We start from the raw sequence: 57,671 nt of genomic DNA on the forward strand, positions 1-57,671 counted from the left end.
CGCACGAGGGCCAGACAACGAAGCGGGATACCAATGCGTCACCGCCGGGCTTAACTCGACCACTGTTGAAGCAATATCTTTATCATGCAACATCCCAAACACCAGATGAATGGTGCGCTCTGGGTAGCGTTGTGTCAGTTGCTGAACCAGATAATGGGCTGAGTGCGGGTTATGCGCGACATCAAGCACTATCGTAGGTTGATGACTAATCACCTGCATTCGTCCTGCTAACTGGGCATTCCGTAGCCCATCCACGATATTAATATCGCTGATGGCAAGCCCAGAGCAACCAAGCGCCATTAAAGCCGTTGCCGCATTCGGTAACGGCAGAGATGGAATAGGAAGATCGGTCAATTCAAAGCGGCCACTACGCCAACTCCAAGTCGTTGCTGAGGTTTTCTCATAACTAAATTGGATTTCCACCTGATGCAGTTTGGCGCCGATATCATCGGCATGCGCAGCAACGGTTGCAGGTGGCTTAGGCTGCCCACAAATCGCTGGTTTTCCTGAACGGAAGATACCCGCTTTCTCATAACCAATCACAGCGATGTCATTGCCAAGCCAATCGGTATGATCGAGCGCTAAGCTGGTGATAACACTGATATCGTGATCGACAACGTTGGTCGCATCTAAACGGCCACCCAACCCCACTTCAAGCAGCAACACATCGACTTTCTGCTGCTCAAAAAGATAAAGTGCTGCGAGTGTACCGAATTCAAATAGGCTTAAGCTTATATCACCTCGCTCTTGCTCAATGTGCGCAAACGCTTGGGTGTGCATCTCATCGGCAAGATCTTGGCCATTGATGCGCACACGCTCGTTATAGCGAATCAAGTGCGGAGAACTGTATACGCCAACAGAATAACCCGCTTGCAACAGAATCGCTTCCATTAATGCACAGGTGGAACCTTTACCATTGGTGCCCGCAACCGTGATAACGGTGGGCGCTGGTTTGGTGAGTTTGGCTTTTTGAGCGACGGCTTGAACACGTTCTAGGCCGAGGTCAATGGCGGAAGTATGTATGTGGGCTAAATAATCAAGCCACACCGCGAGTGGAGATGTGGCTTGAGGAACAGGCTTTTGAGTCATCTAACGTACAACCATAGAATCCGTTGGTTTAGTTAGCGCTTACTTTACCCTTTTTTATTGGCTTCTGGTACCGCATAAGGCGCTTCATTTGGCGCGTCGTTCACAGAAACTACGAGAGGAGACGCTTGGCCAGTCATTTTCGCCAGTAAGCTAGCGACACGCTGACGCATGTCTCGGCGATCAACGATCATATCAATCGCACCATGCTCTAGCAGAAACTCACTGCGTTGGAAACCCTCCGGAAGCTCTTCACGTACGGTTTGCTCAATAACGCGACGACCAGCAAAACCGATCAATGCTTTGGGCTCACCGATATTAATATCGCCCAGCATCGCCAAACTCGCTGACACCCCGCCCATGGTTGGGTCGGTCATCACGGAAATGAAAGGCAAGCCTTTATCCGATAAACGCTCTAGCGCGGCACTGGTTTTCGCCATTTGCATCAGAGACATTAATGCCTCTTGCATACGCGCACCGCCGCTGGCGGAGAAACAGATTAATCCGCAGTTGTGTTCCATGGCCGCTTCAACCGCACGCACAAAACGAGCGCCAACCACAGAACCCATTGAGCCGCCCATAAAAGAGAACTCAAAGGCACACGCCACGACAGGAACACCAAGCACAGCACCTTTCATGACGACCAGAGCATCCTTCTCACCACTGGCTTTTTGCGCCGCAGCAAGACGCTCTTTGTAGCGTTTAGAATCTTTAAATTTCAGTTTGTCTTGTGGCTCTAGCTCTTCACCCAGCTCAACACGCTCACCTTGATCCAGAAACGTTTCCAAACGGCGGCGTGCTTTCATGCGCATGTGATGATCACACTTAGGACAAACTTCTAGGTTACGCTCCAACTCCGCGTAATAAAGCACTTGTTCACACGATGTACACTTAGTCCAAACGCCTTCTGGGATAGAGGCTTTGCGTGAACTGACGATGTTGCTTTTCTCTAAAATCTTTTCGAGCCAACTCATGGAAGACCTTTTACTCTCAATCTCCCGCCATCAGCAGGAGAGATAAATTCGACAAAAAATGCGTGTGGATTAAAACACAGAAAATGCCAACTGTAGACAAAAAACTGGTTGTACCTATTTCTACGCTTTAGCCAAAGCACAATATTGTTTATTTTTGAGTCAATTACTAGCTGTTAGTTCAAATTATCAGGCAAGAAAAGTGGCCCAATTGGCATTTCGGGCAACCCAAAATGGGCAGGGTAATCGACAGAAACCAAGTAGAGCCCCTCCGCTTTGGCCGTCGCCGCCGCTAAGGTGCGATCTTTTTGTGCCAATAACCATTGAATCCACTCTGGCTTCTGCTCACCACGCCCGACGGCTATCAAGCTACCCGTGATATTGCGTACCATATGATGCACGAACGCATTGGCTTTAATATCAATCACCACATAACGACCGTGACGCGTCACATTCAGATGCATGACATTACGCCAAGGACTACGGGACTGACAATGCACCGCACGAAATGAGGTGAAATCATTTTCCCCCAGCAAGTACTGTCCTGCTTGCTGCATTTTTTCAACATCCAGCTCGCCGTGGTAATGGCTGACACCAGAATTCAAAATCCCCGGGCGATAAACATGGTTGTAAATGACATAACGATAACGGCGTGCAGTGGCACTGAATCGTGCATGAAATTCATCAGGAACCGCCATCGCCCAACGTACTGCAATGTCCTTCGGCAAATTCGCGTTGGCTCCCATGGTCCAAGCGACCATCTGCCGTTCGGCGCTGGTATCAAAGTGCACCACTTGTCCAGTACCATGTACCCCCGCATCGGTTCGCCCAGCACACTGCACTTCCACTGGATGGTTGGCAATCTTACTCAGCGCCTTTTCTAACGCTTCTTGGACACTTTTGACTTCTCTCTGGCGCTGCCAACCGTAGTAGTGAGTCCCGTCATACTCAATACCTAACGCGATTCTCATGCTGTTTGTCTCAATAAAAATGGGTCGGGAAGTATAAACAGTTTGCCAGTAAATTTCTAATCACCACAAAAGTAAAAGGCAGCTAAGCTGCCTTTTAAAGTGTCGAGAGAGTTAGAGGGAGCTACACTCGCCCATTCAGCACATCGATCAGCCGTTTAGCTTGTTGGCGAATCTCATCATCGCCGTCAACAATCGCCTCTTCGAGCAGTTTAATCGCTCCTTTCTCATCGTTCATTTCAATGTAGATTTTGGCCAAATCCAGCTTACCTGCTGCTTCCGCACCACTATCCACATCAATGTCTCGAATATCGCCAATCACATCAGGGAACTCATCCAGACCCACATCAAGCTTAAGCTCCTCTTCATCAGGGTTTAAGCCTTGCTCTTCCGATTCTACCTGTGCCATGAGCTCGTCGATGGTCATGTAGCCGTCACGCTGTGGGTCGAAATCCAGCAAATCCTCTTGCGATCCCCAGTTTTCAGGCTTCGCTTGCGGCTCCGGTGTTTCACTCGCCCAAATCGCTTGCTCATCCTCAGGTACATCATCCGGCAACTGCGCTTGCTGATCTGGGGTTAGGTGGAAACCATTCCAGTCTTCGCCGCCCATTTGCAACATGGCATCAATATCCATGCCCGCGCTATCAATCGTTTTAGCATCAAGTGGACGATCAAAGCTAAACGGTTTTTCACCATCGGGATTATCACTCAGCCAATCGTGCAGCGCTTCTTCATCAAATGCCTTGTTAGCCAAAGATTGTGTCGGTGGTTCATCTTGAGTCGCATCCGAAAGTTCAGGCTGAACCTCGTCTGCTGCGCTTTCAACACTGGCCAGTAAATCCTCATCGGCAACCAGCGCATCACTTTCTGTCTCTTGTGCTAGCGTTTCTGTCTCATCACCGAGCTCTGGCTCAACTTCCGATTCAGCGGCAGGCTCTAACTGTGCATCTGCCAAGGCATCTTCTTCGGTGTACTCGGGTAAATCGAGCTCATCAAGCTCGGTAAAGGTTTCTTCCTCAGCTGGCTCACTTGCCAACTCCAACTCTGGCTCAACTTCCGATTCTGCGGCAGGCGCTAACTGCGCATCTGCCAAGGCATCTTCTTCGGTGTACTCAGGCAAATCGAGCTCATCAAGCTCGGTAAAGGCTTCTTCCTCGGCTGGCTCACTTGCTAACTCAAGCTCTGGCTCAACTTCCGATTCTGCGGCAGGCTCTAACTGTGCATCTGCCAAGGCATCTTCTTCGGTGTACTCAGGTAAATCGAGTTCATCAAGCTCGGTAAAGGTTTCTTCCTCAGCTGGCTCACTTGCCAACTCCAACTCTGGCTCAACTTCCGATTCTGCGGCAGGCGCTAACTGCGCATCTGCCAAGGCGTCTTCTTCGGTGTACTCAGGCAAATCGAGCTCATCAAGCTCGGTAAAGGCTTCTTCTTCGGCTGGCTCACTTGCCAGCTCAAGCTCTGACTCAACTTCCAATTCTGCGGCAGGCTCTAACTGCGCATCCGCCAAGGCATCTTCTTCGCTGTACTCAGGCAAATCGAGCTCATCAAGCTCGGTAAAGGCTTCTTCCTCAGCTGGCTCACTTGCCAGCTCAAGCTCTGACTCAACTTCCGATTCTGCGGCAGGCGCTAACTGCGCATCCGCCAAGGCATCTTCTTCGGTGTACTCAGGCAAATCGAGCTCATCAAGCTCGGTAAAGGCTTCTTCCTCAGCTGGCTCACTTGCCAGCTCAAGCTCTGGCTCAACTTCCGATTCTGCGGCAGGCTCTAACTGCGCATCCGCCAAGGCATCTTCTTCGGTGTACTCAGGCAAATCGAGCTCATTGAGCCCGGTAAAGGCTTCTTCCTCAGCTGGCTCACTTGCCAGCTCAAGCTCTGGCTCAACTTCCGATTCTGCGGCAGGCTCTAACTGCGCATCCGCCAAGGCATCTTCTTCGGTGTACTCGGGCAAATCGAGTTCATTAAGCTCGGTAAAGGCTTCTTCCTCTTCGAGATCGCTTGCCAACTCAAGCTCTGGCTCAACTTCCGATTCTGCGACAGGCTCTAACTGCGCATCCGCCAAGGCATCTTCTTCGGTGTACTCAGGCAAATCGAATTCATTAAGCGCAGTAAGGTCACTTTCATCACTAGATGCTTCTGCAGCCAACGGTTCCGACTCAGGCTCAATTTCGGTCTCAACTTGTTGTTCGTCGAATGCAGAAGACGGAGTGACTTCAGTCAATTGAGGCTCATCATTCTCTTCTGGCAGCTCCAAATCGTTAAGAGTGAGAGACTCCTCGATAGGCTGAGAAAGTGCGTCAGGGGCTAACGCATCATCAGACGTATCCACTGTATTTGATTGCGGCTGCGCAGCCAAATCTGCCGACAATTCATCCGCCGTTTCATTTGTGGCGGTAGTCTGCTCTGGCAAATCATCCTCAGCCGAAGATAACTCAAGCTCAGCATTACCCTCTAAAGTTGGTGAGGAGTCATCCTCATCAAATACCCAATCCTCATCTTGAGGAGTACCAAACTCATTGGCGGGTAGCGCACTTGGCTGCGGTAAGTCGTCTTCCAGACCACCTTCAATTTCAGGATTGAAATCAAAATCATCCGCTTGTGCGAAAGCCTCATTTTCATCGAGTACAGGTTCAAGTAACGGATCTTTTGCGGGTGCCGAGTTGAGTAAATCGTCAATGAAGGTATCGCTATTAAACTCATCTTCGGTTGCCAACTCTGAGATTAATTCGGCTGACTCTGGATGCTGCTCAATTTCAAGCAACTCATCAAAAAGCTCAGTACCATCTTCTACGCTGAGTTTTTCCGGTGCCACTGAGAATTCTGTCGCTTCGATGGATTCATCATCCAAGTCCAGATCATCCAGTAATTCATCCAAAAGCTCAGTGCTGTTTTGGTCAATTTCAAGCTCAGCGGCAAGCTCTTCGGGCACGGGTTCCCCCAACACCTCATTGAGTAACTGGGTGCTGTCTTCCTCTAAATCTAAAATGGACTCATCAGGTTGAAGAAGATCCGCTGTTTGGGCATCAAACTCATCGTTTTCTGGCTTATCAAAATCATCCAACAACTCATCTAAAAGCTCGGTACTCTCTTCACTCAGAGGAGCATCTTGTTCAGCGAGTATTTCATCAAGTAATGCCGTTTCATCTATCGCTTTGGCTTCAAGTTGCTCAAGGTCAGCTTGCTCTTCGATAGAGGCAAACAGGTCATCCAAATCTTGGTCACCCGCTACGCCTGCACCACTAAGATCAAATTCGTCATTATCCACTTCACTGAGCGACGCCAGCTCATCATTGAGTAGCGTATCTAGGGTTTCAATATCTTGGAGAGCAGGCTCCTCATCCAAAGCATCGAGTTCACTGGCGAGTAAGTCATCCAGCAGCGATTGATCCACTTTGCCATCGCTAAGCAGCTCATTCTCTTCATCACCGGATAACAGCGCTTCGATGTCATCCTCCGACATTTGATTTTCATCAGCCAAGTCAAAAGAATTCAGATCATCGTTGTCGGTTGGTTCGCTAACATCATTTAGCGCACGCTCCATCTCCTCAAGTCCGAGCGCTTTATCATCAGCGTTAACAGAAATACCGTTGGCACTTTCATTCAGAGCATCGAACTCGGTATCGAGATCGCCATCATCATCAATACCTACAAACAGATCATCGCTGTCCTGTCCATCAAGATTGAAATCAAGATCGGTTTCGTTCAGATCGGCGAACACGTCGTCTTCATCTGAGAACACTTTCTCAGCTTCATTTTCTTCTTTGTCGTCGGTGGTGCTGAAGAGGTCATCATCCAGCAGCAGATCATCGCCAATATCTTCTGTCTGTTCTGGACCTAAAGTGACAGGCGCCGCTGTTGGCATTTCAGAAGTGATATTGTTTTGCGTTGGATTTTCTTGCTGAGCACTTGATCGGCGGTTAAGCAGCAGAAGCACTACGATAGCAATCAGCAGACCTGGGATTAGCGCTAACAGCGCCACTAACCAGCCATTAGAAAGCAAATTATCTAAAGCCGATGGCGCAAGACGCGAGGCTTCTTCCGCTTTACGGCGCTCTTCTTCCAACAATTTCTCAACTTCACTACGGATGCGGTTTTCATCACCCAGCTCCTGTTTGAGAGAGCTGACTTCCGATTGCACTTGCGAAAGCATCAGGCGCAAAGTGTGGTTCTTCTCTTCCAGAGCCATCACGTCAACATTTGTCGATTGGCTTGGTTTGACAGTAGGTTTTAACTCCGTAGGCGCTTTCTCTTGCGGCGCGGTCGTAGGGGTGACTTGAGGTGGCGTTTGCGCGACCGCTTCTACTTTTGGCGTTACAACAGGCGCCGGACGTGGCTGAGCCACAGGCCTCACTGGTGTAACGGGTGTTTGGTTTAATTTTGCTTGGTGAGACGCCATGATGTTGACTGCGTCTTTAGTACTATTGCGACTGATTTGTGCCAGTGACGGAACACGTAGAGTACTACCTGGGATCAGAGTGTGAATATTCTGATTTTCAAACGCCTGAGGATTGAGCTGATAAATGGCTAATAACGTTTGTTGCACCGTGACACTGGGCGAAGGCCGTAACTGACTGGCTATCGACCACAAAGTCTGGTTAGCCGACGTAGGCCCAAAAAATCGACCAGGTTCATTATTAGCCACATTGCGGACAATATTTTCACTATATTGGGGCGTGGGTTGCACTTGGCCATCAGGGCCAACAAGACGAATGCTTTCTGCACTGACGAAAGAAGTCTGAGTCACGACCATCGCTGCCAGTGGCAACAGGAATCGTTGGAAAAATCGACGCATAAAAGGCTCAGTATGTGCTTTGAATTTTGAAGTACGGAGATTGGTTAAATATATCGGATCCACCTAGCAAAACTATAGACTGGCTGGCAAAAAATGTGTCACGACCGGAATAATCGCAGGAATCTCACACAAATTTCAGTCCTAGCGTGAGGCAGCACCATTTTCTCCACGCCTAAAAACAAAGCCAGCACGTTGGCTGGCTTTGCATTTTACTCTCGTTTTTCGGCTTACTCTTCGTCGATTTTGGCGAAACTATCGCGCAAACCAACAGTGCGGTTGAAGACCAAAGCCTGCGGGCTAGAATCTTTGTTATCGGCACAGAAATAGCCCATACGCTCAAACTGATAACCAAATTCAGGTTTTGCTTCGACTAAACTTGGCTCAACATAACCTTGAACTTTTACCAGAGATTCTGGGTTAATGGTTTCGGCAAAGTTATCCGCCGCACCTGGATTGGGTACAGTGAACAGACGCTCGTAGAGACGAAACTCCGCAGGAACGCCTTTTTCAGCAGATACCCAGTGAATAACACCTTTCACTTTACGGCCATCGGCTGGGTTTTTACCCAAGGTTTCAGGATCGTAAGAACAGAAGATCGTAGTGATATTACCTTGTTCATCTTTTTCTATGCGCTCAGCTTTGATGACGTAAGCACCACGCAGACGCACTTCTTTGCCTAACACCAAACGCTTGTATTTCTTGTTGGCTTCTTCGCGGAAATCTTCGCGTTCAATCCACAACTCACGGGTAAATGGCACTTCGCGATCGCCCATCTCAGGTTTGTTCGGATGGTTAGCCAGCGTCAAGGTTTCCACTGTGCCTGCGGCGAAGTTCTCAATCACCAGTTTAACCGGATCCAGAACGGCCATCGCACGTGGTGCATTTTCGTTAAGATCATCACGAATACAAGACTCTAATGCACTGTATTCAATCATGTTTTCTTGCTTAGTCACACCAATGCGCTTACAGAATTCACGAATAGCACTCGGCGTGAAGCCACGACGACGCAGGCCTGAAATGGTCGGCATACGTGGGTCATCCCAACCTGTGACCAATTTTTCGGTCACTAGCTGGTTCAGTTTACGCTTAGACATCACGGTATATTCGAGATTTAAGCGGCTGAATTCATACTGGCGTGGATGGCATGGAATCGTGATGTTATCAAGAACCCAATCATACAGACGGCGGTTGTCTTGGAATTCCAAAGTACAAATAGAGTGCGTAATGCCTTCGAGCGCATCAGAAATACAGTGTGTGAAATCGTACATCGGATAGATGCACCACTTGTCACCCGTTTGGTGGTGCTCAGCAAAACGCACACGGTACAAAACAGGATCACGCATCACGATAAAAGATGATGCCATATCGATTTTTGCACGCAGACAAGCTTGACCTTCTGCAAATTCACCTGCACGCATTTTTTCAAACAACGCTAGGTTTTCTTCTACGCTACGATCGCGGTATGGGCTGTGCTTACCAGGCTCAGTTAGAGTGCCACGGTATTCACGAATTTGCTCAGGCGTCAGTTCATCCACATACGCCAAGCCTTTTTGAATCAGCTCAATCGCGTATTCATACAACTTGTCAAAATAGTCAGAGGAGTAACACACCTCTCCCGACCAATCAAAACCTAGCCAAGTCACATCTTTTTTGATCGACTCAACATATTCAAGGTTCTCTTTTTCTGGGTTTGTATCATCAAAGCGCAGGTTGCACTGCCCTTGATAATCCTGAGCAATACCGAAATTCAGACAGATTGACTTGGCGTGACCGATGTGCAGGTAGCCATTCGGCTCCGGCGGGAAACGAGTATGCACGGTCGTGTGTTTACCATCCGCAAGATCTTTATCGATAATTTGGCGGATGAAGTTCGATGGACGAGCCTCAGCTTCACTCATCTATAGCACCTCAAAATTCATTTAGTATTGTCAGAAAGCGTTTCTGCTTCTTGTACCATCAAGGCTAGAAAACAGAAAATATTGCCGCTAATCATCCACAATTCTTGCAGTGGGCACAATAAAAACTATGGATTTCTTGTGATTATTTCTACGGTTCGATGCTTATATCGCCACTTCTCAAACGGGAAATAAGTAAAAAGCCTTCGCTTTCGCGAAGGCTTTGATTCAGGCTAGGGTTTAAACTCGATTAAGGCAGTTTAACGTCAGAAAGATCTTCTTTCGGGCTGATGGCTTTCATTTCACCCGCGACGATTTCTGCTAGAGGGCCAAGGATAACTTGCAAGTTATTAGTCCCCAGCTTAACAACTCCCATTGCACCTAATGTTTTCAGCGTTTTCTCATCGATCACACTCATATCATTAACTGATAGACGTAAACGAGTGATACAAGCATCAATGTTAGACAAGTTGTCATGACCACCAAGGGCTTTAAGATATTGTTTAGCTAGCTCAGAGGACTCTTTCGCACCTGATACTTGATTATCGCTATCATCGTCTTCACGACCTGGTGTTTTTAGACCAAATTTCAAAATCGCCGTGCGGAAAATCACATAGTAAAGTACAAAGAATACTAAGCCTTGTAAGATCAGCATGTACCAGTTAACTGCCAACGGGTTGCGTGATGACAACACCATATCAACAAGACCTGCAGAGAAACCGAAGCCGGCAATCCACTGCATAGAAGCAGCGATAAATACTGAAAGACCAGTCAATACCGCATGCAATACATATAGTGCTGGAGCAAGGAACATAAATGAAAATTCAAGTGGTTCCGTGACACCAGTAAAGAACGAAGCAAAACCAGCTGCAATCATAATTGAAGCGACTTTCTCTTTATTCTTGGCTGTAGATGTATGATAAATGGCAAGCGCGGCACCAGGTAGGCCAAACATCATAATAGGGAAGAAACCTGCTTGATACATCCCGGTCACGCCTGGGATACCTGTACCTTCAGCAATCGATTTGGCTCCACCCAAGAAATTAGGAATATCATTAATGCCAGCTACGTCAAACCAGAACACAGAGTTAAGAGCGTGATGTAGACCGACTGGGATAAGCAAGCGGTTAAAGAAAGCGTAAATACCAGCACCGACTGAACCTAGCCCTTGAATTGACTCACCAAATGCAACTAAACCACCATAAACATGTGGCCATACGTACATAAGAATGAAAGCAATGAAAATACCTGCAAAAGAGGTCAAGATTGGGACAAGACGCTTACCAGAGAAGAATGCAAGTGCTTTGTGAAGTTCGACAGTAGAGAAACGGTTATAAATTTCAGCTGATACAATACCAACCAAGATACCGACAAATTGGTTGTTAATTTTGCCAAATGCAGCAGGAACCGCGCTCGGGTCGATACCTTGAATCTGAGCTACCGCTCCAGGAGATAATAATGTTGTAACGACTAAGAATCCAACAAAACCAGACAGCGCAGCAGCACCATCCTTATCTTTAGACATACCGTAAGCGACACCAACAGCAAACAGTACCGACATGTTATCAATAATGGCTGCACCCGCTTTGATCAAGAAGGCGGCCAAAGCACTGTTGGCTCCCCAACCATTGGGGTCGATCCAATAACCAATGCCCATGAGTATTGCAGCGGCAGGCAAGGTAGCAACAGGTACCATCAATGCCTTACCTACTTTCTGGAAGTATCCAAGAATATTCACCTTAAGTTCCCCCTATAGGATTTTTGTATAGTATTGAGAGACTTTTTTTAGTCTCCCAATTTAGTCCTGGTCAGTTTATGACATTAATTTTGCTCCGCAAATTAAAACCTCATCATTTGTGATCCTAATCACCCGTAGTTCTAAGAACGAAATGATTTTGCTAGCCAGATCATAAAACTTATTTTATGATGTAAAAAAACAACTTTTGGACGCTAATATTACAGCGTTTGTTGGTCAGACAGTCACCGTGTTACACTCGTTAACATAGTGCATTTCTCCTAATGCCCTTAGGTTAAGCACCGCGAAGAGTGGATTGACCAATGACTTATTTTTAGCCGCAGTTGCTGTGGCCTTTTGCACAAAAGATAATTCGCGACCTGATTGAAGTGAAGCAGCTTGCGCTTTGGCTGTAACCTCGGTGAGTCGCTAAAATGAATCTAAAAATATCGACAAGAGGATTAGCTGATTATGTATGCGCTAACGAACTGCAAAATCTACACAGGCAATCATGTGCTTGTGAAACATGCGGTAATCATCAACGGTGACAAAATTGAAGCCGTTTGCCCTATCGAATCTCTTCCATCCGAGATGAATGTGGTCGACCTAAACGGTGCAAACCTCAGCCCTGGTTTTATCGATTTACAGCTGAATGGCTGTGGTGGCGTGATGTTCAATGATGAAATCACAGCGGAAACCATCGATATCATGCACAAAGCTAACCTTAAATCGGGCTGTACCAGCTTCCTTCCAACACTGATCACCTCTTCCGATGAAAACATGCGCCAAGCAATTGCCGCCGCTCGCGAATATCAGGCTAAATACCCAAATCAATCGCTTGGTCTTCATTTAGAAGGGCCTTATCTGAATGTCATGAAAAAAGGGATCCACAGCGTTGACTTCATCCGCCCCTCTGACGATACGATGATTGATACGATTTGTGCCAATAATGATGTGATCGCCAAAGTCACTCTCGCGCCAGAGAATAATAAGCCTGAACATATCGAGAAGCTGGTTAAAGCGGGAATTGTTGTTTCTATTGGACACACAAACGCGACCTATAGCGAAGCACGTCAAAGCTTTGAATCCGGCATTACCTTTGCGACCCACCTCTTTAACGCAATGACCCCTATGGTAGGGCGTGAACCGGGAGTGGTCGGGGCAATTTATGATACGCCAGAGGTGTATGCGGGCATCATCGCTGATGGCTTCCATGTTGATTACGCAAACATCCGAATAGCCCACAAAATTAAGGGTGAAAAGCTCGTATTAGTGACCGATGCCACAGCTCCTGCAGGCGCTGAAATGGATTACTTTATTTTTGTCGGTAAGAAAGTATATTACCGAGATGGCAAATGTGTTGATGAAAATGGCACGCTTGGCGGTTCAGCCCTAACAATGATCGAAGCAGTTCAAAATACGGTTGAGCATGTCGGTATCGCTTTAGATGAAGCTCTGCGAATGGCTACTCTGTATCCAGCGAAAGCAATCGGTGTGGATGATAAATTAGGTCGTATCAAGAAAGGTATGATCGCCAACCTGACTGTTTTTGATCGTGACTTCAACGTAAAAGCGACGGTAGTTAACGGACAATACGAGCAGAATTGATAATGAATGGCGGACAAATTGGTAACGTAGATTTAGTTAAACAGCTAAACAGTGCGGCGGTTTATCGCTTGATTGACCAACAAGGTCCAATCAGTCGGATTCAAGTCGCAGATGTAAGCCAACTGGCTCCAGCCAGTGTTACCAAGATTACCCGCCAGTTACTTGAACGCGGCTTAATCAAAGAAGTCGCACAACAAGCCTCTACAGGGGGTCGGCGAGCCATTTCGCTGACCACAGAAGTCAAGCCATTCCACTCTATTGCCGTGCGTATCGGACGTGACTATATTCAACTTAGCCTCTATGACTTAGGCGGAAACTCGCTGGTTGATGAGCATCATGAGTTTCACTACAACACGCAAGACGTGTTGATGTCGAGCCTGATCAAACAGGTCAAACAATTTATTCAACAACATAGTGCATTAATTGATCAACTGATTGCGATTGGCGTGGCCCTACCCGGTTTGGTCAATCCAGAAACTGGCGTTGTAGAGTACATGCCTAATGTCGCGATCAATGAATTACCTATCGGTGCAACCATTCGTGATGAGTTCCATGTTGAATGTTTTGTGGGTAACGACGTTCGTGGTATTGCCTTGGCTGAGCATTATTTTGGCGCCAGCCAAGATTGCCAAGATTCCATTCTAGTTAGTGTACACCGTGGCACAGGTGCAGGGATTATCGTTAACGGTCAAGTCTTCTTAGGCTATAACCGCAACGTCGGTGAAATTGGCCACATCCAAATCGATCCTCTTGGTGAGCAATGTCAATGTGGCAACTTTGGTTGTCTAGAAACCGTTGCGACCAACCCTGCTATCACTTCTCGTGTGAAAAAACTGATCGCTCAGGGGTATGAATCTTCGCTCTCTACTCTCGATACGATTACGATTGATGATGTCTGTGAGCACGCAAATGCTGGGGATGAACTGGCAAAACAAGCTTTGGTTCGTGTAGGTAATCAGTTGGGTAAGGCGATTGCGATTACCGTAAACCTATTCAACCCACAAAAGATCGTGATTGCAGGGCAAATTACCGCCGCCAAAGAGATCGTATTCCCCGCGATTCAACGCAACGTAGAAAATCAGTCACTGAAAACGTTCCACCAACATTTGCCGATTGTGTCTTCACAAGTCTACAAACAACCCACTATGGGCGCTTTTGCTATGATCAAACGTGCGATGTTAAATGGGGTTCTGTTACAAAAATTGCTTGAAGACTGAGCTTTTTAGTTAAGTTTACGCAACTAATTGACCTATAATGACGGTGGTATTTTTATACCGCCGTTTTTTTATTATTAAATTAAGAACATAGCTCATGGATTTGATACTTCTTTCTGCCGCATTTTTAGCAGGTTTTATCGCTTTAAAGTGCCATTTACCGCCACTGGTTGGCTTTTTGATTGCAGGTTTTGCGCTCAACGCCTACGGATTTACCAGTAATGACACTATTTCTCTGCTCGCCGACTTAGGGGTCACCCTACTGCTGTTTACCATCGGTTTGAAACTGGAAGTCAAAACTTTACTCGCCAAAGAGATTTGGGCAGGAGCAACCATTCATAACTTGCTCTCTACCGCACTGTTTACGCTTCTCTTACTCATTTTTAAGCAGTTAGGGCTCGATAGTCTGGCGGATCTTTCTTTTGATAAACTCATTTTGATCGGATTTGCCCTATCCTTCTCTAGTACCGTATTTGCCGTCAAATCGCTGCAAGAAAAAGGGGAAATGAATGCGACCTATGGCACCTTAGCCATTGGTATTCTGGTTATGCAAGATATCTTTGCTGTGGTGTTCTTAACCGCATCGACTGGCAAACTCCCAGAATGGTATGCGATAGGCTTATTTGTACTCCCTTTACTCCGTCCGCTCTTTTATGAGTTATTGGATTGGGTCGGCCACGGCGAAATGTTGGTTCTGTTTGGGATTTTTTTTGCATTGGTTGTGGGAGCCGGATCCTTCCAGCTAGTCGGTATGAAACCCGACCTTGGAGCACTGATCTTAGGAATGATGCTCGCCAGCCACCACAAAGCCTCTGAATTATCAAAAGCGCTATTTAATCTCAAAGAGCTGTTTTTAGTCTGCTTCTTCCTGAACATTGGACTTTCTGCTCACCCGACTACCACCGGAATTATGCTCGCTCTACTGCTCCTGCTACTGCTACCGATAAAAGGCGTGCTGTATTTTTGGGTCATCCACCAGTTCCATTTCCGGGTACGCACATCACTACTGGCCTCGCTATCCCTATTCAACTTTAGTGAATTTGGCCTGATCGTGGGCGGACTTGCTTTCAAAATGGGTTGGATAAACAGTGACATTCTGGTGGCTCTCGCCGTTTCCGTCCCCTTATCGTTTATCTTAGCCGCTCCGATTGAACGTAAAGGACATACTATTTATCAACGTTCGGCCAAATGGCTGAAAGAGCAAGCCGCCGAATCCTTGCACACAAGGGATCGCCTGATAGACCCTGGGGAAGCGCAAGTACTTATCTTAGGTATGGGACGTATCGGTCGCGGCGCCTATGAAGAGCTCACTTCACGTCACGGGGAAATCTGCCTTGGGGTAGAAATTCGTGAAGAGGCGGCCAATAGCCATCGCGAAGAAGGCCGTAATGTGATTTCTGGCGATGCAACCGACCCAGATTTTTGGGAGCGCATTTTCGATACTGGCAAAGTCAAGCTGGTGCTGCTGGCCATGCCACACCATCAAGCTAACCAAATTGCCCTTGAGCAACTGCAAAAGCGCCACTATCAAGGCCAAATCGCAGCCATTGCCGAATACCCGGATCAGATAGAGAGCTTGCTTGAGCATGGTGCTCACGCAGCATTCAACATTTACAGTGAAGCGGGTACTGGTTTTGCTCGCCATGTATGCGAACAGCTCAAACCCAACTTCACTCGCCGCTAAAAGATAGGGCGATGTTCGCCCTATCGTTTCTTTTTTCACCACTTTTTAAAGCTCATTTAAACAACACAAAGATTAAATAGAAAATTTCCAATCAAAATCTTTTTATTTAAAATAAAACTCAACATGGGGTTGAAGTTTTTAATCAGAATGGCAAATTAAGTCCAACAGATTAAAAAACATTTAAAAGGAATTCATATGTGCTCTATCTTTGGCATCCTAGACATTAAAACTGATGCAGCAACGTTAAGACCTATCGCCCTCGAAATGTCGAAAAAACTGCGCCATCGCGGCCCAGACTGGTCGGGTATCTACGCTTCTGATAAAGCGATTCTGGCCCATGAACGTCTAGCCATCGTGGGTTTAAATAGTGGCGCACAGCCTCTTTATAGCCCAGATCGTAAGCTCATCCTTGCCGTGAATGGTGAAATCTATAACCACAAAGAAATTCGTGAGCGTTACAAGGGTCAATATGAATTCCAAACCGATTCTGACTGTGAAGTTATCTTGGCACTATACCGCGATAAAGGAGCTGAACTCCTCGAAGAGCTCAATGGTATTTTTGCCTTTGTGCTCTACGATGAAGAGAAAGATGAATACCTGATTGGACGCGACCATATCGGCATCATTCCTCTTTATCAGGGTCATGATGAACATGGTAACTTCTATGTGGCGTCAGAGATGAAAGCTCTGGTTCCTGTGTGTAAAACATTGAGTGAATTTCCTCCTGGTAGCTACTTGAGTTCAAAAGATCAAGCGGTGACACGCTACTATGTGCGTGATTGGAATAGTTTTGATGAAGTAAAAGATAACGTCAGCAGCAAAGAAGAGTTAACTCAAGCCTTAGAAGCCGCCGTGAAACGCCAACTGATGACCGATGTTCCTTATGGTGTGCTGCTATCTGGTGGTCTGGATTCTTCGATTACCTCTGCGATTGCGAAGCGTTTTGCCGCAATGCGTATTGAAGACGATGAGAAAAGTGCCGCATGGTGGCCACAACTTCACTCTTTTGCTATCGGCTTAGAAGGGGCTCCAGATCTTAAAGCCGCACGTGAAGTTGCAGGGAAAATTGGTACTGTGCACCACGAAATGACTTACACCATTCAAGAGGGACTTGATGCGATTCGTGATGTGATTTACCACATCGAAACTTATGATGTCACTACGATTCGAGCTTCTACTCCCATGTTCTTGATGGGGCGTAAAATCAAAGCCATGGGCATCAAAATGGTGCTTTCTGGTGAGGGAGCAGACGAAATTTTCGGTGGCTATCTCTACTTCCATAAAGCGCCAAACGCTAAAGAGTTTCACGAGGAAACCGTACGCAAACTGCTGGCTTTGAACTTGTTTGACTGTGCGCGTGCCAACAAATCGCTGGCAGCATGGGGGGTTGAAGGTCGTGTGCCTTTCCTAGATAAAGAATTTATTGATGTTGCGATGCGCCTCAACCCAGCCGATAAAATGTGTGGTAATGGCAAAATGGAAAAACACATCCTGCGTGAGTGCTTTGAGCACTATCTGCCAGAGTCGATTGCATGGCGTCAAAAGGAGCAATTTTCTGATGGCGTAGGTTATGGTTGGATCGATACGCTAAAAGCTACCGCAGAAGCGAAGATCAGTGATCAACAAATGGAAACTGCGAAATTCCGTTTCCCATACAATACTCCAACCACCAAAGAAGGTTATGTGTACCGGGAAATTTTTGAGGAGCTATTCCCACTTGAATCTGCGGCACGCTGCGTACCGGGAGGCCCTTCTGTGGCTTGCTCTTCAGCCAAAGCGATTGAGTGGGATGAGTCTTTCAAAAACTGTATTGACCCATCAGGCCGCGCGGTGAAAGCCGTCCATAAACAGGCCTACTAAGAAATACCCAAGTTACCTGAAGTTCTAGCCAGCAGCGCTGCTGCTTCAAGTAGGGATAGTATAGTGATCAAAAAAGCCGGAGTGATGATTCACTCTGGCTTTTTAATTCTTTCACCGCCCGATAATTCATCAACAGAAAAATCCAGACGTTAAAGATAAGGTGTTAGGTGACTTCCCAATCGGTATTTTCAATACTCATTGGTACTTGCTGACTGATCATCTTCACCAGCATGATCGAGCGAGTATCACCATCCGGCTCTAAATAAATCGCTTCAATGCCGGCAAACTGACCTCTCGCGACTCGAACGGTTTGCCCTTTTTCTGGCAATTGTTTGGTGGCGTTCTTCAATTGCTCACAATCAAGCTGTTTCAATTGATAAATCAAATCGCCTTGCAGTTCACGCGGATGAGGCCCCAAGCGGACAAAATCCACGACACCACGCGTAGAACGTACGGTCGTAAATGAAGGTCCATTTTCGAAATCGAAACGCACAAACATATAAGAAGGGAATAACGGCTCCTGAACCATTTGCCGCTTACCACGTAGAATTTTTTCAACGCACACTTCGGGGTAGAAACATTCAACACTTTGATTTTCTAAGTGCATCTTCGCGCGCTGCTGCTCGCCTCGTTTGCAGTAAAGTAGATACCAACGTTTCATTTATATTCTGTTATGCCAACCTTTTTCGGCATGCTACCACACCCACAGAGCAAATATGAAATGCACTCTTGTAAAAAGAGTTGAGTCCCCCGCACCTGATTTAAATGCATAAATTAGCTTAATCTGTGCATTTTCCAAGCAAACATCCAGTAAGAAATCGCCTACCAAAACAATAAAAAACACAAATTAATCATATCGATAGATTCAACAAGCCAATCAAATGGAGCATTCACGCCCAGGTTTGATGGCAAGTCCTTTTTATGAAAAATTAGTTTACGCAACAAAAATCACGATTCATTTCTCGGAAGTTTTATTGATTTTCATTGAGTTACATTTGTTTACAACTGAATCCTGAGAAAACCTGTATTGCTCATCATTTATTTTGAATGTATAGGTATCAGCCGAATAAAAAACTCTCATGGATGAGTTGAATAAATATAATGTTTGACGGTTGGAGCTTCACAACAGACTTCAACCATTGCACTGCACAATGATACAGGAATGCTTATGTCCAACCTCAATATCTTTAAACAACCGAATGCCTTCTATTTGATCTTCTCTATCGAATTTTGGGAACGATTTGGCTTCTACGGTATGCAAGCCATTCTGACGGTTTACATGGTCAAAATTATGGGCATGGATGAGTCCGCTTCTTTCGTACTCTTCGGTGCCTTTTCAGCATTAGTGTACGGTTTTGTCGCGATTGGTGGTTGGATTGGCGATAAAGTTATTGGGACAAAACGTGCTATTACTCTCGGCGCGATTGTCATGATGGTCGGTTATGTTCTGCTTGGACTTTCCACCGCAGATCATCCGCTTGTTGGGCCAACGTTAATCTACATCGCGATGGGCTTTATTACGGTTGGTAACGGCTTGTTCAAAGCAAACCCTTCGAGTCTACTTGCAAAAATTTACCCAGAGAATGATCCTCGCTTAGATGGCGCTTTCACCATGTACTACATGGCGATCAATTTAGGCTCTTTCTTCTCAATGATCATCACTCCACTCGTGGCAATCAAGATGGGCTATGGAATGGCATTTGGGGTGAGTGCAGTCGGCCTTGCCATCACTGTGGTGAACTTCCTATTTTGCTTACGCATGTTAAAAGGCACAGGCTCTCCAGCCGACCTTATGCCGGTGAACAAAATGTATCTGGTTCTTGTCGCCGTGGGTTCTATCATTGCCAGCCTAGTGTGTAGCTACTTACTACAAAACCTCACCCTAGCACACGGTATTTTGGTTGTTGCGGGTCTGTTTATTCTGGGATGTTATTTTAAAGAAGCGTTCTCTATGTCTGGCATTGAACGCGCCAAAATGCTGGTTGCCTTCATCTTGATGCTGCAAGGCGTCGTGTTTTTCGTACTCTATTTCCAAATGCCAACTTCACTGAATTTCTTTGCTATCAATAACGTTGAGCACCATATCTTTGGTTTTGATGTCGCGCCAGAGCAGTTTCAAGCGCTCAACCCGTTTTGGATTATGATTGCTAGCCCTATTTTGGCGGCGACTTACGGCAAACTGGGCGATAAATTGGCGATGCCTTTCAAGTTCGCTTTCGGGATGGCTTTGTGTGCGCTCTCTTTCTTAGTATTAAGCTGGGGAACCTTGTTTGCTAACGAACAAGGCATCATTAGCTCAAACTGGCTTATCGCAAGTTATGCTTTCCAATCCATCGGTGAACTCCTAGTCTCTGGTCTTGGTTTAGCTATGGTCGCGCAATTGGTACCACAACGTATGATGGGTTTTGCAATGGGTATGTGGTTCCTCACTTCGGCGTCTGCCGCAGTCATTGCAGGTTGGGTCGCTAGCCTGACTTCAACGCCAGCTAATGTGTCTGGCGCCACCGAATCACTGCATATTTATGGTGAGGTATTTGCGCAAATTGGTTATGTGACAGCCGGAATTGCCATCGTCACCTTCATGATTGCACCTAAGCTGACTCGCATCTGCCGCGGTGAATCAGAGCCGTTAGAGCTGGTGACGCAATAAAGATTGAATCATAAATACGCCGTGAAACTGAAAACAGCGCCGAATGAGGCGCTGTTTTTGTATGGCTGCTTTATGCATGACTCGCTCACATTGAAGCTTAACAATGGGCTTTAACCAGCGCGGCCATCAGCTCAATATGGCTCTGACTGTCATTCAAACAGGGAACATAGTGGAACGCTTCGCCACCACTGTGCAAAAAGATTTCTTGGTTCTGCTCAGCAATTTCTTCCAGCGTTTCTAAGCAGTCCACTGAAAAGGCAGGACAAATAACATCAAGCTTTTTAATGCCTTGGCGAGGAAGCGCTTCCATCGTCTTGTCCGTATATGGCTGCAGCCACTCTTCCTTACCAAACTGAGATTGGTAAGTCATCATGACTTTATCTTGAGGCAATCCTAATGCTTGAGCCAGTAACTCTGTGGTTTTTTTGCAATGCTCTGGGTAGATATCGCCATTTTGCGCATAACGTTTAGGAATACCGTGGTAAGAGCAGAGTAACAGATCACCTTGTCCATGTTGTTGCCATGAAGCACGAACGCTTTCCGCGAGGGCTTGGATATAGAGTGGATGGTCATGATAATCACGAATAAAGTGCAATTCAGGGACTACAGGTAACTGACGCAACGCTTTGGCGAGACCATCAAACACCGCCGCCGTTGTCGTCGCGGAATATTGCGGATAAAGCGGCAGCACCACTATCTGTTCAGCACCTTGTTGCTGCAACTTGCGTACACCCTCCAATAAACTCGGCTCTCCGTAGGTCATCCCTAGCTCAACAGGCCGTTGGCTAAGCTCTGCTAATTTATCGCGTTGACGTCGAGAGTAGACCATCAAAGGCGATCCCTCATCCATCCAGATTGATTGATACAGCTTAGCCACCTTAGGCGATCGCGTTGGCAAGATAATGCCATGTAAAAGTGGGCACCATAGCCAACGACTCATGTCTACCACTCGCTGATCATGCAGAAATTGGCTCAAAAACGCTTTTACCGCTTGAGAGGTTGGCGCTTGCGGAGTACCTAAGTTGGCAAGCAAAATGCCAAGTTTTTTATGATTATTCATGGCTTCCTTCAAAATGCACTGTTGAATACGTTATTACGTCTCTTTCTGGTAAAAAGTTTATAAAAAAAGCGGCTTTACTGCCGCTTTATTTCACCTATCAATGCAATCAGCACATCACAATAATGATTAAGCCAACGCTTTAGCAATGTCAGCACTCACTTCGCTCACTTGCTTAGTGCCGTCAAACTTTAGGTATTGAGTTTTACCTGCAGCTGCTTCTTTACCGTAGTATTCAATAAGTGGCGCAGTTTGGGTGTGGTAAACATTCAGACGCGCACGTACGGTTTCTTCTTTGTCATCTTCACGGATCACCAGGTCTTCACCCGTTACGTCATCTTTACCTTCAACTTTAGGTGGATTGTACACTACGTGGTACGTACGGCCTGAAGGTAGATGAGCACGACGACCCGCCATACGCTCAACAATCACATCATCCGCTACGTCAAATTCAATCACATAGTCAACATTGATACCCATCTCTTTTAGGCCATCGGCTTGTGGAATCGTGCGTGGGAAACCATCTAGTAGGAAACCTTTCTCACAGTCAGCCTGAGCAATACGCTCTTTGATAAGGCCTAAAATGATGTCATCCGATACCAATTGTCCTGCATCGATTACCGCTTTCGCTTGCTTACCGAGCTCAGTGCCCGCCTTAATGGCTGCACGCAGCATGTCACCAGTAGAAATTTGTGGAATACCAAATTTTTCCATGATGAATTGAGCTTGTGTGCCTTTACCTGCACCCGGAGCACCGAGAAGAATGATGCGCATGTTTTATCCTCATACTAATTGATTTTTATACCGAAGCTCACAGCGCTTGCAAATACTCACGGTAAGTTTCGGTATAACAGACAGAACAGCCCGTATAGCGAGCTGGCGTGCAAAAATACACGCGTTAATGACCACATTCAAGTGCCGCATTCTATCACAGAAATCGTTTGGCATACCGCTCTAAGACTAAAGAATGTGATGGGTAAAATTGAGATAGACCTCATGATACTGACGCAAAACAGCCATTCACCTGTTTAGTCACTAATCCGTCCTTCGATAACTTAAAGGCAGAAAAAAGCCCGCCGAAGCGGGCTTGAGATACGATAAGGAATTAGTGGCTAGGTGCAAGCAGTTGGTTCACCGCACTTAAGAATTGTGATGGATCTTCCATCGAGCCACGTTCGGCAAGCATAGCTTGACCCAGTAGCACTTCCGCCCAACGGCCAAAAGTTTGCTCATCCGCTTCATCAGCCATGCGTTTTACCAAAGCATGTTCAGGGTTAACTTCAAGGATGTACTTCACTTCAGGCACAGGCTGGCCAGCTGCAGCCAATAGTTTCGCCATTTGGGTACCCATTTCATAATCATCGGTCACCACGACTGCTGGTGTGTTAGCCAGTTTGAATGTGGTACGAACCTCTTTCACTCGGCTACCTAAATAGCCTTTGAGGCGTTCAACCACAGACTTAAATTGCTCTTCCGTCTCTTTATGTTTCTCTTTTTCGGCTTCATCTTCGAACTGGCTGAGATCCAAGCCTGCTTTGGTGATGGACTGGAATGCTTTACCCTCAAACTCTGGCAAATAATTCATCAACCATTCGTCAATGCGATCAAACATCAGAATGACTTCAATCCCTTTTGACTTAAACTGCTCCAAGTGTGGGCTGTTTTTCGCAGCGGTATAGCTGTCTGCCGTCAGATAGTAGATCTTGTCTTGACCTTCTTTCATGCGCTCGACATAAGAAGCAAGGCTGATGGTTTGCTCTGCCGAATCGACATGAGTAGAGGCAAAACGCAGCAAGCTAGCGATTTTCTCGCGGTTAGCAAAATCTTCTGCCGGACCTTCTTTCATCACCAAGCCAAACTCTTTCCAGAATTTCTGGTAATTGTCAGCATCATTGCTCGCCATGCGCTCAAGCATGGTCAATACGCGCTTAGTACAAGCTTGGCGCAGTGACTGAGTGATCTTGTTATCTTGCAGAATTTCACGCGATACGTTGAGCGGCAGATCGTTTGAGTCAATCAAACCACGTACGAATCTGAGGTAAGAAGGCATGAATTGCGCCGCATCATCCATAATAAAGACGCGTTGCACATACAGTTTTAAACCATGCTTATGTTCACGATTGAACAGATCCCAAGGCGCTTTAGCAGGAATGTAAAGTAAGCTGGTGTAGTCATTTTTACCTTCGACTTTGTTATGACTCCACACGAGTGGATCAGCAAAATCGTGTGATACATGCTTGTAGAACTCTTTATATTCCTCATCGGTAACTTCCGATTTAGCACGAGTCCACAGCGCTTGAGCCTTATTGATCTGCTCCCACTTGGTTTCTTCTGTCGCTTTCCCTTCTTCATCCATCACCGAGGTTTGGATATAGACAGGAATACCGATGTGATCAGAGTATTTGGAAATCACATCGCGCAGACGCCATTCGGACAAGAACTCTTTACCTTCTTCACGCAGATGTAAAATGATGTCGGTACCACGAGACTCTTTATTAATAGTTTCAACCGTGTATTCGCCTTCACCTTTTGAGTACCACTGTACGGCATCTGCTGGTGCACTACCTGCAGCACGAGTCCGCACTGTCACCGCATCCGCTACGATGAAAGCCGAGTAAAAACCCACCCCAAACTGGCCAATGAGCTGCGAGTTTTTAGACTGCTCTTGAGAAAGTTTTGAGAAAAATTCAGCCGTACCCGATTTAGCAATCGTACCTAAGTTTTCGATCACTTCGTCACGGGTCATACCAATCCCGTTATCCGAAATGGTCAATGTATTTTTGTCTTTATCAAAAGAGAGTTTTACGCCTAATTCAGCGTCGCCCTGATAGAGATCAGGATGAGAAAGCGCTTGAAAACGCAATTTATCAACCGCATCGGAAGCGTTAGAAATCAACTCGCGCAGGAAAATTTCTTTGTTGGAGTACAAAGAGTGAATCATCAGGTGCAGCAGTTGTTTAACTTCCGATTGAAAACCACGCGTTTCTTTATTAGTGGTTGCAGTCTCGCTCATAATCGCTCCGTTTACTTCTGTTTCAAACAATTGTTCCATTGAGACTCAATGGAATTACCTTGATGTGCAAGTGAGATATGGACAAAAAATGTAAATTCAAGGTCAAAACTCATAAAAACACTGTTTTTTGATCGAGATTGGATTATTCTAAGTCTGCATTTTTATCAAAGAAGATAAAAAAACCAGTAAAGTCTGAGTGTTGGGACAGGGAGATACTGGGACATTAGATGTTCGGATTAGGACACAACTCAAAAGAGATATCGATGAGTCATATTGGTACTAAATTCATTCTTGCTGAAAAATTTACCTTCGATCCCCTAAGCAATACTCTGATTGACAAAGAAGATAGTGAAGAGATCATTCGATTAGGCAGCAACGAAAGCCGAATTCTTTGGCTGCTGGCCCAACGTCCAAACGAGGTGATTTCTCGTAATGATTTACATGATTTTGTTTGGCGAGAACAAGGTTTTGAAGTTGATGATTCCAGCTTAACTCAGGCAATTTCGACGCTGCGCAAAATGCTCAAAGATTCGACAAAGTCCCCACAATACGTCAAAACGGTTCCGAAACGCGGTTACCAATTGATCGCCCGTGTGGAAACGGTTGAAGAAGAGATTTCTCGTGAAAATGAAACGGATGACATCCCTCAACCGGCATCTGTCAATGAACTAACAGAATCAAGCATTGTGGCGTCATTAACAGCGCAAATGACCACACCGCTACCGATTGATGTCGCCCCTCATAAATCGGCACCAAACTGGGGAAATAGGCTGCTTATTCTATTCGCTATTTTATTGCCTATCGCTGTGGTTCTACTGACTGCACCGAGTCAATCAAGCTTTAAGCCTTTAACGGTTGTCGATGGTGTAGTGGTCAATATGCCCAACAACCATCCCGACCTTTCAAATTGGTTACCGTCGATCGAACTGTGCGTAAAAAAATACAATGAAAAACATAGTGGTGAACTCAAACCGATAGAAGTCATTGCCACGGGTGGACAAAATAACCAGTTAACACTGAATTACATCCACAGCCCTGAAGTTTCAGGGGAAAACATAACCTTACGCATCGTTGCTGACCCCAAAGATGCCATCAAAGTGTGTGAGTAGGAGCTTGCTATGCAAAATAGACACATCGCCATAGGTATTCTGCTGCTATCCCTACTGCTCAGTGGCTGGTTATATTGGGGAAGCGATTTCAAACTTGAGCAAGTGTTAACTTCTCGAGAGTGGCAATCAAAAATGGTCTCTCTAATTAAAACCAACCGTGACCGTCCGGCAATTGGTCCTCTTAGTCGAGTAGATGTAACCTCGAATGTGAAATATCTGCCTAATGGCACTTATTTACGCGTTTCTGTGGTGAAACTGTTCTCAGATGACAATAGCGCAGAAAGCATCATTAATATCTCCGAATCGGGTGAATGGGATATCAGCGATAATTACCTTTTAGTCACGCCTGTCGAGTTTAAAGATATTTCGTCCAATCAAAGCAAGGACTTTACTGACGAGCAATTACAGCTCATCACTCAACTGTTCAAGATGGATGCGCAACAAAGCCGTCGAGTCGACATTATTAACGAAAGAACCATTCTCTTTACCAGCTTAAGTCATGGTTCTACGGTACTGTTCAGTAATTCTTAATCTAACCGAGAGCAGGAAGAAGATATAACAAGGAAGTCACCATGAACAAAGCTCAAATCGGCATTTATTACTGCCGCCAATGCAATTGGATGCTGCGGTCTGCCTGGCTGAGTCAAGAGCTACTGCATACCTTCAGCGAAGAGATTGAATATGTCGCTCTGCATCCCGATACGGGCGGACGCTTCGAAATTTTTTGTAATGGCGTGCAGATTTGGGAACGTAAACAGGAAGGGGGATTTCCAGAAGCCAAAGTGCTGAAGCAAAGAGTGCGTGATTTAATTGATCCTGAGCGCGATCTTGGGCATGTTGATCGCCCCTCTTCTACGCAAAGTTAACCTACCCTTACGCAAAGTAAACCTGTCCCCAAACGACTCGGAATAAAATACGGCCAACACCGCTGCAGCTTCAAGTCGCAAGGGGATATCGTATTTAAGATTTATTGAAGATGGCAACTGGCCAGCGTTTCGCCAGCAACCGATATCACTTTCATTGTATCGCCTTCCAACACACCATAGCTCGCGGCATACTCACCGCGGGGAAATGTCATCGAACCTGGGTTAACTAAGTATATTGAACCAACTTGTTCAGCCACAGGAATGTGTGTGTGACCATGCACCAAAACATCCCCTTCTCTAAGCGGCGGCAGCTTATCTTTATGGTAAAGATGCCCATGCGTTAAAAATAAGCGTCGCCCTGAACTTAACAGTACCCATGCTGAATCGCTCATCATAGGAAAATTCAACAACATCTGATCGACTTCACTGTCACAATTCCCACGCACAGCAATGATCTGCTCAGCAAACTGATTCAACTTTTCAGCGACGGCTACAGGGTTATACCCTTGCGGGATAGGATTACGTGGCCCATGGTTTAATACATCGCCCAACAAAATCAGAGATTGCGCCCCCGATGCTTGATAAAGCGCAAGCGCTTGTTCGGTCGCAGGTAAAGAACCATGCAGATCTGAGACAAAAAATAGTTTCATGGTTAACCTCTTAAAAAACACTGGGTAATTGTAAGGCTTTCTTTTCTAGCGTGCACCGTTGTTTTGTCACCCAACTCACCGTAAACAAACTCTATCTTAGGATGAATAAGCCTAGCCAACAGCGCTACGATTTTAAATAGGGAACCGATACCGCTTCAAATTGACCAGGATAAACGGGTAAATGCCCGCATAACCCATGAGCCAGATTTGACAAAGCCCCCTTTCACTCTTCACTATTTCAATACTGCGTTATACCCGAACCCGCTTCACACAAGGAGTCACCATGAGAATTTTAATTACTGGAGGAACCGGATTTGTCGGTTTTGAGCTGATAAAGTTGCTCAGTAGTCATGAGCTGCTGGTTCTCACCCGTGACCTAACCAAAGCCGCTCAGCGCTTTGCGCACATTCCAAGTCAGAATCTGCAATTACTGCGCTCGTTAGACGAGCTCTCTGATTTCAACGGGATAGATGCCATCATCAATCTTGCCGGAGAACCGATTGCCGATAAACGCTGGAGCAAAAGCCAAAAGCAGCGTATTGCCCGTAGTCGCCTAGATATCACGGAACAATTAGTCGAGAAAATTCACGCTAGTGCTCACCCACCCGCCGTATTTTTGAGTGGATCTGCCGTGGGTTTTTATGGCGACCAACAACAGCATGCCTTTGATGAAAGCCTTCAGGTAAGAAGTGACCATTTTTCTCACCAAGTTTGCCAACAGTGGGAACAGCGCGCCCTCAAAGCACAATCTGAACAGACGCGGGTCTGTTTATTACGTACAGGAATCGTGCTGGCACCGGAAGGTGGGGCACTCAAAAAAATGCTTCCCCCTTATCGACTCGGGTTAGGAGGGCCGATTGGAGATGGGCAACAATACATGCCTTGGATCCATATGCAGGATATGGTGCGTGCCATCCTTTTTCTGCTTGAAACCGAACACGCTCAAGGTCCTTATAACCTTTGCGCCCCGCATCCTGTGAGAAATGCAGAATTCAGCCTCACATTAGCCACCACATTGAAGCGTCCGCACCTTTTTAAAACGCCGCAATGGCTCATAAAAATGTTATTGGGTGAAGCCTCCGAATTGCTGCTCGATAGCATCAGAGCCAAGCCGAAAAAACTGACCGACCTTGGCTTTCAGTTCCACTATTCACGCATTGATCGGGCATTTAATCAGCTCCTCACGGCATCACAATAAGCCATAACGGACATTAGCAAACGCATAAATTAAAGGATTACGATGACCAAGTCGATTCTCATCACTGGCTGCTCAAGTGGCATTGGCTACATGGCGGCGAAACAATTGCAGTTACGGGGTTATCAGGTGATAGCATCGTGTCGTGATGCACAAGATGTTGCGCGCCTATCCCAAGAGGGTTTGACCTGCATTCAACTGGATCTCACCTGTGAAGCCAGCATCAACCAAGCGGTAGAGCAAGCGCTAGAACTTTCCAACCATCGGCTTTATGCACTGTTTAATAACGGAGCCTATGGCCAACCGGGCGCTTTGGAGGACTTACCCGTACAAGCTATGCGCGAACAGTTCGAAGCCAATTTTTTTGGCTGGCATCATCTGACGACCCGCTTGCTTCCTCACTTTCGTAGTCAAGGTTACGGGCGCATTATTCAAAACAGCTCTGTACTTGGCTTTGCCGCCATGAAATATCGCGGTGCTTACAATGCCTCCAAGTTTGCCATCGAGGGCTGGACAGATACCTTAAGACTGGAATTGCAAGGGTCGGATATTCATATCAGTTTGATTGAACCTGGTCCGATTGAAACTCAATTTCGCGCCAATGCCTTATGTGCCTTTAAGCGCTGGGTAAACATCGAACAAAGTGTTCACCACCTCGCCTACCAGCAGCAAATGCAACGTTTGAGCAAAACACACTCCAACAACCGCTTTGTCTTACCACCAGAGGCTTGTCTAGCACCACTTTGCCATGCACTGGAAGCACGCAAACCGAAGATCCGTTATCGCATTACGACGCCAACCAAAGTCTTTGCGGTATTAAAGCGACTTTTACCCACACGCTGGCTAGACAAATTATTATTTAAAGCCGCATAAATTATTTAATTGTCATTATTTGGTAACAATTGCGCGGCAAACTTCATAATGCTCACTGGATTAACTCCTAGACATTGAGTAAAAACATCAATATCTATCAAGCGTTGCATGTGGTTCGACAAAAAATGACATTAAACCAATGGAATTGGATCGGTGTCGGTGTTGCGCTGACCTTATTTATACTGCTTTAAACACCTTTGCTTGCTCGCTCGTAAGAGCCACAAAATCACCACCTTCGGGTGGTGATTTTGTTTTAATCCTTGCATACACCAACCTCTTGCATCACGGTTCGACGGCGCAGTCCAAACAAAAGAACCGATCCCATCACGCGATCGCTTTATCTAGGAAGGCACTCACCTAGGCTTGAGTTTTGAAACCTGCATCCCCATAGTTTATTCAGCGATGTGTCATCCAAACCAAGGATTTGCTATGCAAGCAGCGAAGATTATTGACGTTTCTCAACATAACTTTCACCAAGTGCTCCAACACTCCGCACTCTCACCAGTACTTTTTTATTTTTGGGCTCCAATAAGCCATGAGAGTGCCGAGCTGTTACCCGCGATTGAACAACTCACCGAACGTTATCAAGGAGCCTTTGTTCTTGCACGCTTAAATTGCCAAGAAGAACAAGGGATTGCTGCGCAGTTTGGGATTCAAGCGATTCCGACTATTGCGCTGTTTATTGAAGGCAAACCTGTCGATGGATTAGGCGGCCCCCAGCCGATTGAAGCGGTTGAGGAAATGCTTAAGCGTCATTTGCCAAGCGATGAAGAGCGCCTCATGTACCAAGGATTCGAGCTTGCAGAGCAAGAACAATTTAGTGAAGCATTATCTCTGCTCAGCACATTGAGTGATGAGTGGCGCAATAAAGGTGAGGTCAAACTCACTCTAGCTCGCTGTTATCTAGAAACCGGCGCAGTAGAAGCGGCGCAAACCGAGCTGGCCAACATGCCACTTGAATACCAACAAGGTGAATACAAAACGCTGATTGCGAGACTCGAATTACATCAACAAGCTGCGAACAGCCCAGAAATTATCGCCCTTGAGCAAGAGTGGAATAGTGACCAGCAGAATCCCAATATTGCGATAGAGCTTGCCAAACAATATCACCATGTCAAACGCGACGAGGAAGCCCTCTCCTTACTCTGGTCTTGGCTCAGTAAAAATCTAAACACCTTAGATGGTGAAATGAAAAAAACCTTTATGGATATCCTAACCGCCCTAGGTCAAGGCCATCCATTAGCCAATCAGTATCGTAAGAAGCTCTATTCGCTGCTTTACTAGCCTCGGCCGATTCACGATGTAATTAAGGTGAGCGAATGCAGCCAACACCGCTTTACCTTCAAGTAGGAAGGGGATGTACCCAAGCTATACCCAAACTACTCGAAGTTGCAGGTAGGCGGCAAGAGAGTGAATCCCCATGAGCATAGATAAACTATGTGATTGAGGTGAACGAACATAGCCAACACCGCTGCAGCTTCAAGTAGAAAGGGGATAATCATCAGCCATGAAATTGATTGTTAGCCCTTCTCTAGGATAGCAAATAGCATTGGTTGCTGTTAATTTAGTCACAAGTCACTGATTGAAAAAGTTTTCGTCTATTTTGTTTAGAGAGGCGCTCATTCTTAGCTGACTAAATATTCGCTCATCGCTTTAACGGCAAGTAGCAAGCTATTACTTTAAAAAAACAAGGATACGTCATGGCTATTGATTCATTGATTACAATTGCGGTTCTGGTACTGGCCGTCATCATTTTTATCTCCTCTGCTGTAAAAACTGTGCCTCAAGGTCACAACTGGACCGTCGAACGATTTGGCCGTTACACGCAAACACTCAAACCGGGTCTTAATTTGATTATTCCGTTTATCGATCGCGTTGGTCATAAAATTAATATGATGGAACAAGTTTTAGATATCCCGGCCCAAGAAGTCATCTCCAAAGACAACGCGAATGTAGTGATTGATGCGGTCTGTTTTGTGCAAGTGATTGATGCGGCTAAAGCCGCTTATGAAGTCAGTGAGTTGCAACATGCAATCCGTAACCTCACCCTCACCAATATGCGTACCGTATTAGGCTCAATGGAGCTGGATGAGATGCTCAGTCAACGTGACATGATTAATACCAAGCTGTTGTCAATTGTTGATCATGCCACCAGCCCTTGGGGCGTAAAAGTGACGCGGATTGAAATTAAAGATGTACAACCACCTGCTGATTTGACCGCGGCAATGAATGCGCAGATGAAAGCTGAACGTAACAAACGGGCGGAAGTCCTTGAAGCAGAAGGGGTACGCCAAGCGCAAATTCTGCGTGCGGAAGGTCAAAAACAATCCGAAATATTGAAAGCTGAAGGGGAAAAACAAGCCGCCATTTTACAAGCTGAAGCACGTGAGCGTGCCGCCGAAGCGGAAGCCAAGGCAACTACTATGGTTTCAGAAGCCATAGCGAAAGGTGATATGCAAGCGGTCAATTACTTTATTGCTCAAGGCTATACCGAAGCGCTGAAAGCGATTGGTCAAGCAGAGAATGGTAAGATCATTATGCTGCCACTTGAAGCAACAGGCCTAATGGGTTCTGTTGCTGGAATTGCAGAAATGTTTAAATCATCACAAACCACTAAGTAGGTGCCCCGTGGTAGAGCTACTCTCACAATTGAATTTCTGGCATTGGTTGGCCTTGGGCTTACTTCTATTAGCCGCTGAGCTACTCGGCACTGCAGGTTATTTTTTGTGGCTTGGCCTATCAGCACTGTTAGTTGGGGTATTGCTCGCCGTAATGCCTTTTGGTTGGCAACTGCAGTGGCTGGCTTTTGCCAGTTTTTCTCTGGTCACGACTTGGCTTTGGTGGCGACGTCAATTTAGCCGAGATAAAAAGCAAGATACGGAACGCGACCTTAACCAGAAAGAAAAACAGTTACTCGGACGTATTATTCCGATAACCCAAGATACCCCAGCAGGAGAGTTTCAAGTAACACTGGGTGATACGGCTTGGACAGCGCGCTGCGATCAGGAGCTTGCTGCAGGGAGCCGTGTTTCTGTCGTTGCTGTGGATGGGATTATCTTAGTCGTCCAACCAATCTAAAAGTCTATCATTCTGTAGGCAACTTCAACTTGGAACTAAGACCCTACGGGGTCTTAGTTTTATTGTTTGAACAACAATGCCCCTTCAACTGTTCTATGATTGGGCAATCGCTGCCTTGATCTCCGGGACAAGATGCGATCCACTCTTCTAGCTGCTGCTTAATCATAGTAAGTTCAGCCAGCTTATTTGAGACTTCCTGCAACTTTTCTTGTGCTCGCGCGCGCACCGCCGCGCTCGTTCGGTTTGGATCATTGGCAAGAGTGAGCATGGCTTTACACTCATCTAAACTAAAACCGACTCGCCGACAGCGAGCAATCAGCAGTAAATCATCCACATGCTGCTGAGTGTAAGTGCGATAACCACTTTCAGAGCGCAATGGAGGGGTGATGAGACCTTTCTCTTCGTATAGACGAACCGACTTCGCAGTCAGTGAGGTGAGTTTGGCAATCTGGCTAATATTCATGGCACATAAAAAATAACAAAGGCATGGAAAGACCATGCCTCTATCCAGCGAGAAATGCAATTATTCTTGGCTGATCAACCAAGAGAGAATCGATGCTTTTTCGGCTTTATCGGCTTTTTTGTACCAATCAGCCATCATTTCGACCAACTTATTCTGTGTAACCATAGGCTGGGCTACCTCTGCGCGGTTAGCAAAGGCCCAGTTAGCAAATTCTTGGCGCTCTGCTGAACTGGCTTCACCAAATAAATATTGGATCATTTCTGTAGGCTTGGATACGGTTGATTGAGTTTGAACATTTACCGTCGCTATAGGCTCAATTGTCGGTACCGATTCATGCTCACTGTGTTGTTGATGAAAACCTTGCTGGTTGAGTGCGCTAATAGAGGCAATTTTTTCTTGAGAATTATAGTGATACAGTTCTTTTTCATAATTACGAAATGGAGAAAACCCTTTCGCGACTAACACATCTTGTTGAAACTCTACTGATTGCTTCGATGCATTAGTTAGAACCACTCCTGGCTTTCTATCAAAATTTTTGGCCGATGTTTCATCCTTGATCAAGGAGGTCGGCTTCAGGAAAACCTGACTATTTTCTTGCGCAAAGCTTAGCACGATGGCTGGAGATTTATATTTATTTTGAGTGCCACTGTATTGAATCACTTTCTCTATACGCACTAATAGCTGATTTAAGCCATTTGGCAATACTAACTCTGAAGTATGCCCAAACGAAAGGTCAGGTTCTACCCCATTAATTGCTAAAATCTGGAGGTCTCGGTCAATATTTACCGTTACATCAGCGTAAGAGTGAGAAGAGACAACCATTCCTAATAGCGCGCTAATCAAAAGTTTATTCATTATTACCTCCAAATAAAAGGCGAGCTGTCGCTCGCCTTGGTCTGAACTTTTAATCATTATGATTAAAAGTAGTATTCCATGCCTAACAAGAAGCGGGTTTGGTCATCACCTTTCGCATTGCCCAGCATGTCGTAGTTGCGAATATCAAAGTACATAACCGCTGATGGATCCATCACATATAGTGCACGAGCAGTAATTGCTTGGCTATCGGTGTTTTCTTGAGTTACACCACCTTCTTTAGCTTTAGTAGTTGCTGCATAACCAGTTTTAAATAGCCACTCAGATGTTGCCCAGTAAGCCAAAGTTGCAGAGTAAGCATCTTGCTTTTTCTCAACATTATTGACTTCATTAGTCATATGCTTCCAAGCCGCAGTCAAGCTTAACTTGTCTGTGATAGACACGTTACCACCAAGTAAGTAGTAAGCCTCTTGAGCCTCTTTCGCTGGAGTATCATCACCTTTCTTCGGATTGCCATCTTTATCTAAGGCCCACTCACCAACTTTAGCCGCAGTCTTCTCTTTAGAGCCTAAATAAGCACCACCGTGAAGGCCAAAACGCTCAGCATTATAGGCTAATGCGAAGCTGACTACGGCATTATCGGTTGAGCTATCCATTTTGCTAGCTGATAGAGAGTATTTGAAACCACTGTAGTCAGCTGAATCAAAACGAATCACATGGTCCGCACGATCTTGATAGCCAGCACCAATAGCATTGTGCCAGTCAAATACGTTACCTAAACCTGGGTTTGAGTGTGGCCAGTCGACATAGTCATAAATCGATACTAGCTGACGACCTACTTTCACCGCACCAACGCCTTCAAAATCAAGACCTAAGAAGGTATCGCGTCCACCAAAGCGTCCCCAACCTGCATCCCAACTCGCTGCACGGTTAGCATTGCCTGTTTCGATTTGCCAAATAAAATCTGGTCCAAAGTTATTGAATGACTGCTTACCACGTAAACCAATACGGGATTCGATTTCAACGCCTACAGTATCGTCTTTTGCACTATCACGTTTGCTTTCAAAATAAAGGTTACCAGCCGCTTGGCCGTAAAGCTGTACGTTATCAGTAAGCTGAGCCGCTTGAACACCTACGGCTGCCATCGCTACTGCTGCACCCAGAAGAGTACGTTTAAACATTTTGTCCATGGATAACTCCTAAAAATGGATATAGCTGTTTTTTGAGTTTCTCCCTTAAGTTGGCCGCCGAAGGGAGAAGTCATTTCCTTTTCGAGTATCGAAACCGATTCTCTTAGTTGTTGGCACACTAACCGTGTATCCATGTCTGTAGACTAACTCTCGGTTAGAAAACATCAATCAGAACTTAATTTTTATCTAAAAAAATATGAGCCACGGCAAACTTCTGGGGAGTAAGTGATCGAGATCCAATTATTACTAGCGAAAAGCCAAGTCAAACTTAAATAACTGATAAATATAAATTTTTATTATTGGTTAATGTCTTTTATTTGAAATGCGTCGAATAAAAACAAAATGATGGATGACTTTTAAAAACAATAAAAGTTCTGAATTTGATATAAATTGGCGAGTTGTTTTTGAGCAAAAATAAACCCCAGCATAGACTGAGGTTTAGACTTAGGATAATCAAGAAGTTCAATCTGTTTATAAAAAACACAACCGAAGCCACACGAAATGTGCTTATTTTAAAAATTCGATCAGAGCTTGCTCATCGAAGACTTGGATACCCAACTCAGCCGCTTTGGCGAGCTTAGAACCTGCTGCTTCTCCTGCAAAAACCATATCCGTATTTTTTGATACGCTCCCCGTAACCTTAGCACCTAAAGCTTGTAGTGCGGCTTTCGCATCATTACGAGACAATTGAGTAAAACTGCCGGTTAACACAACAACTTTACCCGCGATAGCAGAGTTTACCGCCACAGGCGCAGCCGTAAGCGCCGGCCATGTGATGCCTTGTTCTAGCAGTTCATTGATCACTTGTTGGTTACGGTCTTGCGCAAAGAAGGCCTGTAAATGGCTTGCGACAACCACGCCGACATCAGGAACTTCGATAAATTGTTCTAAACTCGCTTGTTGTATCGCTTCCAAGCTTAAAAAGTGCTGAGCCAAATTGAGTGCAGTAGCCTCGCCGACTTCACGAATACCCAGTGCATATAAAAACTTAGGTAATGTGGTTTGCTTAGCTTTATTGAGAGCATCAATCACATTCTGCGCCGATTTGGGGCCCATTCGCTCCAAAATCGTGAGCTCTCCTGCTCTTAACCGGAATAAATCCGCAGGTGTACTCACCATTTCTCGGTCAACCAGTTGCTCAATCACTTTATCGCCTAAGCCTTCTACATCCATGGCCTTGCGAGAAACAAAATGCTTCAATGCCTCTTTGCGCTGAGCTTGGCAAATCAGTCCACCGGAACATCGAGCAACCGCCTCTCCTTCAACCCGTTCAACATCCGATTGACACACTGGGCAACGAGTAGGAAATACAATGGGTTTGGCATTCTCAGGGCGTCTCTCTAACACCACAGAGACGATTTGTGGGATGACATCCCCAGCACGGCGGATCACCACCGTATCTCCAACCATCACTCCCAAACGCTCAATCTCATCGGCATTATGTAATGTGGCATTACTCACCGTAACTCCACCGACAAACACAGGCTCCAACTTAGCAACCGGGGTAATCGCGCCCGTACGACCTACCTGAAATTCAACATCATTGAGCAAGGTGAGCTCTTCCTGCGCAGGAAACTTATAGGCAATCGCCCAACGTGGCGCTCTAGCTACGAAACCCAATCGCTCTTGCAACTGAATATCGTCAACCTTGATGACGACGCCATCAATCTCATAAGCCAAAGACTGGCGACGTTGCAAAATATCTTGATAAAAAGCTTTGACTTCGGTGAGAGAAGTTACCAGTTTGGTTTCTGGACAAATCGGCAGCCCCCAGCCCTTTAGTTGTAAAAAACGTTGATAATGGCTAGTCGCTAACTCTCGCCCTTCAATAACGCCAACGCTGTAAGCATAAAAAGCCAGTGGACGTTGGGCGGTAATTTTGGAGTCGAGTTGACGTAGGCTTCCCGCCGCCGCATTACGAGGGTTAACAAACTGCTTTTCACCTTTTTTTAATGCTCGTGCGTTAAGTGCTTCAAACCCCGCTTTAGGCATAAACACTTCACCGCGCACTTCAAGGCGAGTTGGAAAATCTGCGCCTTGCAGGCGTAAAGGGATTGCTTTAATGGTACGTACATTTTCTGTGATGTTTTCGCCGGTCGTACCATCACCACGAGTCGCCGCGCGGGTCAGAACGCCATTTTCGTATAGTAAACTGACCGCCAAGCCATCCAGTTTCGGCTCACAACAAAAGGCACTGTGCTGTACCGCTGGGAGCCTATCCGTCATACGGCGATAAAAGCTTTCTAATTCACCATCATCAAAGGCGTTATCGAGCGATAACATCGGAATTTCATGCACGACAGATTCAAATGCATCAAGCGGACGTCCTCCGACTCGTAAACTGGGCGAGTCCGAGCTCATCAATTCTGGATGAGCTGCTTCCAATTCCAGCAGCTCGCGCATTAAGCGATCGTATTCTGCATCCGGAATGGTGGGGGCATCTTCTACGTAATAGCGGACACCATGTTCATGCAGGATTTGTCTTAGTTCAGTTAATTTTTGTTCTACATTAGACATCGTAATTCTCTCGAATGATGAAAAAAGGCTCCGCTAGGAGCCCTCTTATTCTATTTCCAGCCAACGTTGGCGGTGATTGCAACCAATATTGGCCTATCTACATTATTTCGCCGCATACTGTTGTTTCGTCGCATACTGTTCATTTTTTATCGCGGTGAGTGACCTAAATAAAAGAACTCGACGATGCTTTGCTAGTACCCATTTTAAATTCTTGAATTTGTTTGCGGTAAGCATCAAGACGATTAGGGGTCATTAAGTTACGAGCATCGTCCAACACATGCCCACCAAGATCATCGGCAATTTGTTGAGCGGTTTTGAGCATCAACTTGAAGTTTTGCTCAGGATCGCCAAAACACGGCAGTGTCATGAAAAAGGAGATACCTTTGGTTGAAAAGTCCGCAGGATCATCATGCATCAGCGTACCAGGTTGCATCATATTCGCGACACTAAACAACACTTTCCCCGTTCCAGAGAGATCCGCGTGGCGATGGAAAATATCCATTTCACCAAACAACAAACCATTTTGCTGCATGCTATCGAACAGTTTGGTTCCGATAAAAGGCTGGTTACTAGCACAGTGTACATTGAGCACAATCACATCCAGCTTTTCTTCCTGTGGCTCTTGTACCTCAATCTCGGTCACCGCTGCAGGTTGCACCTTAGTCATTGGCACATTTGGCGCAGCTCTAGGCATCTCGACCTGAGGTTGAACCTTTCTAGGTTGAGGTTGGGATTGAGGCTGAACCGGAATACGCTCTTCCTCATCATCCTCATCCTCGTCCAGTTCATCATGAGGCGCGAAATCAAAAATCAAAGGATCATGCTGTTGATTCGGAATACCAAAATCAGGCTCTTTACGATCCTTACGGATGATTTCGAAATCGTCTTCTGCCACGAAGGCACGTGAAGGCGGATCATCACTTTCGACTTTTATCTTGCGCAGAGGTTTATCCCCAAACTTGGACTTTCCCTCTTTTTTGCTGGTCCACAGACCATGAAACAGCAACGCCGCTATCGCCAACGCGCCAACAATTATCAATACGAATCGCAGTTCCTGCATCTTAAACTCTCAGTATCCCGTTTGATGTTCTGAGCTCTAGCGCCCGACAGGACGTTTATCAGGGTGTGTTTTTGACTTGTCGGGGTACTTTACCAAAACTCTCGTTGAATTTAGAACAACTTAATGTGAGAAGTTGAAAAGATGACGCGTTTTTTGCAGTTTCGTCATTTCACTTCAGTATCAATCAAGTACAATCTTCACTCGCTTAATCAAGGAGAATACCGTTTTTATGCAGATCAGCTCACGTTCCGGGTTCGGCTATTTCTCTTACGGCATACGTTTGGCGTTAACACCAGGCATACGTCGGTTCGTTGTTCTTCCACTGCTGGCTAACATTATTTTAGTCGGCGGTGCTATGTACTATTTATTCAGCCACTTAGACACTTGGATCAGCAAGTGGGTAGGACAATTACCTTTGTTTCTCTCTTGGCTAAGTTATGTACTTTGGCCGCTATTAGCATTAACCATTCTCGCTACTTTTTCCTATTTTTTTAGTACGTTAGCCAACTTTATTGCTTCGCCATTTAATGGTCTATTGGCCGAAAAGGTGGAGCAGCATCTATCGGGTGAACGCATCGGGGAGGAAGGAGTCTGGGCATTGGTCAAAGATGTTCCTCGTATACTTAACCGTGAATGGCGTAAACTGCTTTACGTGCTTCCCAAAGCGCTTGGCTTATTCCTGCTATTACTGATCCCAGCGCTTGGGCAAACCCTAGGCCCTATCGCTTGGTTCCTGTTTACGGCTTGGATGCTGGCGATACAGTATTGCGACTATCCCTTCGATAACCACAAAATCACCTTCCATGATATGCGTAACACTTTGAAACAAAATCAAAGTAAGGCCTATGGGTTTGGTATGTTGGTCGCTTTTTTCACGAGCATTCCGATTGTGAACCTCTTCATCGTCCCAATTGCCGTGTGTGGCGCGACGGCGATGTGGGTGATGGAATTTAAGATACAACACTCCCCTCTGCGCCAATAACAAGCACCACATAAGTTATAACTTTTTAATCCTTTTCGCTTAGTGAATATGAACTTATTCTCTGTCCATATTCACTAAGTATTCACGCACAATCACTGCGTAACGAATGAAGGAACATCGCCATGAGCAAAATCTACGAAGACAACTCACTGACTATTGGTAACACTCCACTAGTGCGCTTAAACAAAGTCTCTAACGGTAAAGTGCTGGCTAAGATTGAAGCACGCAACCCAAGCTTCAGCGTAAAATGCCGAATCGGCGCCAATATGATTTGGGAAGCCGAAAAGCAAGGCAAACTCAAACCTGGTGTTGAATTAGTAGAGCCAACAAGTGGTAATACTGGTGTTGCCCTAGCGTTTGTTGCTGCAGCTCGTGGTTACAAGTTGACTCTGACCATGCCTGAATCAATGAGTTTAGAGCGTCGTAAGCTACTCAAAGCACTTGGCGCTAATTTAGAACTGACTGAAGCAGCAAAAGGCATGAAAGGCGCGATTGCGAAAGCAGAAGAGATTGTTGCCAGCAACCCAGAAAAATATTTGCTCCTCCAGCAATTCAATAACCCAGCCAACCCGCAGATCCATGAAAAGACCACAGGCCCAGAGATTTGGGATGCAACAGATGGTCAAATTGATGTATTTGTTGCTGGTGTAGGTACTGGCGGCACATTGACGGGTACCAGTCGCTACATCAAAGGCACTCAAGGTAAAGCCATTCTTTCTGTTGCGGTTGAACCGGCTGAATCACCGGTCATCACACAAGCGCTGGCGGGAGAAGAAATCAAACCTGCGCCACATAAAATTCAAGGTATCGGTGCTGGTTTTATCCCTGGTAACTTAGATCTAGGCTTGATTGATCGTGTTGAGCGCGTCACCTCAGACGAAGCGATTGAAATGGCTCGTCGTCTGATGGAAGAAGAAGGCATTCTCGCGGGGATCTCTTCTGGTGCTGCGGTTGTTGCCGCTAACCGAATCGCACAACTCCCTGAATTTGAAGGAAAAACCATAGTCACCGTGTTACCAAGCTCCGGTGAACGTTACTTGAGTACAGCCCTGTTTGCAGGCATTTTTACTGATAAAGAAAACCAGCAGTAATACGTGGTTAAATCAAATTTTCGTTTAAAAAAGCCCCAGTCAGGGGCTTTTTTGTTGATCCCTGCCTCACCTTTGGTAATATCGGCATGTTTTATTTTTAGCTTCAAAATAAAGAAGCAGACGGTTTACGCTCAATTGCTCAAATTGCAAAAAATAGCAAAGGCGATTGATAAAATTTTGACCAGTCTTAGTTCTAACACGAAAAGCCTGTGACAGTGCTAGCACAAAGCAGTTTATGCGGTTAAGCTAAATCTGGTTAACAAACTTACAAAAAATAAACTCATTGGGGTATAAAACATGTACGAGAAGCAAGTAGAAATCACTGCAGAAAACGGCCTTCACACTCGTCCTGCTGCACAGTTTGTTAAAGAAGCAAAAGCCTTCGATGCAGACATCACTGTGACTTCTAACGGTAAAAGTGCAAGCGCGAAAAGTCTGTTCAAGCTGCAAACGCTAGGTCTGGTAAAAGGTACTGTAGTTACTATCTCTGCCGAAGGCCCTCAAGCAAAAGAAGCTGTTGAGCACCTAGTTGCTCTGATGGACCAACTTCACTAATCCGGTCTTCCTTTCAAAGCCATTTTGTTAACGCAAAATGGCTTTGTTGGAAATAACCCGAGAAATACGCTAAACGTTACGATTAGCGATTGTCCACTCTCCCGTTTACAGTTGACCAGTTTAAGGTAAGGCTATGATTTCAGGCATTCTAGCATCTCCAGGTATTGCTATTGGTAAAGCATTACTTCTTCAAGAAGATGAAATTGTCCTAAACACAAACACCATTTCTGACGATCAAGTAGAAGCCGAAGTTGAGCGCTTTTACACTGCGCGTGACAAATCTTCTGCGCAGTTAGAAGTGATCAAACAAAAAGCACTTGAAACTTTTGGTGAAGAAAAAGAAGCCATCTTTGAAGGCCATATCATGTTGCTTGAAGATGAAGAGCTAGAAGAAGAGATTTTAGCCCTCATCAAAAAAGAAAAAATGTCTGCCGATAACGCGATTCATACCGTTATCGAAGAGCAAGCCACTGCGCTTGAATCTTTAGACGATGAATATCTCAAAGAACGTGCAACAGATATCCGTGATATCGGTACACGTTTTGTGAAAAACGCTCTGGGCATGCACATCGTATCGCTGAGCGAGATCGATCAAGAAGTTGTCCTTGTTGCCTACGATTTAACGCCTTCTGAAACTGCGCAGATTAACCTGAACTACGTTCTCGGTTTTGCATGTGATATCGGTGGCCGTACCTCTCACACTTCCATCATGGCTCGTTCTCTAGAGCTGCCAGCGATTGTCGGTACTAACGACATCACTAAGAAAGTGAAGAATGGTGACATTTTAATTCTGGATGCAATGAACAACAAAATCATTGTCAATCCAACTCAAGCACAAATTGAAGAAGCCAAAGCGGTTAAAGCGGCTTTCCTAGCGGAAAAAGAAGAGCTCGCTAAGCTGAAAGATCTTCCAGCAGAAACGCTAGACGGTCATCGCGTTGAAGTATGTGGCAACATCGGCACCGTGAAAGACTGTGACGGTATCATCCGTAACGGTGGTGAAGGTGTCGGCCTATACCGTACTGAATTCCTGTTCATGGATCGTGATGCCCTGCCAACAGAAGAAGAACAGTACCAAGCCTACAAAGAAGTCGCGGAAGCGATGAATGGCCAAGCGGTTATCATCCGCACCATGGACATCGGTGGCGACAAAGACCTGCCGTACATGGATCTCCCAAAAGAGATGAACCCATTCTTGGGTTGGCGTGCCGTTCGTATCAGCTTAGATCGCCGTGAAATTCTACGTGACCAACTACGCGGTATTCTACGTGCCTCTGCACACGGTAAACTTCGCGTTATGTTCCCGATGATCATTTCAGTAGAAGAAATTCGTGAGCTGAAAAAAGCGATTGAAGAGTACAAAGCTGAACTGCGCGCCGAAGGTCATGCTTTCGATGAAAACATCGAAATCGGTGTGATGGTAGAAACGCCAGCTGCAGCAGCGATTGCTCATCACTTGGCGAAAGAAGTCTCTTTCTTCTCTATCGGTACTAACGATTTAACTCAGTACACCCTAGCGGTAGATCGTGGTAATGAGATGATCTCTCACCTCTACAACCCACTCTCTCCAGCGGTTCTGACCGTGATCAAGCAGGTGATTGATGCTTCTCACGCAGAAGGCAAATGGACTGGTATGTGTGGTGAATTAGCGGGTGACGAGCGTGCAACTCTGCTCCTACTCGGTATGGGTCTGGATGAGTTCTCTATGAGCGGCATCTCGATTCCAAAAGTGAAGAAAGTGATCCGTAACGCCAATTATGCACAAATTAAAGCGATGGCTGAAGAGGCGCTTGCCCTGCCAACGGCTGCAGAAATTGAAGCTTGCGTAGATAAATTCATCGCAGCGAAAGCGTAATTATCGGTTGATACCAAGGAGATAGGCGATGAAAATAGTCGTCTATCTTTAGTGATTGGTATACTATACTTCGACAGAACAAATTTAAAACGTTAGGAGCATGACACAATGGGTCTGTTTGACAAACTTAAGAAGCTAGTCTCTGACGACAGCGCTAACGCAGGTGCAATCGACATCATCGCACCTCTTTCTGGTGAAATTGTAAACATCGAAGATGTACCAGATGTGGTTTTCGCTGAGAAAATCGTTGGCGACGGTATCGCGATCAAGCCTGCTGGTAACAAAATGGTAGCTCCTGTTAACGGTACTATCGGCAAAATCTTCGAAACCAACCACGCGTTTTCTATCGAATCAGATGACGGCGTTGAGCTGTTTGTTCACTTCGGTATCGACACTGTTGAGCTGAAAGGTGAAGGCTTCAAGCGTATTGCTGAAGAAGGCCAATCAGTGAAAATCGGCGATACTATCATCGAATTCGATTTGGCACTGCTCGAAGAGAAAGCGAAATCAACTCTGACTCCTGTTGTTATCTCTAACATGGATGAAATCAAAGAGCTGAACAAACTTTCTGGTTCAGTGAGCGTAGGTGAAACACCGATCCTGCGTGTAACTAAGTAATCGCTTGGTTCGATTTAAAAAGTTCGATGTAAAAAACGCTGCCCAGTGCAGCGTTTTTTGTTTTTACAGTCTAGCCTTTTGACATAACCAATAGCGCCTAACTAGCACTCATCTCAAACAACATTCAATTCGTAAAACCAAGGGCATAACGCAGCACTTGCGTTTTCAGTGGGCCAGAACGCTCAGCTAATGCCAGCGCAGCATTACGCAGAAACTTCACTGGTGTTATTGAGTTACTGAAGGTTTTGTAGAACAAGTCCATCCCCGTTTGCATCAGTAAATTATCGGGACGACGGCAACGTTCATAGCGTTCAAAAGATGCCTGATTTAACGCCTGCTCTTGAGTTTGCGCCAGCAACACGGATACATCTTTAAAGCCCAAATTGACGCCCTGCCCTGCTAATGGGTTTATGGTGTGTGCTGCATCCCCAATCAAAATACAGCGATTTTTCACATACTGCTGAGCATGACGGCGAGTTAATGGGAAAGCGCCATGTTGCAACACTTTAATATTCCCCAACTCGGCCGGAAAATACTGCAGAATTTCGCTACGCAATTGCTCCGGATTAAGACCGCTGAGCTTGCGAATACGCTGCGGTGTGTCATACCACACCAAAGACGCCTGATTGCCGCCCAAAGGTAAGTAGGAGCGCGGCCCTGTTGGAAAAAATTGCTGCCACGTGGTTTCTTGTTGGATCTGCTCCGTCTGCACATTAATCAACATACAGTGTTGACGATAATCCCACGCCGTTACGCCGATATGTGCGAGTTGGCGCACCTGGGAATTTGCGCCATCCGCACCGATTACCCAATCACACTCAATTTCAGCGCCCGATTGCAAGGTAACACGGCATCCCTCTGCACTCACATTCAACTGCGCCAATTGCTCGGGACACATTAAGGTCAACTGCGGATAAGCTGCAAATTGCTGCCATAGTGCTAATTGAATGACTCGGTTTTCTACCATATAACCTAATTGTGGCAACCCGAGCGACTCGCAAGAAAAACGCGTTCGACATTCTGGGTGTTCCCACGTTTCTAAGTGACGATAAGGACAAGCGCGCATACCAACAATACTTGACCAAGCCCCCAGTTCTTCTAGCAGTGCTACCGAGGTTTGCGAAATCGCAGAGACACGTACATCCATAGGCTGACTGGGCTCAAAAGCGTGCGGCGCGCCAGAATCAATTAACGCAACCTTGCGTCCTTGGCGTGCAAAGCCCAGTGCAGCAGCCGCGCCCACCATGCCGCCCCCCACTACGAGGATGTCAAATTTGTTGCTACTCATACCTTTTCCCACCCAGTATTTTCTCTTCACGGCATTGTACGGAGTAAGGGAAATATTGCGACATTTTTTACGTTAAAACCTTGCTCGGAATAAGGTAAAAAGCCAATCACAACAAGGGTTACAAGAGAATTCCGCCAATTACTAGTCAGTCGGTTTTTAAAGCAGTACAATACGCCGCTTACCGCCGAGAGGGCGGCTAGAATGTGAGCTACAGCTCAAATGATTGAAGAACTATTGAACGAGCGAAAGTGAGATGAGTAAGAAACTGCTAATTAAAACTTGGGGCTGCCAGATGAACGAGTACGATTCATCGAAAATGGCTGACCTGCTTAATGCTGCAAACGGCTATGAGCTGACAGAAATACCCGAGGAAGCTGACGTTTTACTCCTAAACACCTGTTCGATTCGTGAAAAGGCGCAGGAAAAAGTGTTCCACCAACTCGGTCGTTGGAAAAACCTGAAAGACAAGAAGCCAGGTGTGGTGATCGGTGTCGGTGGCTGTGTTGCTACTCAAGAAGGTGACTCGATTCGTGATCGCGCGCCTTATGTGGATGTCATCTTCGGCCCACAGACGCTGCATCGTCTGCCAGAAATGATTAAGCAATCGCAAACCAGCGACGCGCCCGTGATGGATATCTCTTTCCCTGAGATTGAAAAATTCGACCGTCTGCCAGAGCCACGTGCGGAAGGCCCAACGGCGTTCGTTTCTATCATGGAAGGCTGCTCAAAATACTGTACTTACTGCGTAGTGCCTTACACTCGTGGTGAAGAAGTCAGCCGTCCTATGGACGATGTCCTGTTCGAGATCGCTCAACTTGCCGAGCAAGGGGTGCGTGAAGTTAACCTGCTGGGTCAAAACGTCAACGCTTACCGTGGTGCCACTCACGATGGCGGCATTTGCTCTTTCGCTGAATTACTGCGTTTGGTCGCCACCATTGACGGCATCGACCGTATCCGCTTTACCACTAGCCACCCACTCGAATTTACCGATGACATTATTGCAGTGTACGAAGACACGCCTGAGCTCGTGAGCTTCCTGCACTTGCCAGTACAAAGTGGTAGTGATCGCATTCTGACTATGATGAAGCGTCCACATACGGCGATTGAGTACAAATCCATCATCCGTAAGCTACGTAAAGCGCGCCCAGATATTCAAATCAGCTCTGATTTTATCGTTGGCTTCCCAGGCGAATCCGACAAAGATTTCCAAGACACCATGAAGCTGATCCGCGATGTCGATTTCGACATGAGCTTTAGCTTTATTTTCTCACCTCGTCCAGGCACACCCGCCGCTGACTATCCTTGCGATCTGTCGGAAGAAGTGAAGAAAGAACGTCTGTACGAATTGCAACAGCAGATCAACAGCCAAGCTATGCGTTATTCACGCCTGATGCTGGGTACTGAACAGCGTATTTTGGTTGAAGGCCCATCGAAAAAAGATCTGATGGAGCTGCGTGGCCGTACTGAAAATAACCGTGTAGTGAACTTCGAAGGCTCACCGGATCTGATCGGTCAATTTGTTGATGTGAAGATCGTTGACGTTTTCCCGAACTCACTGCGCGGTGAACTGCTGCGTACCGAACAAGAGATGAATCTGCGTATCGCGACCTCTCCCTCTGAAATGAAAGCGAAGACTCGCCGCGAGGATGAGATTGGGGTTGCTACATTTACTCCTTAATCTCGTATACACTGTCAATAAGCGTCCGGTCACAATCGGACGTTTATTGACATACTGAGAGGCAAATTTGAGCAATAAAATCATAACCTTAGAAATCAATCTAGAACCATCCGATAACCACCGACTCGCCAGCCTATGCGGTCCTTTTGATGACAACATCAAGCACCTTGAACGTCGCTTGGGTGTCGAAATCAACTACCGCGGCAACTTCTTCACTATCGTGGGTCAACCTCATACTGCCGCTGCTGCACTCGACATCATCAAAACACTTTACGTTGAAACGGCTCCGGTGCGTAGTCAGATTACCGATATTGAACCTGAGCAAATTCACCTTGCCATCAAAGAATCCGGCGTACTTGAACAACACAGTGAATCCAGCATTGCTCACGGCAAAGAAGTGTTTGTCAAAACCAAAAAAGGCGTGATCAAACCGCGGACACCGAATCAAGCTCAATACTTGATGAATATGGTGACCCATGACATCACCTTTGGTGTTGGCCCTGCTGGTACCGGTAAAACTTACCTTGCGGTCGCGGCCGCTGTGGACGCGCTTGAGCGCCAAGAAATTCGCCGAATTCTATTGACTCGTCCAGCGGTTGAAGCAGGCGAAAAGCTCGGTTTTCTGCCGGGTGATCTAAGCCAAAAGGTCGACCCTTATTTGCGCCCGCTTTACGATGCTCTGTTCGAAATGCTTGGTTTTGAGCGGGTAGAAAAACTGATTGAGCGCAATGTGATTGAGGTCGCTCCACTGGCGTACATGCGTGGTCGTACCTTAAACGATGCGTTTATTATTCTCGATGAAAGCCAAAACACGACCGTTGAACAGATGAAAATGTTTCTGACACGGATTGGTTTTAATTCGCGCGCCGTCATTACTGGTGACGTGACGCAAATCGACTTACCGCGCGGCGCGAAATCCGGTCTGCGCCATGCGATTGAAGTTCTCAATGAAGTCGATGAGATAAGCTTTAACTTCTTCCAAGCTGACGATGTGGTGCGCCACCCAGTGGTTGCCCGTATCGTTAACGCTTATGAAAAGTGGGAAGCGCAAGATCAAAAAGAGCGCAAAGAGTATGAGCAGCGTCGTCGTGAAGAACGTGAAAATAAATTACTCGAAATGCAGCGCGCGGAAATGACGCTAAGCCACAACAATGAGTCGAATCCCTCATGAGTATTGAACTGGATTTGCAATTGGCAGTCGAAGATGAACATGGGCTACCAAGTGAAGCGGAGTTTGCGTTGTGGCTCACTCGAACCATCACACCGTTTCAGCCACAAGCTGAGGTGACGATTCGGATTGTCGATGAAGCAGAAAGCCATGCGCTGAATTTGAACTACCGTGGTAAAGATAAACCGACCAATGTGCTGTCTTTTCCATTTGAAGCTCCTCCGGGGATGGAAATGGATCTGCTTGGCGACTTGGTGATTTGCCGCCAAGTCGTTGAGCGTGAAGCGATTGAGCAAAATAAGCCTTTGCAAGCACATTGGGCGCATATGGTTGTACATGGCAGCCTGCATCTGCTAGGTTATGACCACATCGAGGATGATGAAGCCGAAGAGATGGAATCTCTCGAAACCGAAATTATGCAAGAGATGGGTTTTACCGACCCATATCTGGCAGAAAAAGAGTAACCCTTATCCTTTTTGATAAGGCCGATGTGAGCTATCACACATCTGATAGCGTTAGTGAATTGAGACATAATGAACGAAGACAATTCTCAGAATTCGGAAGGTCCGAGTAGAAAGTCCTTCTTTGAACGCCTAAGTCAACTTTTTCAGGGAGAGCCGAAAGATCGCCAAGAGCTGGTCGATGTCATTCGCGACTCTGAAGTCAATGACTTGATTGACCATGACACCCGCGACATGCTCGAAGGTGTCATGGAAATCGCCGAAATGCGCGTGCGCGATATCATGATCCCACGCTCACAAATGGTCACTATCGATCGTACTCACAACCTAGATACTTTGGTTGCCATCATGACGGATGCGCAGCACTCACGTTATCCAGTGATCAGCGAAGATAAAGACCATGTGGAAGGCATTCTGCTTGCGAAGGACTTACTCAAATATCTAGGCTCTAACTGTGCCCCATTCAACATCCAAGAAGTGATCCGCCCTGCGGTCGTAGTTCCGGAAAGTAAACGGGTTGACCGTCTGCTCAAAGAGTTCCGTGAAGAGCGTTACCATATGGCGATTGTGGTGGATGAGTTTGGTGGCGTTTCTGGCCTAGTCACCATTGAAGATATTCTGGAAGAGATCGTCGGCGACATCGAAGATGAATTCGACGACGAAGAGCAAAAAGACATTCGCCAACTGAGCAAACACACCTTCTCGGTGAAAGCGCTCACCACGATTGAAGATTTTAACCACACTTTCGGCACCAAATTCAGTGACGAAGAAGTGGATACGGTCGGTGGTTTGGTGATGACGGCATTCGGACACTTACCCGCACGCGGTGAAGTTGTAGATATTGCAGGCTACAACTTCAAAGTGACTGCGGCGGATAGTCGCCGAGTGGTGGCTCTTCAAGTAACCGTTCCTGATCTGGAAGCGCTTTCGCACGTTGCGCAAGAGTAATCCCCACCCTCTTACTAAGTAAGAGTAAAGAAAAGAGACGATGAACAGCGTATTATCTCATCGCCTAATGCGGCCGCTTGCGGCCGCTTTTGTTGGCGTCATAACTCCTCTGGCTTTTGCCCCGTATCAATTTTGGCCTTTGGCTCTACTCAGTCCATTTATTCTACTGCTTCTGCTTCACCAACAAAGTGCAAAGCGAGCCGCTTTGATTGCTTATCTCTGGGGCATTGGTCAATTTGCAGTGGGTATCAGTTGGGTACATGTCAGTATTGATACCTTTGGTGGCATGCCAAAAATCGCCAGTCTGTTTTTAATGACTCTATTGGTCGGCTATCTGGCGCTTTATCCAAGCCTTTTCGGCTGGCTACTTAATCGCTTGTTTCCGAACAACTCACGCAGTAAATGGTTATGTGCCGCCCCAGCTTTGTGGCTGATTACCGATTGGCTACGTGGTTGGGTGATGACGGGTTTTCCTTGGCTGTGGCTCGGTTACAGTCAAATTGATAGCCCTCTTGCCAACTTTGCCCCTATCGGTGGCGTAGAGCTCATCACGTTGTTACTGCTGTTTTGTGCTGGTAGCTTAGCTTATGCCGTGCTTAACCGCCGTTGGCTGATGGCTTGCATCCCTCTTGTGGTTTACGCAACCGGTTATGGCCTCCAAGCCATGCAGTGGGTCACCCCACAAACGGAGCGCACAGCCTCACTGGCCTTGATTCAAGGCAATATCGAACAGGGATTGAAATGGCTGCCCAACCAGCGCTGGCCAACCATCATGAAATACACCGATCTTACTCGGGAAAACTGGGATGCCGATGTGATCATTTGGCCAGAAGCGGCTATCCCCGCTTTTGAATATGAAATCGCTTCATTTCTGCATAATCTTGATGCTGCGGCTCGCATGAATCAAAGCGCGGTGATTACTGGCATCATCAATCAAAGTGAAAATAAGCAGTACTTCAATAGCGTGCTGACCGTCGGTGAAACGCCTCATGGAGAATACCGTTATGACCTGACTCAGCGCTACCATAAGTACCACTTGTTGCCTTTTGGCGAATTCGTGCCATTTGAAGAGATCCTGCGTCCATTGGCGCCATTCTTTAATTTGCCGATGTCCTCATTTAGCCAAGGGGCTTACGTGCAACCGAATTTGATTGCGAAAGGGTTCGCGTTTGTCACCGCACTCTGCTACGAAATCATCTTCAATGAGCAGGTACGCGATAATGTGACGCCGGAAACCGACTTCCTACTGACGCTTTCAAATGATGCTTGGTTTGGTCGTTCGATAGGTCCACTGCAACATATGGAAATCGCTCGCATGCGAGCCTTAGAATTGGGCAAGCCGCTGATCCGCGCCACCAACAATGGCGTGACGGCCGTCACCGATGAGCGAGGACATATTACGGCTCAATTACCACAATTTGAAACTGGCGTGCTAAAAGCAACGGTCACCCCGACTCGCGGTAGTACACCTTACTTCCTATGGGGCACAACGCCACTCTACCTTTGGGTAGGCTTAGCGATTGGGTTCGCTTTCTGGCGCCAGCGCAGGGCTAGATAAGTAAAAGCAAAACGGGAAGTTTAACTTCCCGTTTTTTATTGCAACACTTTCCTTCCAACTAGGGTTTAAGTGGTTGACGACTAAAGGCTTTACCACCACATCGCGAACAAGGTTCAATTTCCGTCGGGTGATTAAACTCGTTTTTATGGCCGCATTGGTCACAGATCAACACCCCCAAGCCAATCATGTCACCCGCCTGATACAAGCCTTGATGTTCTAAATCAGCAAATAGCTCGACCCATTCAACTTTGGTGCGGTCGGTAATATCCAGTAGCCCCTGCCAGATGGAATTGGTGAGCATCAGATAGAATGGGCTGCTTTTGCTTTGCTCAAAACTTTGCGAAAACTCTTTAAGGTCCGCTTTAACATAAGCGGAGATCAACGCAAGCTCATCCTTGGTCAGTTCATTCGCCGCATCGACGTATTTCGCAGAGGATTCAACGATCTCATTCACACCATCGGGACTGTGTTTGAGTGTTTCTACTACCTCTTCCAGTAAGGCTTCATAACTTGCTTTCTGTTTTGGCATCTCTCACCTCTCTCAAGCCTAACGGCTGCGGGATAATCCCCAAGCGACTTGAAGTCGCCGCTTCAAGTAGGAAGGGTATAGCTATTGTTGTAACCCCCTGCTTTCTGTATTCTATGCCGAACCGAAAGACTTCGTTCCTACTGAACTCACAAATTCCAAGATGGATGTCATCGATGCAAGAGCAATACAACCCGCAAGATATTGAACAAAAAGTTCAACAGCACTGGGACAACAACAAAACCTTCGTTGTAAGTGAAGACCCAAACAAAGAAAAATTCTACTGTCTTTCCATGTTCCCTTATCCAAGTGGCCGACTGCATATGGGCCACGTGCGTAACTACACCATCGGTGATGTAGTCTCTCGTTTCCAACGTCTACAAGGCAAAAACGTACTGCAACCTATTGGTTGGGACGCTTTTGGCCTGCCTGCAGAAAACGCAGCGGTAAAAAACAATACTGCGCCAGCACCTTGGACATACGAAAACATCGAATACATGAAAAACCAGCTCAAACTATTAGGTTTTGGTTATGACTGGAATCGTGAATTCGCGACGTGTCGCCCTGAGTACTACCGCTGGGAACAAGAATTCTTCACTAAGCTGTTTGCAAAAGGCTTAGTATACAAAAAAACCTCATCAGTCAACTGGTGTCCAAACGACCAAACGGTTCTGGCTAACGAGCAAGTGGAAGATGGCTGCTGCTGGCGTTGTGATACTCCGGTTGAGCAAAAAGAGATCCCACAGTGGTTTATTAAGATCACCGCATACGCACAAGAACTGCTTGACGATCTGGATAACCTAGACGGTTGGCCTGAAATGGTCAAAACCATGCAGCGCAACTGGATTGGCCGCTCTGAAGGTGTGGAACTGAAATTTGCCGTTAAAGGTGAAAACACCGATCTTGAAGTGTACACCACGCGTCCAGATACTCTGATGGGTGTTACTTATGTCGGCATCGCTGCAGGCCACCCTCTAGCGACAAAAGCGGCAGCGAATAACCCAGCACTCGCCGCCTTCATCGATGAATGTAAAAACACCAAGGTTGCAGAAGCTGAAATCGCAACCATGGAAAAGAAAGGCATGGCAACAGGCCTAACCGCTATTCATCCTTTGAACGGCCGTGAAGTACCTATCTATATCGCGAACTTCGTGTTGATGGATTACGGCACTGGTGCGGTAATGGCTGTGCCTGCGCACGATCAACGTGACTTTGAATTCGCAACCAAATATGGCCTCGACATCATCCCAGTGATTAAGCCTGCCGATGGCAGCGAGCTGGATGTCTCTGAAGCGGCTTACACTGAAAAAGGGGTTCTTTTCGCTTCTGGCGAATTTGATGGTTTGGATTTCCAAGCTGCCTTTAATGCGATTGCTGCCAAATTAGAAGCAGAAGGCAAAGGTAAGAAAACCGTTAACTTCCGTCTGCGTGACTGGGGCGTGTCTCGTCAACGTTACTGGGGGGCTCCAATCCCAATGGTGACCACTGAAGATGGCCAAGTACACCCTGTACCAGCAGAGCAACTGCCCGTTATCCTACCAGAAGATGTGGTGATGGATGGCGTGACTAGCCCAATCAAAGCCGATAAAGAGTGGGCAAAAACCACCTTTAACGGTGAGCCAGCACTACGTGAAACCGATACCTTCGACACCTTTATGGAGTCTTCATGGTACTACGCGCGTTACTGCTCACCACAAGCGGATGACATTTTAGATCCAGAGAAAGCCAACTACTGGCTGCCGGTTGATCAATACATCGGTGGTATTGAACATGCGTGTATGCACTTGCTCTATTCACGCTTCTTCCACAAACTGCTGCGTGATGCCGGTTATGTGAAAAGTGATGAGCCGTTCAAAAAGCTCCTGTGCCAAGGCATGGTGCTGGCAGATGCGTTTTATTACACCAATGACAAAGGTGGTAAAGAGTGGGTGTCGCCAACTGAAGTGAAAGTAGAACGTGATGGCAAAGGCCGCATCGTTTCTGCGGAGGACGCCACAGGCCGTCAAGTTGAACACTCAGGCATGATCAAAATGTCTAAGTCGAAAAACAACGGTATCGACCCACAAGAGATGGTCGATAAATACGGTGCTGACACGGTACGCCTGTTCATGATGTTCGCTTCACCAGCGGATATGACGTTGGAATGGCAAGAGTCTGGTGTTGAAGGTGCTAACCGCTTCCTGCGCCGCGTATGGAAACTGGTGCGTGAACACACCGAGCTTGGCCAAGCTCCCACTTTAGATGCTTCAGCACTGAATGCAGACCAAAAAGCACTGCGCCGCGATGTGCACAAAACCATCGCTAAAGTCACCGATGACGTAGCACGTCGCCAAACTTTCAACACGGCGATTGCGGCAATCATGGAGCTGATGAACAAGCTGACCAAAGCGCCGATGACTGAAGCGCAAGATCGCGCGATCCTGGATGAAGCACTCAAAGCCATCACGCTCATGCTTTACCCAATCACACCGCATATCTGTTTCGAAATGTGGGTGGCACTGGGTCAAAGCAACATCGATACGGCAAGTTGGCCGACGTACGATGAAGCCGCACTGGTCGAAGATGAAAAGCTGATCGTATTACAAGTCAACGGCAAATTGCGCGGTAAACTCACCGTCGCCGCTGATGCCACTCAACAACAAGTTGAGGCGCTCGGTATGCAAGATGAAAACGTGCAGAAGTTCATTGATGGTCTAACTGTACGTAAAGTGATTTACGTACCAGGTAAACTACTAAACATCGTTGCCAACTAACGCACATTTTATTGATGAGCCGACAAGCCATTAGCGCATTTAGTGAACTGATGGCTTATTTTAATGTCAGTAAACAGGGTTTGCCCTGTTTACTTATCTCAGCTTATCGCACAGCAAGCTTTCGCTCTTGGTGAGCTGAGATAAGTATTTTGCCTAATTGAGATAAGTATTTTGCCTAATAATGAGACTGAAGCATCCATGCGTAACACTCTTTTCCCTACTTTGAAATGGTCACTCTTGGTTCTGATGACAAGCTTACTCACGGCTTGTGGTTTCCACTTACGCGGTGATTACGATATTCCCCAAGAACTCTCTCGTATGTCACTGACCAGCTATGACCAATACAGCACCTTTACTCGTATGGTGCACCGTCAGTTGCGTTTGAATAAAATCGACCTGCAAACTCCAGCAGAAAACCTCCCTAATCTGCATCTGCTCAGTGAAAGCACCAGTGAACGCACGTTGTCACTTTACCAAAATACTCGTGCTGCAGAAAAAGAGCTTACTTTCAGTGCCTCTTATCGCGTCACTGTTCCCGAACTGGGCAGTCGTACATTCACAACTAGCGTAACACGCAGCTACTTAGATAACCCACTGACTGCATTAGCAAAATCAGTCGAACGCGACATGATAGAAGATGAAATGCGCAAGCTAGCAGCCAGCCAAATTGTGCGCCAGATGGCACGTTTAAAAGCAGACTTTGCACGTAAAACGTTGGATGATGGAAGTCTTGAAAGCGAAGGCGTGACTGACTATCGCGTTGATACGCAAGAAGTAGCCAACCCAGTGTCAACAGAAGGCAGCAGTGAGTAGTTTCGATGCGCATTTACGCTGAAAAACTGGCTGAATCACTGCACAAAACGCTCTATCCGATTTACCTCGTATTCGGTAATGAGCCACTGCTGATCCAAGAAGCCAAAACCGCTATCGAAAAAGTGGCACAAGCACAAGGTTTTTTAGAAAAACACCGATTTAGCGCGGATGCAGGGCTCGACTGGAACACAGTGTATGACTGCTGCCAAGCACTGAGTCTGTTTTCATCTCGTCAATTAATTGAGATTGAGATCCCTGAATCTGGGGTCAATGCTCAAACGGCAAAAGAACTTAGTTCACTAGCGGGCCAACTTCATCAAGACATTCTCTTGCTGGTCATTGGCCCCAAACTGACTAAGGCTCAAGAAAATGCAGCTTGGCTTAAACCGCTTGCACAGCAAGCCTGTTGGGTAAACTGCCTCACGCCTGAATTGAGCCGTTTACCTCAGTTTGTTCAGCAGCGCTGTTTTGCCCTCGGTTTAAAACCGGATGCCGAAGCGGTACAAATGTTGGCGCAGTGGCATGAAGGTAATCTCTTTGCATTAGCCCAGAGTCTCGAAAAATTAGCGTTACTCTACCCCGACGGTCAGCTGACTCTGGTGCGCTTGGAAGAGTCGTTGAGTCGTCACAATCATTTCACGCCTTATCACTGGGTGGATGCTTTATTAGAAGGCAAAGCCAACCGTGCTCAGCGTATTTTGCGCCAACTCATGCTCGAAGAGAATGAGCCGATTATTCTGATCCGCACCGCGCAAAAAGAACTCACTCAACTGCTTAAATGGCAACAAGAGCGCCAACAATTAGGTAATTTAGGCAGCCTTTTTGATCGCTATCGTGTGTGGCAAAATCGAAGACCACTCTACTCTGCCGCCTTACAGCGCTTACCAAGTCGCAACCTACTTCGGTTGGTTGGAGTATTAACTCAGGCAGAATTACTGGCAAAGACGCAATACGAACAGCCAGTATGGCCAATCTTGCAGCAACTAAGCCTTGAATGCTGCAATCCTCGGGCAAACCTACCTTTGCCTCACTAAAAGCGTGATATACTGCGCCCTTTTAAGCGAAAGCTGTATTTTATTGATGATTTTCAGAGGACATTCTCTTGCAAGGTGAAGCACTTAAAGACTTTCTTTCCGACAAAGCTGACGACATAAAGGCGGTCGATATTGTGACTCTTGATGTAAAAGATAAATCAAGCGTGACTGATTACATGATTGTCTGCACTGGCACATCGAAAAGACATGTTGTCTCTATCGCGGAACATGTGGCTAATGAAGCCAAACTTTCTGGCCTACAACCGCTGGGTATGAATGGCGAAAATGAAGGTGAATGGGTCGTTCTGGATATGGGTAGCGTGATGTTGCATGTGATGCAAGAAGCGCCTCGCGAACTCTATCAATTGGAAAAACTCTGGGGTTAAGTGTGAAGATTCAGTTGATCGCCGTCGGTACTAAGATGCCTAAATGGGTCGAAGAAGGCTTCCAAGAGTATCGTCGTCGCTTCCCTCATGATATGCCTTTGGAATTGGTAGAAATTACCGCCGGTAAACGCGGTAAAAATGCTGATATTGCGCGTATCTTACAAAAAGAGGGTGAAGCGATGCTGGCCGCAGTGCCCAAAGGCAATCGAATCGTCACCTTAGATATTCCAGGTAAACGTTGGGATACGGAAGAGCTCGCAGTACAGTTGGAAAGCTGGAAACTGGATGGCCGTGACGTATCGATCCTGATTGGTGGACCAGAAGGCCTTGCGCCTGCCTGTAAAGCCGCGGCTGACCAAAGTTGGTCTCTTTCTCCACTGACCTTGCCTCATCCACTGGTGCGTGTGGTGATGGCAGAAAGTTTATACCGTGCGTGGAGCATTACTACTAACCACCCTTATCACCGAGAATAGAGTGACATGTTACGCCAGCATACCCCCATCCGCGACCATCAAGCCGAAACACATCTGTTTCGTAATCGTGCTATTGTCTCTTTTGTCGGGATCTTGATCTGCATGGGTCTGCTGGTGAGCAACTTGTACAATATTCAGATCAACCAATATCAAGACTACAAAACACGCTCCAACGATAACCGAATAAAAGTCGTTCCGATTGCGCCTAACCGCGGGCTAATTTTTGATCGCAACGGTGTACTTCTGGCAGAAAACCGTCCGGTATTCAACTTAGAAGTGATCCCAGAAAAAGTGCCAAATATGGAAGAGACCATCGCGCGCTTACAACAACTCATTGAGATCAGCCCAGAAAAGCTCGCGGCTTTTGAAAAAGAACGCAAACAGACTCGCCGCTTTAATTCTGTACCTCTTCTTACTCAGCTCACCGATGATGAAGTGGCAAGGTTTTCCGTTAATCAACATAAATTCCCCGGCGTTTCGGTCACCGCTAACCTAAAACGCCATTACCCGTATGGCGAAGTTCTGACCCACGTGATTGGTTATGTATCGCGGATTAACGATAAAGATCTTGAACGCTTGGATAAAGAAGGCAAAAAAGCCAACTATCAAGCCACCCGAGACATCGGCAAACTCGGGATTGAACGCTACTACGAAGACTTACTGCACGGTACCGCTGGTTATCAGGAAGTCGAGGTCAACAGCCGTGGCCGAGTTATTCGTACCCTAAAATATGTTCCTCCTATTCCTGGCAAAGATGTTGTGCTCAATCTTGATATTGAGCTGCAACTCTATGCCTACAAGCTGCTCGAAGGTCGCCGCGGCTCGATTGTGGCTCTCGATCCTAAAGACAATGGCGTGCTCGCCATGGCATCTAGCCCAAGTTACGACCCCAATGCGTTTGTGCATGGCATTTCAGGTAAAGCCTACAGCGACTTACTCAATGACAAACGTCGTCCATTAGTAAACCGCACCACGCTTGGCATTTATCCACCTGGTTCAACCGTCAAACCCTTTATTGCGGTGTCCGCACTGCAAGATGGGATCATTACACCTAATACCACTCGTAACGATCCTGGCTACTGGCGCATTCCCAATACCGATACTCGGCCTTTCCGTGACTGGTTACGCTGGGGTCACGGC

The 57,671-nt window shown here is 46.4% G+C and carries 47 protein-coding genes (2 of these 47 only partly in view); 29 read left to right on the forward strand and 18 right to left on the reverse strand.

The annotated features are described in order from the left end of the window. The 6 genes from folC to nagE all read right to left on the reverse strand — a co-directional run. On the reverse strand, window positions 1-1,089 hold the 5' portion of the coding sequence (gene folC / locus R4537_RS14345) for a bifunctional tetrahydrofolate synthase/dihydrofolate synthase (RefSeq protein WP_071178526.1). The gene continues 189 nt to the left of window position 1, outside the view; the window shows 1,089 of its 1,278 coding nt (coding positions 1-1,089); the start codon lies at window positions 1,087-1,089; the stop codon falls past the left edge of the window. Between the two features lie 44 nt (window positions 1,090-1,133). After that, entirely contained in the window at window positions 1,134-2,060 is a 927-nt protein-coding gene (gene accD, locus R4537_RS14350; RefSeq protein WP_000118596.1) for an acetyl-CoA carboxylase, carboxyltransferase subunit beta, read from the reverse strand. Between the two features lie 173 nt (window positions 2,061-2,233). Continuing rightward, window positions 2,234-3,028: a tRNA pseudouridine(38-40) synthase TruA gene (truA, locus tag R4537_RS14355; RefSeq protein WP_001216990.1), complete on the reverse strand. Its 795-nt coding sequence runs from the start codon at window positions 3,026-3,028 to the stop codon at window positions 2,234-2,236. A 121-nt stretch (window positions 3,029-3,149) separates the two neighbouring features. Next, a complete protein-coding gene (gene hubP, locus R4537_RS14360; protein WP_338953910.1) occupies window positions 3,150-7,565 on the reverse strand; it encodes a polar hub landmark protein HubP in 4,416 nt (1,471 codons plus the stop codon). Between the two features lie 476 nt (window positions 7,566-8,041). After that, window positions 8,042-9,712 carry a glutamine--tRNA ligase gene (gene glnS / locus R4537_RS14365; protein WP_001287115.1) on the reverse strand — a complete coding sequence of 557 codons (1,671 nt, stop codon included), beginning with the start codon at window positions 9,710-9,712 and terminating at the stop codon, window positions 8,042-8,044. A gap of 247 nt (window positions 9,713-9,959) precedes the next feature. Beyond that, a complete protein-coding gene (nagE, locus tag R4537_RS14370) occupies window positions 9,960-11,447 on the reverse strand; it encodes an N-acetylglucosamine-specific PTS transporter subunit IIBC (protein ID WP_001961382.1) in 1,488 nt (495 codons plus the stop codon). Window positions 11,448-11,915: 468 nt separating this feature from the next. Between nagE and nagA the strand changes: the two genes are divergently transcribed. The 4 genes from nagA to asnB all read left to right on the forward strand — a co-directional run bounded on the left by nagA (window position 11,916) and on the right by asnB (window position 17,810). Next, a complete protein-coding gene (nagA, locus tag R4537_RS14375) occupies window positions 11,916-13,052 on the forward strand; it encodes an N-acetylglucosamine-6-phosphate deacetylase (protein ID WP_071178528.1) in 1,137 nt (378 codons plus the stop codon). Window positions 13,053-13,054: 2 nt separating this feature from the next. Then, window positions 13,055-14,269 carry a DNA-binding transcriptional regulator NagC gene (nagC, locus tag R4537_RS14380; protein WP_071178529.1) on the forward strand — a complete coding sequence of 405 codons (1,215 nt, stop codon included), beginning with the start codon at window positions 13,055-13,057 and terminating at the stop codon, window positions 14,267-14,269. Between the two features lie 94 nt (window positions 14,270-14,363). Continuing rightward, window positions 14,364-15,950 carry a cation:proton antiporter family protein gene (locus R4537_RS14385; RefSeq protein ID WP_071178530.1) on the forward strand — a complete coding sequence of 529 codons (1,587 nt, stop codon included), beginning with the start codon at window positions 14,364-14,366 and terminating at the stop codon, window positions 15,948-15,950. Between the two features lie 195 nt (window positions 15,951-16,145). Beyond that, the gene (gene asnB, locus R4537_RS14390) at window positions 16,146-17,810 is read left to right on the forward strand and encodes an asparagine synthase B (RefSeq protein WP_000337017.1); all 1,665 of its coding nucleotides are present in this window, start codon (window positions 16,146-16,148) and stop codon (window positions 17,808-17,810) included. A 163-nt stretch (window positions 17,811-17,973) separates the two neighbouring features. Here the strand turns inward: asnB and rfaH are convergent, their stop codons facing one another. Continuing rightward, window positions 17,974-18,471, reverse strand: coding sequence for a transcription/translation regulatory transformer protein RfaH (gene rfaH / locus R4537_RS14395; protein WP_000833007.1), 498 nt, complete (start codon window positions 18,469-18,471; stop codon window positions 17,974-17,976). 507 nt (window positions 18,472-18,978) lie between these two features. Here rfaH and dtpA point away from each other — a divergent pair. Then, complete coding sequence (gene dtpA, locus R4537_RS14400; RefSeq protein WP_000067586.1) at window positions 18,979-20,460, forward strand: dipeptide/tripeptide permease DtpA; 1,482 nt, start codon at window positions 18,979-18,981, stop codon at window positions 20,458-20,460. Window positions 20,461-20,557: 97 nt separating this feature from the next. Here the strand turns inward: dtpA and hemH are convergent, their stop codons facing one another. The 3 genes from hemH to htpG form a co-directional block, all read right to left on the reverse strand. Beyond that, window positions 20,558-21,520 (reverse strand): ferrochelatase, encoded by a 963-nt coding sequence (hemH, locus tag R4537_RS14405; protein WP_001059255.1) that lies wholly within the window; start codon window positions 21,518-21,520, stop codon window positions 20,558-20,560. Between the two features lie 126 nt (window positions 21,521-21,646). Next, window positions 21,647-22,291, reverse strand: coding sequence for an adenylate kinase (adk, locus tag R4537_RS14410; protein WP_001220222.1), 645 nt, complete (start codon window positions 22,289-22,291; stop codon window positions 21,647-21,649). Between the two features lie 331 nt (window positions 22,292-22,622). Then, a complete protein-coding gene (gene htpG / locus R4537_RS14415; protein ID WP_001888074.1) occupies window positions 22,623-24,530 on the reverse strand; it encodes a molecular chaperone HtpG in 1,908 nt (635 codons plus the stop codon). Between the two features lie 263 nt (window positions 24,531-24,793). Between htpG and R4537_RS14420 the strand changes: the two genes are divergently transcribed. The 3 genes from R4537_RS14420 to R4537_RS14430 are packed head-to-tail and all read left to right on the forward strand — an operon-like array spanning window position 24,794 to window position 26,505. Beyond that, the gene (locus tag R4537_RS14420) at window positions 24,794-25,639 is read left to right on the forward strand and encodes a transcriptional regulator (RefSeq protein ID WP_071178531.1); all 846 of its coding nucleotides are present in this window, start codon (window positions 24,794-24,796) and stop codon (window positions 25,637-25,639) included. Window positions 25,640-25,648: 9 nt separating this feature from the next. After that, the gene (gene toxS / locus R4537_RS14425) at window positions 25,649-26,170 is read left to right on the forward strand and encodes a transmembrane regulator ToxS (protein WP_071178532.1); all 522 of its coding nucleotides are present in this window, start codon (window positions 25,649-25,651) and stop codon (window positions 26,168-26,170) included. 41 nt (window positions 26,171-26,211) lie between these two features. After that, complete coding sequence (locus R4537_RS14430; protein WP_071178533.1) at window positions 26,212-26,505, forward strand: Rdx family protein; 294 nt, start codon at window positions 26,212-26,214, stop codon at window positions 26,503-26,505. 101 nt (window positions 26,506-26,606) lie between these two features. Here the strand turns inward: R4537_RS14430 and yfcE are convergent, their stop codons facing one another. Further along, a complete protein-coding gene (yfcE, locus tag R4537_RS14435) occupies window positions 26,607-27,155 on the reverse strand; it encodes a phosphodiesterase (RefSeq protein WP_071178534.1) in 549 nt (182 codons plus the stop codon). Window positions 27,156-27,438: 283 nt separating this feature from the next. On the opposite strand from yfcE, the gene R4537_RS14440 reads away from it, so the two are divergent. The 5 genes from R4537_RS14440 to R4537_RS14460 all read left to right on the forward strand — a co-directional run bounded on the left by R4537_RS14440 (window position 27,439) and on the right by R4537_RS14460 (window position 32,301). Continuing rightward, window positions 27,439-28,353: a TIGR01777 family oxidoreductase gene (locus R4537_RS14440; protein WP_001221394.1), complete on the forward strand. Its 915-nt coding sequence runs from the start codon at window positions 27,439-27,441 to the stop codon at window positions 28,351-28,353. Window positions 28,354-28,395: 42 nt separating this feature from the next. Further along, window positions 28,396-29,223, forward strand: coding sequence for an SDR family oxidoreductase (locus tag R4537_RS14445; protein ID WP_071178535.1), 828 nt, complete (start codon window positions 28,396-28,398; stop codon window positions 29,221-29,223). 429 nt (window positions 29,224-29,652) lie between these two features. Then, the gene (locus R4537_RS14450; RefSeq protein ID WP_032480532.1) at window positions 29,653-30,507 is read left to right on the forward strand and encodes a co-chaperone YbbN; all 855 of its coding nucleotides are present in this window, start codon (window positions 29,653-29,655) and stop codon (window positions 30,505-30,507) included. 416 nt (window positions 30,508-30,923) lie between these two features. Further along, window positions 30,924-31,844 (forward strand): SPFH domain-containing protein, encoded by a 921-nt coding sequence (locus tag R4537_RS14455; RefSeq protein WP_000963387.1) that lies wholly within the window; start codon window positions 30,924-30,926, stop codon window positions 31,842-31,844. Between the two features lie 7 nt (window positions 31,845-31,851). After that, window positions 31,852-32,301 (forward strand): NfeD family protein, encoded by a 450-nt coding sequence (locus R4537_RS14460; RefSeq protein ID WP_071178536.1) that lies wholly within the window; start codon window positions 31,852-31,854, stop codon window positions 32,299-32,301. 43 nt (window positions 32,302-32,344) lie between these two features. Here the strand turns inward: R4537_RS14460 and cueR are convergent, their stop codons facing one another. The 5 genes from cueR to zipA form a co-directional block, all read right to left on the reverse strand. Beyond that, the gene (gene cueR / locus R4537_RS14465; RefSeq protein ID WP_071178537.1) at window positions 32,345-32,764 is read right to left on the reverse strand and encodes a Cu(I)-responsive transcriptional regulator; all 420 of its coding nucleotides are present in this window, start codon (window positions 32,762-32,764) and stop codon (window positions 32,345-32,347) included. Window positions 32,765-32,824: 60 nt separating this feature from the next. Then, complete coding sequence (locus R4537_RS14470; RefSeq protein ID WP_413081285.1) at window positions 32,825-33,676, reverse strand: YccT family protein; 852 nt, start codon at window positions 33,674-33,676, stop codon at window positions 32,825-32,827. Between the two features lie 5 nt (window positions 33,677-33,681). After that, window positions 33,682-34,767, reverse strand: a complete 1,086-nt coding sequence (locus tag R4537_RS14475) for a porin (RefSeq protein WP_071178539.1) — start codon at window positions 34,765-34,767, stop codon at window positions 33,682-33,684. A gap of 507 nt (window positions 34,768-35,274) precedes the next feature. Continuing rightward, entirely contained in the window at window positions 35,275-37,284 is a 2,010-nt protein-coding gene (ligA, locus tag R4537_RS14480) for an NAD-dependent DNA ligase LigA (protein WP_071178540.1), read from the reverse strand. 163 nt (window positions 37,285-37,447) lie between these two features. Further along, on the reverse strand, window positions 37,448-38,344 hold the full coding sequence (gene zipA, locus R4537_RS14485; protein WP_071178541.1) for a cell division protein ZipA: 897 nt from the start codon (window positions 38,342-38,344) through the stop codon (window positions 37,448-37,450). A gap of 229 nt (window positions 38,345-38,573) precedes the next feature. On the opposite strand from zipA, the gene cysZ reads away from it, so the two are divergent. From cysZ to crr, 5 genes are all read left to right on the forward strand, one after another. Then, window positions 38,574-39,326, forward strand: coding sequence for a sulfate transporter CysZ (gene cysZ / locus R4537_RS14490; protein ID WP_071178542.1), 753 nt, complete (start codon window positions 38,574-38,576; stop codon window positions 39,324-39,326). A 122-nt stretch (window positions 39,327-39,448) separates the two neighbouring features. Then, the gene (cysK, locus tag R4537_RS14495; RefSeq protein ID WP_071178543.1) at window positions 39,449-40,417 is read left to right on the forward strand and encodes a cysteine synthase A; all 969 of its coding nucleotides are present in this window, start codon (window positions 39,449-39,451) and stop codon (window positions 40,415-40,417) included. 297 nt (window positions 40,418-40,714) lie between these two features. Beyond that, window positions 40,715-40,972: an HPr family phosphocarrier protein gene (locus tag R4537_RS14500; RefSeq protein WP_000273061.1), complete on the forward strand. Its 258-nt coding sequence runs from the start codon at window positions 40,715-40,717 to the stop codon at window positions 40,970-40,972. A 133-nt stretch (window positions 40,973-41,105) separates the two neighbouring features. Beyond that, entirely contained in the window at window positions 41,106-42,827 is a 1,722-nt protein-coding gene (ptsI, locus tag R4537_RS14505; protein WP_071178544.1) for a phosphoenolpyruvate-protein phosphotransferase PtsI, read from the forward strand. 108 nt (window positions 42,828-42,935) lie between these two features. After that, window positions 42,936-43,445 (forward strand): PTS glucose transporter subunit IIA, encoded by a 510-nt coding sequence (gene crr, locus R4537_RS14510; RefSeq protein ID WP_071178545.1) that lies wholly within the window; start codon window positions 42,936-42,938, stop codon window positions 43,443-43,445. Window positions 43,446-43,569: 124 nt separating this feature from the next. On the opposite strand, the gene R4537_RS14515 is transcribed toward crr, so the two are convergent. Continuing rightward, window positions 43,570-44,733 carry a 2-octaprenyl-3-methyl-6-methoxy-1,4-benzoquinol hydroxylase gene (locus R4537_RS14515; RefSeq protein ID WP_071178546.1) on the reverse strand — a complete coding sequence of 388 codons (1,164 nt, stop codon included), beginning with the start codon at window positions 44,731-44,733 and terminating at the stop codon, window positions 43,570-43,572. 253 nt (window positions 44,734-44,986) lie between these two features. Here R4537_RS14515 and miaB point away from each other — a divergent pair, with 253 nt between their 5' ends. The 5 genes from miaB to lnt all read left to right on the forward strand — a co-directional run bounded on the left by miaB (window position 44,987) and on the right by lnt (window position 50,546). Then, entirely contained in the window at window positions 44,987-46,411 is a 1,425-nt protein-coding gene (miaB, locus tag R4537_RS14520; RefSeq protein WP_071178547.1) for a tRNA (N6-isopentenyl adenosine(37)-C2)-methylthiotransferase MiaB, read from the forward strand. Window positions 46,412-46,478: 67 nt separating this feature from the next. Further along, window positions 46,479-47,582, forward strand: a complete 1,104-nt coding sequence (locus R4537_RS14525) for a PhoH family protein (protein ID WP_071178548.1) — start codon at window positions 46,479-46,481, stop codon at window positions 47,580-47,582. Next, window positions 47,579-48,043: an rRNA maturation RNase YbeY gene (ybeY, locus tag R4537_RS14530; RefSeq protein ID WP_071178549.1), complete on the forward strand. Its 465-nt coding sequence runs from the start codon at window positions 47,579-47,581 to the stop codon at window positions 48,041-48,043. The genes R4537_RS14525 and ybeY overlap by 4 nt, the downstream gene beginning before the upstream one ends. 69 nt (window positions 48,044-48,112) lie before the next feature. Continuing rightward, the gene (gene corC / locus R4537_RS14535) at window positions 48,113-48,988 is read left to right on the forward strand and encodes a CNNM family magnesium/cobalt transport protein CorC (RefSeq protein WP_071178550.1); all 876 of its coding nucleotides are present in this window, start codon (window positions 48,113-48,115) and stop codon (window positions 48,986-48,988) included. A 40-nt stretch (window positions 48,989-49,028) separates the two neighbouring features. Further along, on the forward strand, window positions 49,029-50,546 hold the full coding sequence (gene lnt / locus R4537_RS14540) for an apolipoprotein N-acyltransferase (protein ID WP_032480693.1): 1,518 nt from the start codon (window positions 49,029-49,031) through the stop codon (window positions 50,544-50,546). Window positions 50,547-50,604: 58 nt separating this feature from the next. On the opposite strand, the gene R4537_RS14545 is transcribed toward lnt, so the two are convergent. Then, window positions 50,605-51,075: a zinc ribbon-containing protein gene (locus tag R4537_RS14545; RefSeq protein ID WP_032480694.1), complete on the reverse strand. Its 471-nt coding sequence runs from the start codon at window positions 51,073-51,075 to the stop codon at window positions 50,605-50,607. A gap of 173 nt (window positions 51,076-51,248) precedes the next feature. On the opposite strand from R4537_RS14545, the gene leuS reads away from it, so the two are divergent. The 6 genes from leuS to mrdA form a co-directional block, all read left to right on the forward strand. Further along, complete coding sequence (gene leuS / locus R4537_RS14550) at window positions 51,249-53,825, forward strand: leucine--tRNA ligase (protein WP_071178551.1); 2,577 nt, start codon at window positions 51,249-51,251, stop codon at window positions 53,823-53,825. A gap of 198 nt (window positions 53,826-54,023) precedes the next feature. Next, the gene (locus R4537_RS14555; protein WP_071178552.1) at window positions 54,024-54,638 is read left to right on the forward strand and encodes an LPS-assembly lipoprotein LptE; all 615 of its coding nucleotides are present in this window, start codon (window positions 54,024-54,026) and stop codon (window positions 54,636-54,638) included. A gap of 5 nt (window positions 54,639-54,643) precedes the next feature. Beyond that, on the forward strand, window positions 54,644-55,672 hold the full coding sequence (holA, locus tag R4537_RS14560) for a DNA polymerase III subunit delta (RefSeq protein WP_071178553.1): 1,029 nt from the start codon (window positions 54,644-54,646) through the stop codon (window positions 55,670-55,672). Between the two features lie 68 nt (window positions 55,673-55,740). Next, window positions 55,741-56,058 carry a ribosome silencing factor gene (gene rsfS / locus R4537_RS14565; protein ID WP_001161138.1) on the forward strand — a complete coding sequence of 106 codons (318 nt, stop codon included), beginning with the start codon at window positions 55,741-55,743 and terminating at the stop codon, window positions 56,056-56,058. Between the two features lie 2 nt (window positions 56,059-56,060). After that, window positions 56,061-56,531, forward strand: coding sequence for a 23S rRNA (pseudouridine(1915)-N(3))-methyltransferase RlmH (gene rlmH / locus R4537_RS14570; protein ID WP_000701620.1), 471 nt, complete (start codon window positions 56,061-56,063; stop codon window positions 56,529-56,531). Window positions 56,532-56,537: 6 nt separating this feature from the next. After that, a protein-coding gene (mrdA, locus tag R4537_RS14575; RefSeq protein ID WP_071178554.1) for a penicillin-binding protein 2 crosses the window boundary here: on the forward strand, window positions 56,538-57,671 show its 5' portion. 771 nt of this gene lie beyond the right edge of the window; only the first 1,134 of its 1,905 coding nucleotides appear in the window; the start codon lies at window positions 56,538-56,540; its stop codon lies off the right edge, out of view.

Source organism: Vibrio paracholerae (assembly GCF_037672085.1).
Classification (GTDB): domain Bacteria; phylum Pseudomonadota; class Gammaproteobacteria; order Enterobacterales; family Vibrionaceae; genus Vibrio; species Vibrio cholerae.

Bases quoted from the DNA above. Each gene is read 5' to 3' on its own strand.
- accD (WP_000118596.1), bottom strand. From the start codon at position 2,060: ATGAGTTGGCTCGAAAAGATTTTAGAGAAAAGCAACATCGTCAGTTCA.
- truA (WP_001216990.1), bottom strand. From the start codon at position 3,028: ATGAGAATCGCGTTAGGTATTGAGTATGACGGGACTCACTACTACGGT.
- glnS (WP_001287115.1), bottom strand. From the start codon at position 9,712: ATGAGTGAAGCTGAGGCTCGTCCATCGAACTTCATCCGCCAAATTATC.
- nagA (WP_071178528.1), top strand. From the start codon at position 11,916: ATGTATGCGCTAACGAACTGCAAAATCTACACAGGCAATCATGTGCTT.
- nagC (WP_071178529.1), top strand. From the start codon at position 13,055: ATGAATGGCGGACAAATTGGTAACGTAGATTTAGTTAAACAGCTAAAC.
- R4537_RS14385 (WP_071178530.1), top strand. From the start codon at position 14,364: ATGGATTTGATACTTCTTTCTGCCGCATTTTTAGCAGGTTTTATCGCT.
- asnB (WP_000337017.1), top strand. From the start codon at position 16,146: ATGTGCTCTATCTTTGGCATCCTAGACATTAAAACTGATGCAGCAACG.
- rfaH (WP_000833007.1), bottom strand. From the start codon at position 18,471: ATGAAACGTTGGTATCTACTTTACTGCAAACGAGGCGAGCAGCAGCGC.
- dtpA (WP_000067586.1), top strand. From the start codon at position 18,979: ATGTCCAACCTCAATATCTTTAAACAACCGAATGCCTTCTATTTGATC.
- hemH (WP_001059255.1), bottom strand. From the start codon at position 21,520: ATGAATAATCATAAAAAACTTGGCATTTTGCTTGCCAACTTAGGTACT.
- adk (WP_001220222.1), bottom strand. From the start codon at position 22,291: ATGCGCATCATTCTTCTCGGTGCTCCGGGTGCAGGTAAAGGCACACAA.
- htpG (WP_001888074.1), bottom strand. From the start codon at position 24,530: ATGAGCGAGACTGCAACCACTAATAAAGAAACGCGTGGTTTTCAATCG.
- R4537_RS14420 (WP_071178531.1), top strand. From the start codon at position 24,794: ATGAGTCATATTGGTACTAAATTCATTCTTGCTGAAAAATTTACCTTC.
- toxS (WP_071178532.1), top strand. From the start codon at position 25,649: ATGCAAAATAGACACATCGCCATAGGTATTCTGCTGCTATCCCTACTG.
- R4537_RS14430 (WP_071178533.1), top strand. From the start codon at position 26,212: ATGAACAAAGCTCAAATCGGCATTTATTACTGCCGCCAATGCAATTGG.
- yfcE (WP_071178534.1), bottom strand. From the start codon at position 27,155: ATGAAACTATTTTTTGTCTCAGATCTGCATGGTTCTTTACCTGCGACC.
- R4537_RS14440 (WP_001221394.1), top strand. From the start codon at position 27,439: ATGAGAATTTTAATTACTGGAGGAACCGGATTTGTCGGTTTTGAGCTG.
- R4537_RS14445 (WP_071178535.1), top strand. From the start codon at position 28,396: ATGACCAAGTCGATTCTCATCACTGGCTGCTCAAGTGGCATTGGCTAC.
- R4537_RS14450 (WP_032480532.1), top strand. From the start codon at position 29,653: ATGCAAGCAGCGAAGATTATTGACGTTTCTCAACATAACTTTCACCAA.
- R4537_RS14455 (WP_000963387.1), top strand. From the start codon at position 30,924: ATGGCTATTGATTCATTGATTACAATTGCGGTTCTGGTACTGGCCGTC.
- cueR (WP_071178537.1), bottom strand. From the start codon at position 32,764: ATGAATATTAGCCAGATTGCCAAACTCACCTCACTGACTGCGAAGTCG.
- R4537_RS14470 (WP_413081285.1), bottom strand. From the start codon at position 33,676: ATGATTAAAAGTTCAGACCAAGGCGAGCGACAGCTCGCCTTTTATTTG.
- R4537_RS14475 (WP_071178539.1), bottom strand. From the start codon at position 34,767: ATGGACAAAATGTTTAAACGTACTCTTCTGGGTGCAGCAGTAGCGATG.
- ligA (WP_071178540.1), bottom strand. From the start codon at position 37,284: ATGTCTAATGTAGAACAAAAATTAACTGAACTAAGACAAATCCTGCAT.
- zipA (WP_071178541.1), bottom strand. From the start codon at position 38,344: ATGCAGGAACTGCGATTCGTATTGATAATTGTTGGCGCGTTGGCGATA.
- cysZ (WP_071178542.1), top strand. From the start codon at position 38,574: ATGCAGATCAGCTCACGTTCCGGGTTCGGCTATTTCTCTTACGGCATA.
- cysK (WP_071178543.1), top strand. From the start codon at position 39,449: ATGAGCAAAATCTACGAAGACAACTCACTGACTATTGGTAACACTCCA.
- R4537_RS14500 (WP_000273061.1), top strand. From the start codon at position 40,715: ATGTACGAGAAGCAAGTAGAAATCACTGCAGAAAACGGCCTTCACACT.
- ptsI (WP_071178544.1), top strand. From the start codon at position 41,106: ATGATTTCAGGCATTCTAGCATCTCCAGGTATTGCTATTGGTAAAGCA.
- crr (WP_071178545.1), top strand. From the start codon at position 42,936: ATGGGTCTGTTTGACAAACTTAAGAAGCTAGTCTCTGACGACAGCGCT.
- R4537_RS14515 (WP_071178546.1), bottom strand. From the start codon at position 44,733: ATGAGTAGCAACAAATTTGACATCCTCGTAGTGGGGGGCGGCATGGTG.
- miaB (WP_071178547.1), top strand. From the start codon at position 44,987: ATGAGTAAGAAACTGCTAATTAAAACTTGGGGCTGCCAGATGAACGAG.
- ybeY (WP_071178549.1), top strand. From the start codon at position 47,579: ATGAGTATTGAACTGGATTTGCAATTGGCAGTCGAAGATGAACATGGG.
- corC (WP_071178550.1), top strand. From the start codon at position 48,113: ATGAACGAAGACAATTCTCAGAATTCGGAAGGTCCGAGTAGAAAGTCC.
- lnt (WP_032480693.1), top strand. From the start codon at position 49,029: ATGAACAGCGTATTATCTCATCGCCTAATGCGGCCGCTTGCGGCCGCT.
- R4537_RS14545 (WP_032480694.1), bottom strand. From the start codon at position 51,075: ATGCCAAAACAGAAAGCAAGTTATGAAGCCTTACTGGAAGAGGTAGTA.
- leuS (WP_071178551.1), top strand. From the start codon at position 51,249: ATGCAAGAGCAATACAACCCGCAAGATATTGAACAAAAAGTTCAACAG.
- R4537_RS14555 (WP_071178552.1), top strand. From the start codon at position 54,024: ATGCGTAACACTCTTTTCCCTACTTTGAAATGGTCACTCTTGGTTCTG.
- holA (WP_071178553.1), top strand. From the start codon at position 54,644: ATGCGCATTTACGCTGAAAAACTGGCTGAATCACTGCACAAAACGCTC.